This window comes from Streptomyces sp. yr375 (genome assembly GCF_900110755.1).
Classification (GTDB): domain Bacteria; phylum Actinomycetota; class Actinomycetes; order Streptomycetales; family Streptomycetaceae; genus Streptomyces.
The window spans coordinates 1-57,671 of sequence record NZ_FOFF01000038.1 but is presented as its reverse complement, the minus strand read 5'-3'; the positions used below and the strand labels follow the sequence as shown (position 1 = coordinate 57,671).

At 72.1% G+C, this 57,671-nt stretch carries 45 protein-coding genes and 1 tRNA gene (1 of these 46 running past the window's edge); 33 read left to right on the top strand and 13 right to left on the bottom strand.

Annotated elements, in window-relative coordinates; genetic code table 11:
• A protein-coding gene (locus BMZ82_RS29000) for a ferritin-like fold-containing protein (protein ID WP_093780361.1) crosses the window boundary here: on the top strand, positions 1 to 389 show its 3' portion. It extends 355 nt beyond the left edge of the window; only the last 389 of its 744 coding nucleotides appear in the window; the start codon falls outside the window, past its left edge; its stop codon occupies positions 387 to 389.
• Positions 390 to 411: 22 nt separating this feature from the next.
• On the opposite strand, the gene BMZ82_RS28995 is transcribed toward BMZ82_RS29000, so the two are convergent.
• The 4 genes from BMZ82_RS28995 to BMZ82_RS28980 all read right to left on the bottom strand — a co-directional run bounded on the left by BMZ82_RS28995 (position 412) and on the right by BMZ82_RS28980 (position 2,396).
• Positions 412 to 681, bottom strand: coding sequence for a hypothetical protein (locus BMZ82_RS28995; protein WP_093780392.1), 270 nt, complete (start codon positions 679 to 681; stop codon positions 412 to 414).
• A gap of 229 nt (positions 682 to 910) precedes the next feature.
• Positions 911 to 1,138, bottom strand: coding sequence for a DUF3107 domain-containing protein (locus tag BMZ82_RS28990; RefSeq protein ID WP_093780360.1), 228 nt, complete (start codon positions 1,136 to 1,138; stop codon positions 911 to 913).
• A 169-nt stretch (positions 1,139 to 1,307) separates the two neighbouring features.
• Positions 1,308 to 1,949 (bottom strand): TetR/AcrR family transcriptional regulator, encoded by a 642-nt coding sequence (locus BMZ82_RS28985; RefSeq protein WP_093780359.1) that lies wholly within the window; start codon positions 1,947 to 1,949, stop codon positions 1,308 to 1,310.
• 219 nt (positions 1,950 to 2,168) lie between these two features.
• Entirely contained in the window at positions 2,169 to 2,396 is a 228-nt protein-coding gene (locus BMZ82_RS28980) for a hypothetical protein (RefSeq protein ID WP_093780358.1), read from the bottom strand.
• 200 nt (positions 2,397 to 2,596) lie between these two features.
• On the opposite strand from BMZ82_RS28980, the gene BMZ82_RS28975 reads away from it, so the two are divergent.
• The 12 genes from BMZ82_RS28975 (at position 2,597) to moeZ (ending at position 18,203) form a co-directional block, all read left to right on the top strand.
• Positions 2,597 to 3,574, top strand: a complete 978-nt coding sequence (locus tag BMZ82_RS28975; RefSeq protein ID WP_093780357.1) for an alpha/beta fold hydrolase — start codon at positions 2,597 to 2,599, stop codon at positions 3,572 to 3,574.
• Between the two features lie 7 nt (positions 3,575 to 3,581).
• The gene (locus BMZ82_RS28970; protein ID WP_093780356.1) at positions 3,582 to 4,940 is read left to right on the top strand and encodes a DUF3152 domain-containing protein; all 1,359 of its coding nucleotides are present in this window, start codon (positions 3,582 to 3,584) and stop codon (positions 4,938 to 4,940) included.
• 92 nt (positions 4,941 to 5,032) lie between these two features.
• On the top strand, positions 5,033 to 5,128 hold the full coding sequence (locus tag BMZ82_RS42825) for an Ms4533A family Cys-rich leader peptide (RefSeq protein WP_371271318.1): 96 nt from the start codon (positions 5,033 to 5,035) through the stop codon (positions 5,126 to 5,128).
• Between the two features lie 150 nt (positions 5,129 to 5,278).
• The gene (locus BMZ82_RS28965) at positions 5,279 to 6,997 is read left to right on the top strand and encodes an ABC transporter substrate-binding protein (RefSeq protein WP_093780355.1); all 1,719 of its coding nucleotides are present in this window, start codon (positions 5,279 to 5,281) and stop codon (positions 6,995 to 6,997) included.
• 4 nt (positions 6,998 to 7,001) lie between these two features.
• Positions 7,002 to 8,021, top strand: a complete 1,020-nt coding sequence (locus BMZ82_RS28960; protein ID WP_093780354.1) for an ABC transporter permease — start codon at positions 7,002 to 7,004, stop codon at positions 8,019 to 8,021.
• Complete coding sequence (locus BMZ82_RS28955) at positions 8,018 to 9,016, top strand: ABC transporter permease (protein WP_093780353.1); 999 nt, start codon at positions 8,018 to 8,020, stop codon at positions 9,014 to 9,016. Before BMZ82_RS28960 ends, BMZ82_RS28955 begins: the two co-directional genes overlap by 4 nt.
• Entirely contained in the window at positions 9,013 to 10,623 is a 1,611-nt protein-coding gene (locus BMZ82_RS28950) for a dipeptide ABC transporter ATP-binding protein (RefSeq protein WP_093780352.1), read from the top strand. Before BMZ82_RS28955 ends, BMZ82_RS28950 begins: the two co-directional genes overlap by 4 nt.
• A 226-nt stretch (positions 10,624 to 10,849) precedes the next feature.
• Positions 10,850 to 12,661: a DUF3492 domain-containing protein gene (locus tag BMZ82_RS28945; protein WP_093780391.1), complete on the top strand. Its 1,812-nt coding sequence runs from the start codon at positions 10,850 to 10,852 to the stop codon at positions 12,659 to 12,661.
• Positions 12,662 to 13,050: 389 nt separating this feature from the next.
• On the top strand, positions 13,051 to 14,196 hold the full coding sequence (locus tag BMZ82_RS28935; protein ID WP_256252165.1) for a hypothetical protein: 1,146 nt from the start codon (positions 13,051 to 13,053) through the stop codon (positions 14,194 to 14,196).
• Positions 14,197 to 15,252: 1,056 nt separating this feature from the next.
• Positions 15,253 to 16,215, top strand: a complete 963-nt coding sequence (locus BMZ82_RS28930; protein ID WP_093780350.1) for an NAD-dependent epimerase/dehydratase family protein — start codon at positions 15,253 to 15,255, stop codon at positions 16,213 to 16,215.
• Entirely contained in the window at positions 16,203 to 16,961 is a 759-nt protein-coding gene (locus BMZ82_RS28925) for a spherulation-specific family 4 protein (protein WP_093780349.1), read from the top strand. Before BMZ82_RS28930 ends, BMZ82_RS28925 begins: the two co-directional genes overlap by 13 nt.
• Positions 16,962 to 17,024: 63 nt before the next feature.
• The gene (moeZ, locus tag BMZ82_RS28920) at positions 17,025 to 18,203 is read left to right on the top strand and encodes an adenylyltransferase/sulfurtransferase MoeZ (protein ID WP_093780348.1); all 1,179 of its coding nucleotides are present in this window, start codon (positions 17,025 to 17,027) and stop codon (positions 18,201 to 18,203) included.
• Positions 18,204 to 18,310: 107 nt separating this feature from the next.
• Here the strand turns inward: moeZ and BMZ82_RS28915 are convergent, their stop codons facing one another.
• The 3 genes from BMZ82_RS28915 to BMZ82_RS28905 all read right to left on the bottom strand — a co-directional run bounded on the left by BMZ82_RS28915 (position 18,311) and on the right by BMZ82_RS28905 (position 24,517).
• Positions 18,311 to 19,897 carry an alpha/beta hydrolase gene (locus BMZ82_RS28915; protein ID WP_093780347.1) on the bottom strand — a complete coding sequence of 529 codons (1,587 nt, stop codon included), beginning with the start codon at positions 19,895 to 19,897 and terminating at the stop codon, positions 18,311 to 18,313.
• Positions 19,898 to 20,082: 185 nt separating this feature from the next.
• On the bottom strand, positions 20,083 to 21,627 hold the full coding sequence (locus tag BMZ82_RS28910) for an alpha/beta hydrolase (protein ID WP_093780346.1): 1,545 nt from the start codon (positions 21,625 to 21,627) through the stop codon (positions 20,083 to 20,085).
• Positions 21,628 to 21,709: 82 nt separating this feature from the next.
• Complete coding sequence (locus tag BMZ82_RS28905; protein ID WP_177244705.1) at positions 21,710 to 24,517, bottom strand: lysylphosphatidylglycerol synthase domain-containing protein; 2,808 nt, start codon at positions 24,515 to 24,517, stop codon at positions 21,710 to 21,712.
• 186 nt (positions 24,518 to 24,703) lie between these two features.
• Between BMZ82_RS28905 and BMZ82_RS28900 the strand changes: the two genes are divergently transcribed.
• The 5 genes from BMZ82_RS28900 (at position 24,704) to nudC (ending at position 34,996) form a co-directional block, all read left to right on the top strand.
• Complete coding sequence (locus BMZ82_RS28900; RefSeq protein WP_093780344.1) at positions 24,704 to 25,090, top strand: MGMT family protein; 387 nt, start codon at positions 24,704 to 24,706, stop codon at positions 25,088 to 25,090.
• 162 nt (positions 25,091 to 25,252) lie between these two features.
• Complete coding sequence (locus BMZ82_RS28895; protein WP_093780343.1) at positions 25,253 to 28,735, top strand: ATP-dependent helicase; 3,483 nt, start codon at positions 25,253 to 25,255, stop codon at positions 28,733 to 28,735.
• A gap of 111 nt (positions 28,736 to 28,846) precedes the next feature.
• Positions 28,847 to 32,473, top strand: a complete 3,627-nt coding sequence (locus BMZ82_RS28890; RefSeq protein ID WP_093780342.1) for an ATP-dependent DNA helicase — start codon at positions 28,847 to 28,849, stop codon at positions 32,471 to 32,473.
• A 10-nt stretch (positions 32,474 to 32,483) separates the two neighbouring features.
• Complete coding sequence (locus tag BMZ82_RS28885) at positions 32,484 to 33,896, top strand: dipeptidase (protein ID WP_093780341.1); 1,413 nt, start codon at positions 32,484 to 32,486, stop codon at positions 33,894 to 33,896.
• A gap of 155 nt (positions 33,897 to 34,051) precedes the next feature.
• Positions 34,052 to 34,996 (top strand): NAD(+) diphosphatase, encoded by a 945-nt coding sequence (gene nudC / locus BMZ82_RS28880; RefSeq protein WP_093780340.1) that lies wholly within the window; start codon positions 34,052 to 34,054, stop codon positions 34,994 to 34,996.
• A 58-nt stretch (positions 34,997 to 35,054) separates the two neighbouring features.
• On the opposite strand, the gene BMZ82_RS28875 is transcribed toward nudC, so the two are convergent.
• Entirely contained in the window at positions 35,055 to 35,297 is a 243-nt protein-coding gene (locus BMZ82_RS28875; protein ID WP_093780339.1) for a mycoredoxin, read from the bottom strand.
• A 195-nt stretch (positions 35,298 to 35,492) separates the two neighbouring features.
• Here BMZ82_RS28875 and BMZ82_RS28870 point away from each other — a divergent pair, with 195 nt between their 5' ends.
• The 4 genes from BMZ82_RS28870 (at position 35,493) to BMZ82_RS28855 (ending at position 39,109) form a co-directional block, all read left to right on the top strand.
• Positions 35,493 to 37,697 (top strand): ATP-dependent DNA helicase UvrD2, encoded by a 2,205-nt coding sequence (locus BMZ82_RS28870; protein ID WP_177244704.1) that lies wholly within the window; start codon positions 35,493 to 35,495, stop codon positions 37,695 to 37,697.
• Positions 37,698 to 37,908: 211 nt separating this feature from the next.
• A complete protein-coding gene (locus BMZ82_RS28865; RefSeq protein ID WP_177244703.1) occupies positions 37,909 to 38,241 on the top strand; it encodes a hypothetical protein in 333 nt (110 codons plus the stop codon).
• Between the two features lie 176 nt (positions 38,242 to 38,417).
• Positions 38,418 to 38,786, top strand: a complete 369-nt coding sequence (locus tag BMZ82_RS28860; RefSeq protein ID WP_005480495.1) for a WhiB family transcriptional regulator — start codon at positions 38,418 to 38,420, stop codon at positions 38,784 to 38,786.
• On the top strand, positions 38,783 to 39,109 hold the full coding sequence (locus tag BMZ82_RS28855) for a hypothetical protein (RefSeq protein ID WP_093780337.1): 327 nt from the start codon (positions 38,783 to 38,785) through the stop codon (positions 39,107 to 39,109). The genes BMZ82_RS28860 and BMZ82_RS28855 overlap by 4 nt, the downstream gene beginning before the upstream one ends.
• 186 nt (positions 39,110 to 39,295) lie before the next feature.
• Here BMZ82_RS28855 and BMZ82_RS28850 read toward each other — a convergent pair whose 3' ends face one another.
• Together BMZ82_RS28850 and BMZ82_RS28845 are read right to left on the bottom strand one after the other, a co-directional pair.
• Positions 39,296 to 40,693, bottom strand: coding sequence for an ABC1 kinase family protein (locus BMZ82_RS28850; protein WP_093780336.1), 1,398 nt, complete (start codon positions 40,691 to 40,693; stop codon positions 39,296 to 39,298).
• Positions 40,686 to 41,900 carry a TOMM precursor leader peptide-binding protein gene (locus tag BMZ82_RS28845; protein ID WP_093780335.1) on the bottom strand — a complete coding sequence of 405 codons (1,215 nt, stop codon included), beginning with the start codon at positions 41,898 to 41,900 and terminating at the stop codon, positions 40,686 to 40,688. The genes BMZ82_RS28850 and BMZ82_RS28845 overlap by 8 nt, the downstream gene beginning before the upstream one ends.
• A 262-nt stretch (positions 41,901 to 42,162) precedes the next feature.
• Between BMZ82_RS28845 and BMZ82_RS28840 the strand changes: the two genes are divergently transcribed.
• The 4 genes from BMZ82_RS28840 (at position 42,163) to BMZ82_RS28825 (ending at position 46,025) form a co-directional block, all read left to right on the top strand.
• A complete protein-coding gene (locus BMZ82_RS28840; RefSeq protein ID WP_093780334.1) occupies positions 42,163 to 42,759 on the top strand; it encodes a M48 metallopeptidase family protein in 597 nt (198 codons plus the stop codon).
• Positions 42,760 to 42,904: 145 nt separating this feature from the next.
• Entirely contained in the window at positions 42,905 to 44,560 is a 1,656-nt protein-coding gene (locus tag BMZ82_RS28835) for a TerD family protein (RefSeq protein ID WP_093780333.1), read from the top strand.
• An 11-nt stretch (positions 44,561 to 44,571) separates the two neighbouring features.
• The gene (locus BMZ82_RS28830; RefSeq protein WP_093780332.1) at positions 44,572 to 45,252 is read left to right on the top strand and encodes an AIM24 family protein; all 681 of its coding nucleotides are present in this window, start codon (positions 44,572 to 44,574) and stop codon (positions 45,250 to 45,252) included.
• Positions 45,253 to 45,269: 17 nt separating this feature from the next.
• Positions 45,270 to 46,025: an AIM24 family protein gene (locus BMZ82_RS28825; protein WP_093780331.1), complete on the top strand. Its 756-nt coding sequence runs from the start codon at positions 45,270 to 45,272 to the stop codon at positions 46,023 to 46,025.
• A 60-nt stretch (positions 46,026 to 46,085) separates the two neighbouring features.
• Here BMZ82_RS28825 and BMZ82_RS28820 read toward each other — a convergent pair whose 3' ends face one another.
• Together BMZ82_RS28820 and BMZ82_RS28815 are read right to left on the bottom strand one after the other, a co-directional pair.
• The gene (locus BMZ82_RS28820) at positions 46,086 to 46,601 is read right to left on the bottom strand and encodes an NUDIX hydrolase (RefSeq protein ID WP_093780330.1); all 516 of its coding nucleotides are present in this window, start codon (positions 46,599 to 46,601) and stop codon (positions 46,086 to 46,088) included.
• A complete protein-coding gene (locus BMZ82_RS28815) occupies positions 46,598 to 48,076 on the bottom strand; it encodes a zinc-dependent metalloprotease (protein ID WP_093780329.1) in 1,479 nt (492 codons plus the stop codon). Before BMZ82_RS28815 ends, BMZ82_RS28820 begins: the two co-directional genes overlap by 4 nt.
• Before the next feature lie 191 nt (positions 48,077 to 48,267).
• Here BMZ82_RS28815 and BMZ82_RS28810 point away from each other — a divergent pair, with 191 nt between their 5' ends.
• The 4 genes from BMZ82_RS28810 (at position 48,268) to BMZ82_RS28800 (ending at position 51,467) form a co-directional block, all read left to right on the top strand.
• Positions 48,268 to 49,377, top strand: a complete 1,110-nt coding sequence (locus BMZ82_RS28810) for an SDR family oxidoreductase (protein ID WP_093780328.1) — start codon at positions 48,268 to 48,270, stop codon at positions 49,375 to 49,377.
• Between the two features lie 188 nt (positions 49,378 to 49,565).
• Positions 49,566 to 50,027 carry a molybdenum cofactor biosynthesis protein MoaE gene (locus BMZ82_RS28805; protein ID WP_093780327.1) on the top strand — a complete coding sequence of 154 codons (462 nt, stop codon included), beginning with the start codon at positions 49,566 to 49,568 and terminating at the stop codon, positions 50,025 to 50,027.
• A gap of 126 nt (positions 50,028 to 50,153) precedes the next feature.
• Positions 50,154 to 50,318, top strand: coding sequence for a hypothetical protein (locus BMZ82_RS40940; RefSeq protein WP_177244702.1), 165 nt, complete (start codon positions 50,154 to 50,156; stop codon positions 50,316 to 50,318).
• Positions 50,319 to 50,372: 54 nt separating this feature from the next.
• Entirely contained in the window at positions 50,373 to 51,467 is a 1,095-nt protein-coding gene (locus BMZ82_RS28800; protein ID WP_093780326.1) for a YlbL family protein, read from the top strand.
• A 24-nt stretch (positions 51,468 to 51,491) separates the two neighbouring features.
• On the opposite strand, the gene BMZ82_RS28795 is transcribed toward BMZ82_RS28800, so the two are convergent.
• Positions 51,492 to 52,034 (bottom strand): PPA1309 family protein, encoded by a 543-nt coding sequence (locus BMZ82_RS28795; RefSeq protein WP_256252164.1) that lies wholly within the window; start codon positions 52,032 to 52,034, stop codon positions 51,492 to 51,494.
• 164 nt (positions 52,035 to 52,198) lie between these two features.
• On the opposite strand from BMZ82_RS28795, the gene BMZ82_RS28790 reads away from it, so the two are divergent.
• The 3 genes from BMZ82_RS28790 to BMZ82_RS28780 all read left to right on the top strand — a co-directional run bounded on the left by BMZ82_RS28790 (position 52,199) and on the right by BMZ82_RS28780 (position 57,456).
• Positions 52,199 to 55,201, top strand: coding sequence for a UPF0182 family membrane protein (locus tag BMZ82_RS28790; protein WP_093780324.1), 3,003 nt, complete (start codon positions 52,199 to 52,201; stop codon positions 55,199 to 55,201).
• Between the two features lie 40 nt (positions 55,202 to 55,241).
• Positions 55,242 to 55,315: transfer RNA gene (locus BMZ82_RS28785), tRNA-Met, on the top strand.
• A 206-nt stretch (positions 55,316 to 55,521) separates the two neighbouring features.
• The gene (locus BMZ82_RS28780) at positions 55,522 to 57,456 is read left to right on the top strand and encodes a tetratricopeptide repeat protein (RefSeq protein WP_093780323.1); all 1,935 of its coding nucleotides are present in this window, start codon (positions 55,522 to 55,524) and stop codon (positions 57,454 to 57,456) included.
• Positions 57,457 to 57,671: the final 215 nt, after the last annotated feature.

Genomic DNA, 57,671 nt, shown 5'->3' with positions numbered 1-57,671 from the left:
GGCTGGAGGGCCTCGTCAAGGCGTACGTCGGCGACTCGATCGCCAGTGACTTCTACCGCGAGGTCGCGGTGCGGCTGGACAACGACAGCCGCGCCCTGGTGCTGGCCGTGCTCGACGACACCGGGCACGCGGGCTTCGCGGTGGACCGGGTGCGGGCCGCGATCGACGCGGAGCCGCGGGTCGGCGGACGGCTCGCGCTGTGGGCGCGGCGGCTGATGGGCGAGGCGCTGTCGCAGTCCCAGCGGGTGGTCGCGGACCGCGACGCGCTGTCGACGATGCTCGTGGGCGGCGTCGCGGACGGCTTCGACCTCGCCGAGGTGGGCCGGATGTTCTCCCGCATCACCGAGGCGCACACCAAGCGGATGGCCGCGCTGGGACTGGCGGCGTAACCGCCGGACTGGACCGCCCGGCCTACGCCGGGGCCGATCGTCGGCGGAGGCGGCCGGCCGGGCGCAGCAGCAGGGAGAGCGAGGCGGCGGAGACGATCGCCGCGCCGAGGATGCTCGGCAGGACGGTGCCGGGGCCCAGTGCGCTGTGGGTGACGAAGTCACCGAACAGGGCTCCGGCGACGCCCGTCGCGAGGACGAGTGTGCGGACCGGCAGGCGGTGGGCGAGGCGGTGCACCGCCGCCCACGCGAGCACGAGACCGAACACAGCGGAGCCGAGCACTTCCAAGATCATGTAGGTCCCTCCCGGACGGCGGAGCCGCGCACCAAGGTCGTAGCCGGTCATTACCCGTGACCTGCGAAATGCAATCCTCCCCTGTGGTCGGATTGTGCTCCATCTGTGGAGGCGCGCGGTAGGGCGAACCGGGGTGGTGCGGCGGGGGCGCGCGGCGGTCCAGTGGTGGTTGCGCGAGAGGGGCCCGGTGACCGTCAGGTCGCCAGGCCCCTCCCCTTGTCCGCGTCGCCTAGAGAGCGCCGAAGCCCACCTTGCGCGGGGCGGCCTCGCCCAGCTCTACGTAGGCCAGACGGTCGGCCGGAACCAGGACCTTGCGGCCGTGCTGGTCCACGAGGCTGAGGAGCTGCGACTTGCCGGCCAGTGCATCGGCCACCACGCGCTCGACCTCCTCGGGAGTCTGACCGCTCTCCAGAACGATCTCGCGGGGCGCGTGCTGCACGCCGATCTTGACCTCCACGGCTATGTCCCTCCGACGGTCATGGGGTGCGCGGGCGTCCGCGCCGTACGCTGCACACATTAGCCCGGTGAGGCGACGTACACGGTGCGGCCGTCCACGCCAGGAGCGAACAACGGGCGGGAACAAACAGCCGGGCACCCCCTACGGGGTGCGACGGGTGCGGTGCGGGTCAGTGCTGATCGATGCCGTGCAGCGGGAAACCGGCGATGCCGCGCCAGGCCAGCGAGGCCAGCAACTGCACCGCCTGGTCGCGCGGCACGCTGCGGTCGCTGTGCAGCCAGGACCGGGCCACGACCTGCGCGAGGCCGCCCAGACCCGAGGCGAGCAGCATGGACTCCGCGCTCGACAGACCGGTGTCCTCGGCGATGACCTCGCAGATCGCCTCGGCGCACTCGTTGGTGACCTTGTCGACGCGCTCGCGCACCGCGGGCTCGTTCGTCAGGTCCGACTCGAAGACCAGCCGGAACGCGCCGCCGTCGTCCTCGACGTACGCGAAGTACGCGTCCATCGTGGCCCGCACCCGCTGCTTGTTGTCGGTCGTCGACGCGAGCGCGCCGCGCACGGCCTGGATCAGGGACTCGCAGTGCTGGTCCAGCAGGGCGAGGTAGAGGTCGAGCTTGCCGGGGAAGTGCTGGTAGAGCACCGGCTTGCTGACGCCGGCCCGCTCGGCGATGTCGTCCATCGCGGCCGAGTGGTAGCCCTGTGCGACGAAGACCTCCTGGGCGGCGCCCAGCAACTGGTTCCGTCGGGCACGGCGCGGCAGGCGGGTACCTCGCGGGCGCGCCGCCTCTGTCTGCTCGATGGCTGTCACGCCGCCTCCCAAAGTCGTCCTCTTGCGGTGAGCGCCGCGCCGCCATCGTACTTTTCAGTAACCGTGGTGTGCGCGGTGCGAGCGCAGAATTTCACGGACCGGACGACGGCAAAAGCGGTAAAGACGGTTTTTGACCGGTATGTTCCGGGCATACTCGGGCCCGCTGTGGCGCGACGCCGGTCGGCGATACCGGTCGGCAGTGCCGGTCGACGGCGCTGGTCAGCGATAGTCGTCCTCGTCGAGTGAGACGACGCGAGCCTGTTCGATCAGATCGGCCTCGTTGGCCCGGGCGGGGTCCACGTCCACGTCCTCGAGGGGGGCGTCGCGCTCCGCCGCGACGTCCGTGTTCTGCTCGGCGGCGTCGTTCTCCGGGGCCTCGACGTCGATCTCCCCGAAGTCGTCGTCCTCCTCCTCGAATGTCTCCGGGTCGGTGGGGTCAACGGCCATGGTGGGCTCCCTTCCTCCGAACGTCCCTGCGAGCTGCAGGGGTCACCAGCGGGTGCCCTCGGTACGAGCCTAGGGGGCGCCGGTATCGGGCGCTATGTGATGGGTGTGCCGGTTCTGGCGCGGGCGCGACTCGCGTACGACCCGCGCGTGTGACGGCGAACACACCAGGGCGTGCGTGATCGTCTCGTAACATTGCCCGCATGTCTTCGACCGAGCTGCCCTCCGTGCCGCCCACCAGTGTGCTGCCGAAGGCCACTGCCGTGCGGGTCGCCGAGGGTGAGCGGCTCCGCTCGGTGCGGCTGCCGGGCGTCACCCTGGCGATCCGTTCCAGGCCGCCCGCGCGCGAGGGCCTCGAGCCCGCGCTGTACGTGCACGGCCTGGGCGGCTCCTCGCAGAACTGGTCGGCGCTGATGGCGCTGCTCGACGGGGTCGTGGCGAGCGAGGCCGTCGATCTGCCGGGCTTCGGCGACTCCCCGCCACCGGACGACGGCAACTACTCGATCACGGCACACGCGCGTGCCGTGATCCGCTACCTGGACTCCACCGGCCGCGGGCCCGTCCACCTCTTCGGCAACTCCCTCGGCGGCGCGGTGTCGACGCGGGTCGCCGCCGTCCGGCCCGACCTCGTGCGGACGCTGACGCTGATCTCGCCCGCGCTGCCCGAACTGCGCGTCCAGCGGACCGCGCTGCCCACCGGGCTGGTCGGCCTGCCCGGCGTCGCCGCGCTCTTCAGCCGGTTCACCCGTGAGTGGACGACCGAACAACGCGTCCGAGGCGTCACGGCGCTCTGCTACGGCGATCCCGGCCGGGTCTCCCCGGAGGCCTTCCAGCACGCGGTGGAGGAGCTGGAGCGGCGGATGCGACTGCCGTACTTCTGGGACGCGTTGACGCGCTCCACGCGCGGGCTGCTCAGCGCGTACACGCTGGGCGGCCAGCACGGGCTGTGGCGCCAGGCCGAGCGCGTCCTCGCCCCGACGCTCCTCGTCTACGGCGGCCGCGACCAGCTCGTCGGGTTCCGCATGGCCGCGCGGGCCGCCCGCACCTTCCGCGACTGCCGCCTGGTCACGCTGCCGGACGCCGGGCACGTGGCGATGATGGAGTACCCCGAGACGGTGGCGACGGCGGTGCGCGAGCTCATCGCCGAGACCGCGCCCGCGACCGAGACCGCGGGGGGCTGAGGCCGACGTGGGACGCCACAGCCGGCGTGGACCCGCGCCCAAGGACACCGGCGCCGCGAAAGGCACCGCCAAGGGCGCGTCGCGGGAGACCCCCTCAGGGCCTCCCCAGCGGGACACCCGGGGCGCCCGCACCCAGGCTCCGCCGCCGGGCTACGACGGCACCCCCGACACCCCCGCGCACGGAGTGCCCCGCTTCCCCGACGGGACCCCCGCGCACGGGTTCCCGCAGGTGCGGGGCGGTCACCCCGAACAGCGTGAAACCGGGGGCGGCTGGGGTGACTTGAGAGGACGCCAGACGGGTACCGGGCAGCCCGTGATACCACGTCAGCGACAGACGCCCCCGGGCGGCGGACGCCCCGGTCCCCGTCAGGGCCCGCGCCAGGACTACGTCGACGCCTTCGACGAGGGCGACGACGTCTTCGGCGGCGACGTCTTCACGCGCGCGGGGACCACGGGGACGCCGTACGCACCCCCACGCGCGCGTGCGCAGGATCCTTACGCCACCTCCGGCACCTCCGGCGCTGACGCCTCCGGCACCGACAGGTCCGGCAAGGGCGCCAAGGGGCGGACGTTCGTGGGCATCGCGGCCGCCGCCGTCACCACCGTGCTGGCCGTCGTGGTCGCCGTACAGGTCACCGGCGGGCGGGACGGCGACACCGTCCAGTCGCAGTCCGCGACCGACCAGGCGGCCCGGGGCACCGTCGACGACACCGCGCGCGGGGACGACCGGCCGAGCGCCTCCGCGTCCCCCGAAGCGGCGGCCCCGCTGACGTACGCGCAGATGATGGACACCCGGTACGCGCTCGGCGCCACGCTCAAGGGGTCGGGGAAGTTCGACGCGATCGCCGGCGTCGCCAAAGCGCCCGGCAAGGGGCAGAAGTACACCTACCGGGTGGACGTGGAGCAGGGCCTCGGGCTCGACGGCGACCTCTTCGCGCAGGCCGTGCAGAAGACGCTCAACGACGCACGCAGTTGGGCCCACAACGGCGCCCGCACCTTCGAGCGCATCCACTCGGGCCGACCGGACTTCGTCATCACCCTCGCCAGCCCCGGCACCACCGCCTTCTGGTGCGCCAAGTCGGGCCTGGACACCACCGAGGACAACGTCTCCTGCGACTCGGCCGCCACCGAGCGCGTGATGATCAACGCCTACCGGTGGGCGCAGGGCTCGAAGACCTACGGCGACGAGATGTACGCCTACCGGCAGATGCTGATCAACCACGAGGTCGGCCACCGGCTCGGCTACAGCCATGTCACGTGCGACAAGGACGGCGAGCTCGCGCCGGTCATGCAGCAGCAGACGAAATTCCTCGACCACGACGGGATCCACTGCCTGCCCAACGCCTGGCCGTACCCCAAGAGTTGACCTCGGAGCCGACCCTCGGGGTGACCAAGGGGCGGGCAGGTGTCTCATGGGTCACGTTGACATGGTCAGAAAGTTCCACCATATTGCTGCGCATGTGGTCCAGTCCTTTTGCCGACAGCAGCGCCGCCATCGAGCTGGCGCTCATCGGCGTGACCGCGCTCTGCGTGGCGGACATCCTCTGTAGCTGACGCTCGCCTCTGGCGTTCGCGTCGCGATTCCCTCTCCTCCTCCGTGACCCGGTCACGGTTTTTTCGACGACCTCACGCCGCGGGCAGACGTCTGCTCATCCCCGTCTCACTCCTCGTCATTCCGTCTCATCATTCGAGAGGTCGTCCTCGATGCGTCATCCGTCCCGCACAGCGCGCCGCGTGGCCGCGGTATCCGTCAGCCTGGTGGTGACAGCGGGTGCCGCCGCCTGCGGGCCCGAAGACAACGATGCCAAGACCGCCGGCGCCGACTCCGCACCCCATCAGGGCGGCACGCTGACGATCCTGAACCGCGCCCCACAGGAGGACTTCGACCCGGCCCGCCTGTACACCTCGGGCGGCGGCAAGGTCCCGTCCCTGGTCTTCAGAACGCTCACCACGCGCAACCGAGAGAACGGCGCCCCGGGCGCCAAGGTCGTCCCCGACCTGGCCACCGACACCGGACGCCCGAACAAGGACGCCACGGTGTGGACGTACACCCTCAAGGCGGGCCTGAAGTACGAGGACGGCACCGCGATCACCTCGGCCGACATCAAGTACGGCATCGAGCGCTCCTTCGCCCCCGAGCTCTCCGGCGGCGCGCCCTACCTGCGGGACTGGCTGGTCGGCGCGGCCGACTACCAGGGTCCTTACAAGGACTCCAAGGGGCTCGCGGCCATCGAGACGCCGGACAGCCGGACCATCGTCTTCCGGCTGAACAAGCCCGAGGGCGAGTTCCCCTACCTGGCCACGCAGACGCAGTTCGCGCCCGTCCCGAAGGCCAAGGACACCGGCACCAAGTACGAGGAGCACCCGGTCTCGTCCGGCCCGTACAAGGTCGTCAAGAACGAGAACGACGGTGAGCGGCTCACCCTGAAGCGCAACACCTACTGGTCCGCGAAGACGGACGCCGAACGCAAGGCCTACCCCGACACGATCGACATACGGTCCGGGCTCGACTCCTCGGTGATCAACCAGCGGCTGTCCGCGTCCCAAGGGGCGGACGCCACCGCCATCACCACGGACACCAATCTCGGCCCGGCCGAACTCGCCAAGGTCAGCGGCGACAAGAAGCTCGCCGCGCGCGTGGGCACCGGCCGCTTCGGCTACACGAACTACATCGCGTTCAACCCGAAGGTGAAGCCGTTCGACGACGTCAGGGTGCGGCAGGCGATCTCGTACGCCATCGACCGGTCGTCGGTCGTCAACGCGGCGGGCGGATCCTCGCTCGCCGAGGCCGCCACCACCTTCCTGCCGAGCCAGAAGTCCTTCGGCTACGAGCCCTACGACCTCTTCCCGGCCGGCACCACAGGCGACGCGGCGAAGGCCAAGGAACTGCTGACGGCGGCCGGTCACCCGAACGGACTGACCGTCACCCTCACACACTCCAACAGCCAGGACTTCGAGACCAGCCCCGAGATCGCGACCGCGATACAGGACGCGCTCAAGAAGGCCGGCATCACCGTCAAGCTCCAGGGCCTGGAGGACAACGACTACTCCGACACCATCCACGACGTGAAGAAGGAGCCCGGCTTCTTCCTCGCCCACTGGGGCGCCGACTGGCCCTCGGGCGGCCCGTTCCTCGCCCCGATCTTCGACGGTCGACAGATCGTCAATGATGGAGCGAACTTCAACACGGGCTTCCTCAATGATGAGTCGGTCAATGCGGAGATTGACGCGATCAACAGGTTGACGGATCTTGACGCCGCCGCCAAGCGGTGGGGCGCACTGGACAAGAAGATCGGCGCGCAGGCGCTGACCGTCCCGCTGTTCCACCCCGTCTACAAGCGGCTGTACGGCGCGGACGTCCGCAACATCGTCATCAGCGACTGGGACGGCGTCCTGGACCCGTCCCAGGTCGCGGTCAAGTAGTCCGGTGAGCGAGACACTCCTCGCCGCCCAGGCCCCCGGCACGGACCCCGCGTCCGAGCCCGGGGCCTCGGGCGCGCGTCAGTTCTGGCGGCGGCTGCGGGCGCAGCGCGCCGCCCTCGGCGCGGCGGTCGTCGTCGCGCTGCTCGTCCTGGTCGCGCTCGCCGCGCCCCTGCTCACCGCCCTCGAGGGCCAGGACCCGACCACCTACCACCCGTCCCTCATCGACTCCGCGCGCGGAGGCGTGCCCGTCGGGTCGCTCGGCGGCATCAGCGGCGACCACTGGCTCGGCGTCGAACCGCAGACCGGCCGCGACCTGTTCGCCCGGCTCGCCTACGGCGCCCGGGTGTCGCTGGGCGTCGCGCTGGCCGCGACCGTCGTCCAGGTCGTCATCGGCGTCACCATGGGCATCGCCTCGGCGCTCGGTACTCGATGGGTTGATCAACTGTTGAGCCGGATCACCGACATCTTCGTCGCCCTGCCATTGATGATCATGTCGTTGGCGCTGCTCGCGGTCGTCCCGGCGAGCTTCCCCCGGCCCGTCCTGGTCACCCTGGTCATCGGCCTGCTCTCCTGGGGCAACATCGCCAAGGTGGTGCGCGCCCAGACGCTCACCCTCAAGGGGCTCGACCATGTGGCGGCGGCGCGGCTCAGCGGCTGGGGCACCTGGCGCATCGCCCGCCGCGAACTGCTGCCCGGGCTCGCCGCGCCCGTCATCACGTACGCGGCCCTGCTCGTGCCGCAGAACATCACCGTCGAGGCCGCCCTGTCCTTCCTCGGCGTCGGCGTGAAGCCGCCCACGCCGTCCTGGGGACAGATGCTCACCGCCGCCGACGTCTGGTACCAGGCCGCCCCGCAGTACCTGCTGCTGCCCGCCGGCCTGCTCTTCACGACCGTCCTCGCACTGACCGTCCTCGGCGACGGCGTGCGCACCGCGCTCGACCCGCGCGCGGCGTCCCGGCTGCGGGTCGGGACGGGACGCAGGCGCGAGAACAAGGCGCAGGCGTCTCAGGGGGGTGCCGCATGAGCGGCTTCGGCGGCTTCGTGCTGCGCCGCGCGATCGGCACCGCGCTCACCCTGTTCGCCATCTCGGTGATCGTCTACGTCGTCTTCTACGTCACCCCCGGCAACGTCGCCCAGATCACCTGCGGCCCCCGCTGCTCGCCGGAACAGGTGCACCAGGTCGCCGAGCAACTGCGCCTCGACGACCCCCTGTACCTGCGGTACTGGCACTTCCTGGAGGGCCTCGTCGTCGGCCAGGACTACTCCACGGGCACCTCTGTGGAGCACTGCCAGGCACCCTGCCTGGGGCTGTCGTACCAGAGCGACCAGCAGGTCACCGCGCTGATCCTGACCAAGCTGCCGGTGAGCCTGTCGCTCGTCTTCGGCGCGATGGTGGTGTGGCTGGTCCTCGGCGTCGGCACGGGCGTGCTCTCGGCGTGGCGGCGCGGCCGGCTCACCGAGCGCGTGCTGACCGGCGTCACGCTCGCGGGCGTCGCCACACCCGTCTTCGTGATCGGCCTCGTGCTGATGATCGTCGTCTGCGGGCAGTTGCGGCTGCTGCCCTTCCCGCAGTACGTGAACCTCACCGACGACCCCGAACAGTGGGCGTGGAACCTGCTCCTGCCGTGGCTCTCGCTCGCCCTGATCGAAGCCGCCTCGTTCGCCAGGCTGACCCGGTCGTCGATGCTGGAGACCCTCGCCGAGGACCACATCCGCACCTTCCGCGCGTACGGCGTCGGCGAGCGCTCGATCATCGGGCGGCACGCGCTGCGCGGCGCGTTCGCGCCGGTCATCGCGCTGAACGCGAACAACTTCGGCTCCGCCGTCGGCGGCGCGGTGCTCACCGAGACCCTCTTCGGACTCCCCGGCATCGGACAGGAACTGGTGCACGCGGTCAACGTCGTCGACCTGCCGGTCGTCGTCGGGATGGTCCTGGTCATCGGTTTCTTCGTGGTCCTCGCCAACGCCGTCGCGGACGTCCTGTACGCGCTGGCCGACCGACGGGTGGTGCTCGCATGAGCCTGGTGGACGTCACGGACCTCACGGTCGCCTTCGGCGCGCTGCGCGCCGTCGACGGCCTCTCCTTCCGCCTCGAGAAGGGCGCCGCCCTCGGCCTGGTCGGCGAGTCCGGCTCCGGCAAGTCCACGGTCGCCTCGGCCCTGCTGGGGCTGCACCGGGGCACCGGGGCCCGGGTGGGCGGCTCGATCGAGGTCGCCGGAGTGGACGTACAGGAGGCGTCCGACGAGGCGCTACGGCGGCTGCGGGGCGCGAAGGCGGCGATGGTCTTCCAGGACCCGCTGTCCTCCCTCGACCCGTACTACGCCATCGGCGACCAGATCGCCGAGGTCCACCGCGTGCACACGCGTGTGTCGCGACGCGCGGCACGCGCGCGTGCGGTGGAGGTGCTGGAGCGCGTAGGCATTCCGGACGCGGTACGGCGGTCCCGGTCGCGCCCGCACGAGTTCAGCGGCGGCATGCGCCAACGCGCCCTCATCGCCATGGCGCTGGCCTGCGAGCCCGACCTGCTGATCGCCGACGAGCCGACGACCGCGCTCGACGTGACCGTCCAGGCCCAGATCCTCGACCTGCTGCACACCCTGCGCGAGGAGACCGGCATGGGGCTGCTGCTGGTCACCCACGACGTGGGCGTGGCGGCGGAGAGCGTCGACGAGGTCCTCGTCATGCGGCACGGACGGCTCGTCGAGCACGGCCCGGCCGCCACCGTGCTGGCGTCGCCCGCGCAGGCGTACACCCGCGAACTGCTGGGCGCGGTGCCACGCGTGGACGCGAGGAGAGAGGGCGTCAGCGAAGAGGCGGCGTCCGGTGTCTGCGGAGAGGTGGTCCTCGAAGCGGCCGGGCTGCGGCGCGAGTTCGGGCGCGGGAAGCGGGCGTTCGCGGCCGTGGACGGCGTGTCGCTGACGGTCCGCCGGGGCGAGACCCTCGGCGTCGTCGGCGAGAGCGGCAGCGGCAAGACGACGCTGGGCCGGATGCTGGTCGGGCTGCTGCCGCCGACGGCGGGCGAGGTCCGCCACGCCGGACGGGTGTCGGCGGGCGTGCACCCGACCGTGCAGATGGTCTTCCAGGACCCCGTCTCCTCCCTCAACCCCCGCCGCAGCGTGGGCGAGTCCATCGCCGACCCGCTCCGCGCGCGGGGCGAACGGGACGAGACGCACATCAGGGGGCGCGTGACGGAACTGCTGGAGCGCGTGGGGCTCAAAGCGGCGCACTACGACCGCTACCCGCACGAGTTCAGCGGCGGTCAGCGCCAGCGCGTGGGAATCGCGCGGGCGCTCGCGGCCGACCCGCGCGTCATCGTCTGCGACGAACCGGTCTCCGCGCTCGACGTGACCACCCAGGCCCAGGTCGTCGCCCTGCTCGGCGAACTGCAGCGCGAACTCGGCCTCGCCCTCGTCTTCGTAGCCCACGACCTGGCCGTGGTGCGCCAGGTCAGCGACCGGGTCGCGGTGATGCGGCACGGCCGCGTCGTCGAGGAGGGCCTCGCCGACGATGTGTACGAAGCCCCCCGGCACCCGTACACCAAGCAACTCCTGGCCGCCGTACCAGCGCTCGACCCGGCGGTCGCGGCCGAGCGGCGCGCGGGGCGGCGGGAGCCGGCCGTGCCCTGAGGGCCCGGTGGAGCCTCCGAGTGACGCGTGTGGCGTAACGTTTCGCGGTCGGATGATCTCCTAGCGCGACCGAACGCGACCCGCACGGGAAAGTTACGACCGTTCACCCCTTTTGGTGGTGCGACGGACAACCGTCCATCGCACCACCGCCTCGTCCGCATACGTTCATCCCGCTGCGAGCCGCCGGGTCAACGGCGGCTCCCCAAACGGGAGATCGGGGGTGTGCGTGCGCATCGGACTGCTTACGGAGGGTGGCTATCCGTATGTGAGCGGTGACGCCGGGGTGTGGTGCGACCGGCTCGTGCGCGGGCTCGGGCAGCACGAGTTCGACGTCTACGCGCTCAGTCGCGCCGAACACCAGAAGGACGGGGGCTGGGTCGAGCTTCCGCCGCAGGTCAGCCGGGTGCGCACGGCGCCTCTGTGGACGGCCGAGGACGACGGGGTCGCGTACGGCCGGCGCGCGCGCCGCCGCTTCGCCGAGTGCTACGGGGAGCTGGTGACCGCCCTGTGCGAGGGCGAGTCCCCGCACCCGGCGGACGCCTCGGGGGCCGGTGCGGGAGCCGGTTCGGCCGTCCAGGCGGACCGTTTCGCCACCGCGCTGTACGGCCTCGCCGAACTCGCCCGGGACGAGGGCGGACTGGTGGGAGCGCTCCGCTCGGAGAGCGCCGTGCGCGCACTGGAACGCGCCTGCCGCGCGCCCGGCGCGCTGCGCACGGCGCGCGAGGCGCGCGTACCGGACCTGCTCGCCGTCGCCGCACACCTCGAACGCGCCCTGCGCCCCCTCTCGCTCGACTGGTACGACGACGAGGCGGGCGACGCAGGAGAGGGCCTCGTCGCGGTCGACCTGTGCCACGCCGCGTCCGGCGGCCCGGCCGCCCTGCCCGGGCTGCTCGCCCGGCACTTCTTCGACGTGCCCCTGCTGGTCACCGAGTACGGGGTACGGCTGCGGACGCACTATCTCAGCTCCGCCGAGGCCCCCGCCGTACGCGCCCTGCTCGCCGCCTTCCACGGGCGGCTCGCGGCCGAGGTCTACCGGCAGGCGGGGTGCGTCACGCCAGGCAACACGCATGCCCGCCGCTGGCAGGAACGGTGCGGCGCCGACCGGGCCAAACTGCGCACCGTCTACCCGGGCATGGAGGCGTCCCGCTTCGCCGAGGTGGGCGACGCCCCCGACACCGCCGACCCGCACACCCTGGTCTGGGTCGGCCGGGTGGAACCGGCCAAGGACCTGGTGTCCCTGCTGCACGCCTTCGCGGAGATCCGCAACGAGGAGCCCCGGACCCGCCTGCGGATCATCGGCGCGCCGGCCGGGACGGAGGGCCGCGCCTACCTCGGCGACTGCCGCATGCTGGCCGCGCAGCTCTTCCCCGACGAGGCGGACGGACCGCACGCCGTCGGCGACAACCCGGTCTCCTTCGAGGAGATCGGCGGCCCCGAGGCACCCGACCTGGCCGAGGCGTACGCCGCCGGTGCGGTCGTCGTCCTGTCCAGCGTCGTCGAGGGGTTCCCGGTCGGCCTGGTCGAGGCGATGTTCTGCGGCCGGGCGACCGTGTCGACCGACGTCGGCGCGGTGGTCGAGGTGATCGGCGGCACCGGGCTGGTCGTCCCGCCGCGCAATCCCCGGGCGCTCGCGGAGGCGTGCGTGGCGCTGCTGCGCGACCCCGAGCGCCGTGCGCGCCTGGGCGCGGCGGCCCGCGCCCGCGCCCTCGAACTGTTCACGGTCGAGCAGAACATCGAGGCCTTCCACGACATCTACCTGGAGCTAGTCTCCCGCGCGCCGGTCCCTCGCCGCCTCCTCGACGACGACGGCGAACCCCGCCCGTTCGCCGTCCCGGCCGAGGCCCGACTCCCGGGCCTGTGGACCGACCTGAGCACCCGCGTCACCGCCCGCCCCAGCCCGGGCTGGGCGGCGGGACCGCCGGTACGCGGGACTTCGCCGGTGCGTGGGACTTCACCGGGTCACGGCACCTCGCCGGGGCACGGCACTTCGGAGGTTCACGGCACTTCGCAGGTCGCCGCGACGGAGGGAGCACGATGAGCGGGCTCGACGAACTGAACCGGCCGGAGACGGCGGGGGCTGTGGGGACTGTTGTGGGTGCGGAGAGCGCGGGGGCTGTGGGGACTGTTGTGGGTGCGGAGAGCGCGGGGGCTGTGGGGACTGCTGGGGGTGTGGAGACTGCGGGAGGTGCGAGGGCTGCGGGGGCTGTTGGGGGTGTGGAGACCGCGGGAGGTGCGAGGGCTGTGGGAACCGCGGGGGCTGTAGGGACTGCCGAGGGTGCGGAGGCTGCGAGTGCTGTGGGGACCGCAGCGGCTGTGGGGGGCGCGAGGGCCGTGGGGACTGCTGAGGGTGCGGGGACTGCTGGGGGTGTTGGGGGTGCGGAGGTTGCGCGGGGCGCGGAGGCTGCGCGGGGTGCCGGAAGCGCCGGTGTGCGCACCGAGGCCGCCGCGGTCGCCGCCGGCCGTAGACCGGTGGCCCCTCGCCGTGGCGCCGCCGACCCGGTGAAAACCCTGATGCACCGTCACCGTGAGCTGTGCGAACGGGCCGTCGACCCGCTGGAGATCGCGGCGGGCCTGGAGGCCCACGGCGTCACCGACCGCACTGCCGCCCGCTTCCGGCACCGGGACGTCTTCTCCCTCGCGGAGGAGATGTACGCCCGCGTCCCCCGCGACGGCGACACACCCCCGCTCACCACGCCGACCACGATCCCCCGGCCCCGCCTGGACTGGGCGCTGCTCACCCTCCTGCCGGGCGCCCTGTGCGCCGCGACCCTGACCGGCGTACGCCTCACCCACGGCCGGACGTGCCTCCTCGTCGCCGCCGCGGGCATCCTCGCCGTGACCCTCGCCGTGCGTGCGGTACTGCGCCGGGGTCCGCTGAGTCCGCACAGCGGCGCTCACCCCGGCCCGCACCGGACGGGCGCGTGGACCTGCTGGCTCCTCGGCTACGCGGCCCTCGGCGACGGCCTCCTGCGCGCCGCCGTCGGCGGTGGCCCCGACGGCCTGCCCGACGGGACGGCCGACGGCCCCTGGCCCCTCGCCGGCGTCCCCCTGCTGACCCTCGCCCTGGCCTGCGCGCCCGCCGCCTGGAGCGCCCACCTCCTCGCCGTACGCGCCCGGCGCCGTCTGGACACCAGCCGTGGCCTGGAGGAGTTCGCCGCCTCCGTACAGCCACTGCTGCTAGGCACCGTCGCCCTGTTCGTGTGCGCGCTCGCCGCACTGGACGCCCTCTGCGCCATGGCCCTGGGCGAGCCCGGCTTCTACGGCCACACCCTCACTTTGGGCGCGCTCCTGTTCCTCGCCCGCCTCCTCACCGTGCACGGCTTCACCCACGCCCCGGCGGTCGTCCTCGGCGCCGTCGGCGTGGCCGAGGTACTCGCCCCGGCCACGGTCTTCGCGGGCCGCCTGCCCGGCTGCGGCTTCCTGGCCACCCCCGTCGAGAGCCTCGTGTCTGCCTGGGGCCCGGCCGGTGTGCCGTCCCTCTTCTGCGGAACCGCCGCCCTGACCCTCCTCATCCACGCAACCCGCACCCTGACCAGGGCCTCCTCCCACGCCCCAACGGACCAACCATGCTGACCCGAGACCGGGCCCAGCCCCGGCCCGCGCCCCGCACCCGCCCGCCTCTCCGAGCGACACCGGAGGCCGCGGCGCGGGGGCAGCGGGGCGTCTCGCCGGGGGCGGAAGGTGTCTCGCTGGGTGAGGGGGAGGTCCTGCCGGGTGAGGGGGAGGTCCTGCCCGGCCCGGGAGACGTCTCGCCGAGTCGGGGGGAGGTCTCGCCGGGCACGGAAGGTGTCTCGTTGGGTGAGGGGGAGGCCCCTTCGTGCCCGGGAGGTGTTTCGCCGGGTGCGGAAGGTGTCCTGCCGGGTCTGGTGGAGGTCTCGCCGGGTGCGGGACGTGTCTCGCCGGGCCAGGGGGAGGTCTCGCCCGGACCTGGGACGTGTCTTGCCGAGTCGGGGGGAGGTCTCGCCCGACCCGGGAGGCGTCTCGCCGGGCCTGGTAGGTGTCCCGCCGAGTCTGGAGGCGGCCCCGCCGCGCGCGGAAGGCGTCGCGCCGGGTCCGGAGGCAGTCTCGCCAGCTCTGGAAACTGTCCTGCCGAGTCCGGAAGGCATCCCGCCGACTCCGGAAGGCGTCCCGCCGAGTCGCAGGGCAGTCCCGCTGGTCCAGCAGGCGATCCACCGCGTCCGAGGGCCGTCCTACCGAGCCAGGGGACGGGCCTGGCAGCTCCGGGGCATCGCCTGTCGTCCCCCGCCCACTGCCGACCCGCCCCGGCCCACCGGCGCCCCACCTCCGCCCACCGGCGCCCGGCCCCCGCTCACAGGCACCCCACCTCCGCCCATCAGCGCCCCATCCCCGTCCGGCGCCGGTCCTCGGTGGGCCGGTCGTCGCGTGCAGCGCAACCCCCGCCGTGCCCCGACCGCACGACGCACGCGCTTCTCCATCCAGCCGCAACCCAGCGCAACACCTTTGAAGGAGAGACCAGATGACCACCTCCCGATCCGGAGCGACCGGTGCCACCGGGGCACCCGCGGTCGCCGGAGCCCCCGCGGTCACAGGAGCAGCCGGAGCACACCGGGCGACCGGAGCCCACGCGGCCCCGGCGACCGCCGCCACGCACACCCAGGGGGCCGCACGATGAGGGTTCTGCTGATCGGAGCCAACGGCTACCTCGGCCGTTTCGTCGCCGACCGTCTGCTCGCCGACCCGGCCGTCCAGCTCACCGTGCTCGGCCGCGGCGACGACGCCGACGTCCGCTTCGACCTCGCGTCCGGCAGCCCCGGCGCACTCACCCGCTTCCTCGACGCGGTCCACCCCCAGGTCGTCGTCAACTGCGCGGGCACCACCCGCGGCGGCGCCCGCGAACTCACCCGGCACAACACCGTCGCCGTCGCCACCGTCTGCGAGGCCCTGCGCCGCAGCGGCTGCGGCGCCCGACTGGTGCAGCTCGGCTGCGGCGCCGAGTACGGCCCGAGCCAGCCCGGCTCCTCCACGGCCGAGGATGCCGTGCCCCGCCCCGGCGGCCCGTACGGCGTCAGCAAACTCGCCGCCACCGAACTCGTCCTCGGCTCCGGCCTGGACGCCGTCGTGCTGCGGATCTTCTCGCCCGCCGGACCCGGCACGCCCGCCGGCTCCCCGCTGGGCCGCCTCGCCGAGGCGATGCGCCGCGCCATGCAGTCCGGCGACGGCGAGCTCAAGCTCGGCGGGCTCGGCGTGCAGCGCGACTTCATCGACGTCCGCGACGTGGCCCGCGCCGTGCACGCCGCCTCGCTGTCCGCCGCGCAGGGCGTCATCAACATCGGCTCGGGCCGCGCCGTCCGGCTGCGGGACGCCGCCGGGATCCTCGCCCGCGTGGCCGGATACGGCGGCGCCCTCCACGAACTCGACGGCCCGCCCGGCGGCCACCTCAGGCCCGGCATCGGCCACCCCCGCCCCGAGCCTGACCACGGAGGGCCCGTCGCGTACCCGTATCCGGACGGGTGCGGCAGTTGGCAGCAGGCCGATGTGCGCACCGCCCGCGACCGGCTCGGCTGGCGGCCCCGGATCAACCTCGAGGAGTCCCTCGCCGACATCTGGATGGAGGCGGCATGTCGCATCTGACCGGAACCCCGGCGGGCACCGCGAGCGCCGGCACCACCGACGTCCGCACCGGCCTCGGCGTCCCCGGTATCGCACACCCCCTCCTCGCGCCGGCCGAGTGGGACGAACTCACCCGCTCCGCCGGGCACCTGCACTGGGTCGTCCTCGACGTCGCCGACGGCCCCGGCGTCCGCCCCGACCCGCGCTGCCTGGAATCCGTGGGCCGGCTGCGCAACGCGGGCGTCCGGGTCCTCGGGAACCTCGACATCCGCTACGGAGCTCGCGCCTTCGCCGAGATCGTGTCCGACGCGCAGCGGTACCTCGACTGGTACCGGGTCGACGGCTTCCTCCTGGACCGCTGCCCGGCCGAGCCGACCGCGCTCCCCGGACTGCGCCGCACGATCGGCGCGCTCCGCACCCTGCGGGACGCGCCCCACATCGTCCTCGGCCACGGCACCCACCCGTACCCCGGATACGCCGAGCACGCCGACCAGTTGGTCACCTTCTCCGGCCCCTGGAGCGACTACCGCTGGTCGCAGGTGGCCGAATGGACGGCGGACCACCCGCCCGAGCGCTTCTGCCACTTCGTGCACGGCGTGCCGCGCGGCCACCTCGACGAGGCGCTGCGCATCGCCCGCTGGCAGGGCGCCGCGACGATCTGGTTCACCGACGGCGTCGACCGCGCCGGCCTGGCCGACCCCTGGGAGACCATGCCCGGCTACTGGGACGAGATCGTCTCGCGGATCGGAACGGGTGTCTCGGAATGAAGGGGGGCGTGGCAGTGTTACAGCCGGAACAACCGTAGTGATTGACCGACCAACGGAGTCCCCGTGTCGCTGCCACCCCTGGTCGAGCCAGCCTCTGAGCTCACCGTAGACGAGGTTCGCCGGTACTCCCGCCACCTGATCATCCCGGACGTGGGGATGGACGGGCAGAAGCGGCTGAAGAACGCCAAGGTGCTCTGTGTGGGCGCCGGCGGCCTGGGCTCGCCGGCGCTGATGTACCTGGCCGCGGCGGGCGTGGGCACGCTGGGCATCGTGGAGTTCGACGAGGTCGACGAGTCGAACCTGCAGCGCCAGATCATCCACAGCCAGGCGGACATCGGCCGCTCCAAGGCCGCCTCCGCTCGTGACTCCGTCCTCGGCATCAACCCGTACGTGAACGTGATCCTTCACGAGGAACGGCTCGAGGCCGAGAACGTGATGGACATCTTCAGCCAGTACGACCTGATCGTCGACGGCACGGACAACTTCGCGACCCGCTACCTGGTCAACGACGCGTGCGTGCTGCTCAACAAGCCGTACGTATGGGGCTCGATCTACCGCTTCGACGGCCAGGCCTCCGTGTTCTGGTCCGAGCACGGCCCCTGCTACCGCTGCCTCTACCCGGAGCCCCCGCCGCCGGGCATGGTCCCGTCCTGCGCCGAGGGCGGCGTGCTGGGCGTGCTGTGCGCGTCCATCGGCTCCATCCAGGTCACCGAGGCCATCAAGGTCCTCACCGGCACCGGCGAGTCCCTCGTCGGCCGCCTGATGATCTACGACGCCCTGGAGATGCAGTACCGCCAGGTCAAGATCCGCAAGGACCCTGACTGCGCGGTCTGCGGCGAGAACCCGACCGTCACCGAACTCATCGACTACGAGGCCTTCTGCGGCGTCGTCTCGGAAGAGGCCCAGGCGGCGGCCGCCGGCTCGACGATCACTCCCAAGCAGCTCAAGGAGTGGATCGACGACGGCGAGAACATCGAGATCATCGACGTCCGCGAGCCGAACGAGTACGAGATCGTCTCCATCCCGGGCGCCAAGCTGATCCCGAAGAACGAGTTCCTCCTGGGCACCGCGCTGCAGGGCCTGCCGCAGGACAAGAAGATCGTCTTGCACTGCAAGACGGGTGTCCGCAGTGCGGAAGTCCTCGCGGTGCTGAAGTCCGCCGGCTTCGCGGACGCCGTGCACGTCGGCGGTGGCGTGATCGGCTGGGTCAACCAGATCGAGCCGAGCAAGCCGATCTACTGATCCGGCCGCCCGCCGCGCCCACCGGGTCTCCGGCTGCGCCCATCGGGTCTCCCGCTCCGACCGGCGGGGGCTTCGCGTACCACGAGTGCGTGAAGCCCCCGCCGTCGTCATGAGCAGACCGTGCCGTCCTTCGGCACCGTCCCCTTCAACAGGTACGCGTTCACCGCCGAGTCGACGCAGGTGCTCCCGCTCCCGTACGCCCCGTGCCCCTCGCCCTTCCAGGTGAGCAGCACCCCGACGCCCTTGCCCAGCTCGTCGGCCATCTTCCGCGCGCCCTCGTACGGTGTCGCCGGGTCCCCGGTGTTGCCGACCAGCAGGATCGGCGCCGCGCCCGGCGCGCTCACCTCCGGGGTGTCGTACTGCCCGGCCACCGGCCAGTCGTGGCACCAGCCGGCCGTGTCCCAGCCCAGGAAGTCCCCGAACACGGGCGAGATCTTCTCGAACTCCGGCAGCAGCTTCCGCGTCTCCTCGGCGGTCGGCCGCTGCTTGTCGTCCAAGCACGATATGACCCGTTGTGAGTGGGCGGACGTGCCGTAGTGCCCCGAGGTGTCCCGCTCGTTGTAGCCGTCGGCCAGTGTCAGCAGCTCGGAGCCGTCCCCGGACTCGGCCGACTTCAGGGCGCTGGTGAGGCTCGGCCAGCTCGACTCGCTGTACAGCGGCAGGACGATGCCGGTGACCGCGAGCGTCTGTGTCAGCTTCCGCCCGTCCGACGTGGACAGCGGCTTGGCGTCGATCCGGTCCAGCAGGTCCGCGATCTTCCTGCTGCCCTCCCGCGGGTCCTGGCCCGTCGACTCGAGGTAGTCGTCGAGCGCCCGTTGGAAGCCGCGTGCCTGGTTCTGCGCGTGGCCCACCGAGTCGGCGCTCGGGTCGACCACCGCGTCGAGGATCAGCCGCCCCACGTGCTTCGGGAACAAGTGGGCGTACACGCCGCCCAGTTCGGTGCCGTAGGAGATGCCGAAGTAGTGCATCTTCCGGTCGCCGAGCACCTGGCGCATCAGGTCCATGTCGCGGGCGGTGTCGGTCGTCGACACGTGGGCCAGCAGCGCGCCCGCGGCCTTCTTGCAGCCCTTGCCGAAGTCGGTGGCGTCCCGGAAGTAGGCCTGTTCCTCGGCCGGGGTGTCCGGGGTGGCGTCGAGGGACTCGGCGGCCTGGATGTCCTTGTCGCCGCGGCAGCGGACGCCCTCGCTGGCCCCGACCCCGCGTGGGTCCCAGCTCACCAGGTCGTAGTGGTCGCGGAGCGAGGAGAACGTGGAGCCGAAGGAGGGGAGCGCGGAGACGCCCGAGCCGCCGGGACCGCCGAAGTTGAACAGCAGCGAACCGGTCCGATCGCTTCCGCTCGCGCGCGACTTGGTGCGCACCAGGGCGAGGCCGATGGTGTCGCCGTCCGGCTTCGACCAGTCCAGCGGCACCTTCAGCGTCGCGCACTGCCAGTCGCCGCCCGGCGGCGCGGAGTCCGCGGTGGCCTTGCAGCGCCCCCAGCCGAGCTTCTGCCCGGTCAGCGCGGCGGGCGGAGCGACGGCCGCCGCGCCCGTCGCCCCGGAGGAGCCGGCGGAGGGCCGTGCATCGGCCGAACCGCCCTTACCACCCTTGCCGTCCTTGCCGTCCGCGCCCCCGTCCGACACACCGCCGCTGCACCCCGCCACCAGCAGTGCGGCAGCGGCCCCCAACACCGTCCACCGTGTGAATCGCGCCATGTGTACTTCCCCCCTCGCAAGCCCTCCGCACTCGGCGGCGGATGGGCTGTCCGGCCATATTAGGCAGATCTCGGCCGACCCGTCCGAGCCTGTGGATAACCTTTTGACCTGCGGGTTTCTCGGAAATTCGTGGCGGATGCCAGGGAATTTCCGGAGGTATCGCCGGGTGTGGGGGGTGGCGGAGGTCAGGAGCAGACGGTCCCGGCGGCCGGCGGCTTGCCGGTCAGCAGATAGCCGTTCACCGCCGCCTGCACGCACTTGTTCTTGCTGCCGTACGCGCCATGCCCCTGCCCCTTGTACGTCAGCTCGACCCCGACGCCCTTGCCCAGCGCGTCCACCATCTTCCGCGCCCCCTCGTACGGGGTCGCCGGGTCACCGGTGTTGCCCACGACGAGGATCGGCGCCGATCCGGGCGCGCTCACGTCCGGATGGTCGGCGGCGCCCGGCACGGCCCAGTCAGTGCAACTGAGCATGCTCCAGGCCAGGAAGTCCCCGAACAGACTGGAGGCGGTCCTGAACTCCGGCAGTTTCTTCTGCACATAGGCCGTGGAGTAACGCGGCTTGTCGTCGGCGCAGTTGATGGCGATGTTGGCGGCCGTGATGTTGCTGTACTCGCCGTTCTCGGTGCGGCCGTTCATCAGGTCGGACAGCAGCATCAGAATCTTGCCGTCCCCGGAGTAGGCCTGCTCCAGGCCCTCGGTGAGGTACTCCCAGAAGTCCTTCGAGTACAGCGCCTGCGCGATGCCGTTGGTCGCGGCGCTCTGGGTCAGTTCGCGCGGGAAGCTGCCCGGCAGCGGCTTGGCGTCCAGGTCCTTCAGGAGCTTGGCGATCCGGTCCTTCACCTGCTGCGGAGTGTCCCCGAGTGGGCAGTCCGCCGTCTTGGACGTGCAGTCCTCGGCGAAGTTGTCGAGCGCGAGTTGGAAACCCCTGGCCTGCCCGAGCGAGCTCTGCTCGGACGTCTGCGTCGGGTCGACCACCGCGTCGAAGACCGCGCGCCCCACGTGCTTCGGGAACAAGTGGGCGTACACGCCGCCCAGTTCGGTGCCGTAGGAGATGCCGAAGTAGTACAGCCTGTCGTCGCCCAGGACTTGGCGCATCAGGTCCATGTCGCGGGCCGCGTCGGTGGTCCGCACATGTGGCAGCGTCTTCTCGGAGTTCTTCTCGCAGGCCGCGTTGAAGTCCTTGGTGTTGTCCAGCAGCGTGGTGCGCTCGGCGGCGTCGTCGGGCGTGTTGTCCTGCTGGAAGTACGCGTCGAGCTGCCGGTCGGTCTCGCACCGCACGCCGGCGCTGCGGCCGACCCCGCGCGGGTCGAAGCTCACCAGGTCGTAGCGGGTGCGCAGGGCCGCGTACTCGTCGCCGAACGCGGGCAGGGTGGAGACGCCCGAGCCGCCGGGGCCGCCGAAGTTGAAGACCAGCGAGCCGATCCGCCCGCTCGCGGCGCCGCTCGCCCGCGCCCGGATCAGTGCGATGCCGATCGTGTCGCCCTTGGGGTCGTCCCAGCCGAGGGGCGCCCGCATCGTCGCGCACTGCCACTGGTCGCCGTCCGGCAGCGGGGACGGGGCGCTGCCGCCGCCCTCGGACTGGGAGGGGGCCGGGCAGTCCTTCCAGCTCAGCTTCTGCGCCGACAGGCTCTCGTCGTGTGAGCCGTCGCCGCAGCCCGCCACTAGAGAGGACAGCAGCACGGCGACGGTGGTCACGGCGGCGGCGCGCAGACGGGCGGGAGTCGGCATGTCCCCATCCTGCGGTCGCGTGCGGGCACGCGCGCGGGGCGCGGTCCGTACGAGGTACGGGCACCCGCGCCCTCCTGCAGGGCTACAGGGCGCCCTTGCGGGTGAGCTGGTTGAAGGCCAGCCAGCCCGGCAGTACGGGGATCCACAGCGTCAGCAGGCGGAAGAGCAGCACCGCGGGAGCGGCGACCTCCTTGGGCAGGCCCACCGCGATCAGACCGACCGTCAGGGTCGCCTCGACGGCGCCGACTCCGCCCGGCGTCGGGGCGGCGGAGCCGAGCGCGTTGCCGGCGAGGAAGACGACGGCGACGCTGGCGATGCTCAGCGAGGTCGACTCGTCGCCGAACGCGCGGATCGACGCGTCCAGGCACATCACGAAGCACGCGGTGAGCAGAAGCATGCCGCCGATGCCGGTGACCAGCTTCTGCGGCCGCTGCAGCACGTCCAGCATGCGCGGCACGACACCCGCGAACAGCGACCTCACGCGCGTGACGACGAATTTCCGCAGGAACGGCACCGACGTCACCACGAGCACCAGCACCGCCACCGTGAGCAGACCCGCGATGACCGTGCGGGACGGCGACAGCGACGGCGTCTTCTCGGTGCCGGTGAGGTAGCCGAACGACAGCAGCATCAGGATGTGGCAGCCCAGCCCGAACAACTGCGAAGCGCCGACACTGGCCACGGCGAGACCGGGCCGCACCCCGGCGCGCTGCAGGAAGCGCGTGTTGAGGGCGACCCCGCCGACCGCGGCCGGGGCCACGATCTTCACGAAGGACCCGGCGACCTGCGCGGCCACGGTCCGCGGGAACGGCACCCGCTCCGGCACGAACCCCAGCAGGCTCATCGCCGCCGCGACATAGCTCAACGCCGAGAAGAACACGGCCGCCGCGACCCAGCCCCACTCGGCGTTGGCGACGAGCGGACCGAACTCGATGTGCGTGAGCTGCGTCAGCAGGAAGTACGCGCCGAAGGCACCCGCGATGAAACTCATCAGGGTGCGCGGCCGCACCCGCTCCAGCCGGGCCGGCTCCACCGGTGCCTGAGGCCGGATCAGCAGCACCTGGTGCCGGATCTGCGTCAGCAGATCCTCCTCGCGGGCCTCCTCCAGCGCCTCGTCGATGGCCCGCTTCTCGGCCCGCGCCTCCGCGCGGACGGCCTTCTTGCCGGGCTTCTCCGGGACGACGGTCTCGGTGTCGTCCCCGGCCGCCTCCAGACGCGCCTGCTTGGCTTGCCGGGAGGCCTCCAGGACCGCCTCGCGTTCCCGCTGCGCACGCTCGCGTGCCAGTCGGCGCAGCGTCGCGCGCGTGGAGCGGGTCAGCGCGATGGGCTGGAGCATCGGCAGACAGTCCGCGACGGCGTCCGGCCCGAGCACGCCCACCGCGGAGGCCACCGCCCGCTCGGCGCCCACCCGCAGGCCGAGCGTGGTCACCAGTTGGGCGACGTCCATGCGCAGCAGCAGGTCGCCGGCGGCGATCTCGCCGCCGCGCAGATCGGTGAGGATCACCGTGCCGGAACGATCCACCAGAATCGCGTCACCCGCGAGCCGACGATGCGCGATGCGCCGCGACTGCAGGGCCTGTACCTGGCGCCACGTGTTGCGCAGCAGGCCGTCGGTGATCTCCTCGTCCGTCAGCGAGTCGAGGGTGCGGCCGCCGGTGTGCTCGTAGACGAGTATCACCGCGTCGGGACCGAGCTCGGAGGTCGCGATCAGCTTGGGCGCGTTGGCGCCGGCGGCGATGGCCGCGTAGGCGAGCAGCGCCTCCTGCTCCAGGGCCTGGCGCAGCGACTGCAGGCTGCTGCGGGTGGCGAAGCCGCGCAGCGTCAGATTGCGCCACGCGCGGTAGAAGAACCCCTGGGCCTGCTGTTCCCGGTCGACGACCGTGATGTCCAGCGGTGGACCGTCCTCCAGGGTGACGAAGTAGCGTCGGCCGCGGTCGCTCTCCGCCGCGTCAGGACCCTCCTCGCGGGCCGCGCTCACCGGGCGGAAACCGACGTGCCGCAGGCCCGCCATCAGCGTCCGCCCCGTAGGACGCACGTTCGGCGAGCCGACCGCGTACAGCGTCCCGTAGGCCACCGTCCAGCCGATCAGGACCGTGAGGATGATCGAGAACGGTGTCGTGTAGCCGGTGACGAGCATCGAGAAGGCGTCCAGGAGCAGCACGATCCACAGGACCGAGCGCCAGCGCGGCCGACGGGACATGCCGACGGCCGTCATGTACGCGATGACGGGCGCGAGATAGCCGTGCACCGGGTCGGTCAGGGCGTGGATGTCCCCGGGGGAGGGCTGGGTGAGCGCCTCCTGGATCGAGCCCGGCGCGGCCTTCGCGACCCACAGGTCGGTGGCGAGGGTCACCCCGTGCGCGAGGACGGCGGCGAGCACACCGTCGGCGATGCGCAGCCCGTCCCGCTTGATCAGCCGCTCGATGGCGAACGCGACCGGCACCAGCAGGATCGCGATGCTCGACGCCAGCCCGGCGATCTTGATGAGGAGATCGGGCGCCTGCCCGGTGCCCTTGTTGATGTCCTGTTCGAGCCCCGAGGTCGTTCCGTGCGCGAACGCGGCGATGGCCAGCAGCAAGACGACGGCGAGCACGCCGACCAACAGCCGCATCAGGTCGGAAGGGCGGTGCACGCGCGCGGGGAGCAGCGGTTCGTCGCCCTCGACCTCGTCGATGTGCACCTCGTCCCGTGTCTCTGCTTCCCGAGGACCTGCTCCGCGTGCCTCTACAGGGGCATCTGCTTCGCGTGCCTCTACGGGTGCTTCGGCTACGCGCGCTTCTGCTGCGCGTGCTTCTTCTATGCGTGGGTCCGGTTCTTCGACGCCGTCAGGGCGCGACGCGGCGGCAGAGGTGTCCTCCGCGCTCTCAGGCCGCACGCCCTGCTGTTTCATCGCCTCTTCTTGGTCTCGTATCACCGGTCACCGCCCGCACGATGGTGGCATGCCCCACCGACACACGGGGGCATCAGGGTGCAAATGCGGGGGCGCACAGTCTGCCTGAAGCGCCGCTCGGGGGCGAGGGTCACACAGGGTCGCGGGCCCGTCGCATTGTCGGTGGCGTGCGGCACTATGGGGCGGATGAGCGAGCAGAGCCTTCCGGACGACGCCCGCGCGGAGTACACGGACACACTTCCGGAGTACGCCGAGCGGGTCCTCGAGGTCGCGGAGCGGATCCCGCCCGGGCGGGTCATGACGTACGGGGACGTCGCCGAGTGGCTCCAGGAGGGCGGCCCCCGGCAGGTCGGGCGCGTGATGGCCCTCTACGGGGGAGCCGTCCCGTGGTGGCGTGTCGTGCGCGCGGACGGCGTGCTGCTCCCCGGACACGAACTGCGGGCGCTCGACCACTACCGCGCCGAGGGCACACCGCTGAAGCAGGCGAGCAGGGCCGCCGAGGGCCATGTGCCGCGCCTCGACATGAAGCGGGCGCGCTGGGACGGCGGCGAACACGCGGAAGGTCACATATGACAGCTTCCGCCATCGGACGTGCCTGAGGGGAGCCTCCGCTGACCCGTACGGGGGAAACCGGCGGAAGCGGGCACGCCGGCGGCATGACGTACGTTCGAGGGGCACGGGGCGGAAACAGCGGTCCCCGGCCGACCAGCACACCCACCAGGACCGGCGAACCACGTGAGCTCCTCTTCCTCCACCAGGCACCTGTCGCACCCCCAGGGGCGACAGGGGAACCGTGGCGCTCACCGACTGGTGCGTACCCCGCCGGCCCGCGTGGATCCCCCTCGGCTGGACGCCGCACAGCGCTCCGTGGTTGAGCACGGTGCCGGTCCGCTGCTCGTCCTCGCAGGCCCGGGCACCGGAAAAACCACCACGCTCGTCGAGTCCGTGGCGGCCCGGGTCGCCCGGGGCGGTGACCCCGCGCGCGTCCTGGTCCTCACGTTCAGCCGCAAGGCGGCCGTCGAGCTGCGGGACCGGATGGCGCATCGCATGGGCGCGGCCCGCGCACCCCAGGCGACCACCTTCCACTCGTACTGCTACGCCCTGATCCGCGCCCACCAGGACGCGGACCTGTTCGTGGACCCCCTACGGCTGCTGTCCGGCCCCGAGCAGGACGTGGCCGTCCGCGAGCTGCTCGCCGGCCAGCTCGACCTGCAACGGCTCGGCCTCGCGCACGTGCGCTGGCCGGACGAACTGCGCGCCTGTCTCACCACCCGCGGCTTCGCCGACGAGGTCCGCGCGGTGCTCGCCCGCAGCCGCGAACTGGGTCTCGACCCCACGTCCCTGGACGCCTTCGCCCACCGCATCGGCCGTCCCGACTGGCGCGCCGCGGCGGCCTTCCTCGCCGAGTACCTCGACGTGCTCGACCTGCACGGCGTGATCGACTACGCGGAACTCGTCCACCGCGCGGTCCTGCTCGCCCACCGCCCCGAGGTCGCCGAGCGGCTCGCCGCGCAGTACGACGCCGTGTTCGTCGACGAGTACCAGGACACCGACCCGGCCCAGGTGCGGCTGCTGCACGCGCTGGCCAGCGGCGGCCGCACCCTGGTCGCCTTCGGCGACCCCGACCAGTCGATCTACACCTTCCGGGGCGCCGACGTGAACGGCATCCTGGACTTCCCGCAGGCTTTCCCCCGCCCCGACGGCCGCCCGGCCCCCGTAGAGGTCCTGCGCACCGCCCGCCGCTCCGGCGCGACCCTTCTGGCCGCCACCCGGCTGCTGACCCAGCGGATGCCCCTGACCCGCCTGCCGGCCGAGAAGGTCCGCGCCCACCGCGAACTGGCCGCCGCACGCGACGGAGGCGGCGTCGAGGTCTACACGTACCCGACGGCCGGCACCGAACTGGACAACGTCGCCGACATCCTGCGCCGCGCACACCTGGAGGACGGCGTGCCCTGGGGTGACATGGCCGTCCTGGTGCGCGCCGGCTCCCGGACGATCCCGACCGTCCGCCGTGCCCTCACCGCCGCGGGCGTCCCCCTGGACATCGACGGCGACGACCTCCCCCTGCGCCACGAACCGGCCGTGGCACCCCTGCTGACGGCCCTACGGGCGGTGGCGACGGCAGAGACGTCCACCCCCTCGGCGGAGAGCGCGGCACCACGCGCGGCGGCCCCCGCACCACCGGCGGCGGGCGAGACCACCCAGGGCGAGGCAGCAAAGGACGAGGCGACCGAGGGGGAGGCCATCCAGGGCGAGACGACAGAGGGGGAGGCCATCCAGGGCGGGGCAGCCGAGGACGCGGCGACCGAGGACGGGATGGTCCAGGGCGCGGGCGCGGACGCCTGCTGGCTCGACACCGAGACCGCCCTGACCCTCCTCGCCTCGCCCCTCGCCGGCATGGACGCCGCCGATCTGCGCCGCCTCGGACGCGCCCTGCGCGAGGAGGAGCGCGCCGCGGGCAACCCGCTGCCGCCGCCCTCCGACGAACTGCTCGCGCGCGCCCTCGCCGAGCCGGAGCGGCTGGTCACCCACGACCCGACGTACGCGCGTGGCGCCCAGCGCCTCGGCGCGCTGCTGGCGGCGGCCCGTGAACGCCTCGCGCGCGGCGGGAGCGCCGAGGAGGCGCTGTGGGACCTCTGGGACGGCACACCCTGGCCCACGCGCCTGGAGCGGGCGGCCCGGCGCGGCGGCGCGGCCGGCCGCAACGCCGACCGGGACCTGGACGCCGTATGCGCGCTGTTCGCCACCGCCGCGCGCGCGGAGGAGCGCACCGGCGGCCGGGGCGCGCTGAACTTCCTGGCCGAGATCGAGGCCGAGGACATCGCCGCCGACACCCTCACCCGGCGTGCCGTGCGCCCCGACGCCGTACGCCTGATGACCGCCCACCGCGCCAAGGGCCTGGAATGGAGCCTGGTCGTCGTGGCCGGCGTCCAGGAGGGCCTGTGGCCGGACCTGCGGCGTCGGGGCTCCCTCCTGGAGGCCGACCGCATCGGCCGCGACGGACTCGCCGAGCCGCTCACCCCGGGCGCGCTGCTCGCCGAGGAACGCCGCCTGTTCTACGTCGCCGCCACACGCGCGCGTGAGCGCCTCGTCGTCACCGCCGTCAAGGCGCCCGCCGACGACGGCGACCAGCCCTCCCGCTTCCTGACCGAACTCGGCGTCCCACCCAAGGACGTCACGGGCCGCCCCCGCCGCCCCCTGTCGGTCGCCGCGCTGGTCGCCGAACTGCGCGCCACGACGGTCGACCCGCGCGCCTCCGCCCCCCTCCGGGAGGCCGCCGCCCGCCGCCTGGCCCGGCTGGCCGCGCTCGCCGACGAGGACGGCAGACCCCTGGTGCCGTCAGCCCACCCCTACCGCTGGTGGGGCATGTTCGAGCCGACCGAGAGCAAGGTCCCGCTGCGCGACCGCGACCAGCCCGTCGTGCTCTCCGGCAGCGCCCTCGACCAGCTCGCCAACACCTGCGCGCTCCAGTGGTTCCTGGGCCGCGAGGTGAAGGCCGACGCTCCCGCCACAGCCGCCCAGGGCTTCGGCAACGTGGTGCACGTCCTCGCCGACGAGGTCGCCTCCGGGCACACCCCGGCCGACCTCGACGTCCTCATGGAGCGCCTCGACTCCGTGTGGAACGCCCTCGCCTTCGACGCCCCGTGGAAGTCCACACAGGAGAAGGCACACGCGCGTGCCGCGCTCGAACGCTTCCTGAAGTGGCACGTGATGGACCGCACGGGCCGCACCCCCGTCGCCAGCGAGCACGACTTCGACGTCACTCTCGAAGCGGGCGACTACGAGGTGCGCATCCGCGGCCAGATGGACCGCGTGGAGGCCGACGCCGAAGGCCGCGCCTACGTCGTCGACTTCAAGACCGGTAAGCAGGCGCCGACCGCCCGCGAGATGGAGCGCCACCCCCAGCTCGCCGTCTACCAGCTCGCCGTCCGCGAGGGCGCCGTCGACGAGGCCTTCGACGGCGTACGGCCCACACCGGGCGGTGCCGAACTCGTCCAGCTCCGGCAGGGGGCCGCCAAGAAGGACGGCGGAGAGGCCCTTCCCAAGGTGCAGGCCCAGGAGCCGCTGGAGGGGGAGTGGGTCGGCGATCTGCTCGCCACGGCGGCCGGCAAGGTCCTCGACGAGCGGTTCACCCCGACCGCCGGTCAGCAGTGCACCCACTGCGCCTTCCGTGCCTCGTGCAGCGCACGCCCCGAGGGACGGCACATCGTCGAGTGACCTGCCGCACCGACGGCGTCGACCCGCGCTTCTCGCACCCCTGACGCCATGGGAGGCCCTGCGAGGGCCGGTGGGGCACCGACTGTCAGTGCCCGCCGCTAGCCTCTCAGCATGCCCGCACGTATCAGCGATCCCGAGCAGCTCAAGGAGCTCCTCGGGATCCCCTTCACCCCGGAGCAGACGGCCTGCATCACCGCGCCGCCCGCCCCGCAGGTGATCGTGGCCGGAGCCGGGTCGGGCAAGACGACGGTGATGGCCGCCCGCGTGGTGTGGCTGGTCGGCACCGGGCAGGTCGCCCCGGAACAGGTCCTCGGCCTGACCTTCACCAACAAGGCCGCCGGAGAGCTCGCGGAGCGCGTCCGCAAGGCACTGCTCAAGGCAGGCGTCACCGACCCCGACGTCATCGACCCGGACAACCCGCCGGGCGAGCCGGTGATCTCCACCTACCACGCCTTCGCGGGCCGCCTCCTGACCGACCACGGCCTGCGCATCGGCCTGGAGCCCACCTCCCGCCTGCTCGCCGACGCCACCCGCTACCAGCTCGCCGCGCGCGTGCTGCGCGAAGCGCCCGGCCCGTACCCGTCGCTCACCCGCTCCTTCGCCGACCTGATCAGCGACCTCCTCGCGCTCGACGCCGAACTCGCCGAACACCTCGTTGGGCCCGAGGAACTGCGCGCGTGGGACGCCGGGCTGCTGCGCACCCTGGAGGGCGCCAAACTCACCAACGCCGACCTGCGCAAGGTGCCCGAGACCGCCGCCGCCCGCCGCGAACTGGCCGACCTGGTGCTGCGCTACCGGACCGCCAAGCGCGAGCGCGACCTGCTCGACTTCGGTGACCAGATCGCCATGGCGGCACAGCTCGGCCAGGTCCCCGAAGTCGGCCCGATCCTGCGCGACGAGTTCCGCGTCGTCCTCCTCGACGAGTACCAGGACACCTCCGTCGCGCAGCGCATCCTCCTTGCCGGCCTGTTCGGCGGCGGCACCGGCCACCCCGTGACCGCCGTCGGCGACCCCTGCCAGGCCATCTACGGCTGGCGCGGCGCCTCGGTCGCCAACCTCGACGACTTCCCCGACCACTTCGCGCAGGCCGACGGAGGCCGGGCACGGCGTCAGTCGCTCAGCGAGAACCGCCGCAGCGGCGGCCGCCTCCTGGACCTCGCCAACGGCATGGCCGAGCCCCTGCGCGCGATGCACGCGGGCGTGGAGGCCCTGCGCCCGGCCTCCGGCGCCGAACGCGACGGAGTGGTCCGCTGCGCCCTCCTGGCCACCCACGCCGAGGAGATGGACTGGATCGCCGACTCCGTCGCCCACCTCGTGCGCACCGGCACGGCACCCGGTGAGATCGCCGTCCTGTGCCGCACGGCCACCGACTTCGCGCAGATCCAGGGCGCGCTGGTCGCCCGGGACGTCCCCGTCGAGGTCGTGGGCCTGTCCGGGCTGCTGCACCTGCCCGAGGTCGCCGACCTCGTCGCCGTCTGCGAGGTGCTCCAGGACCCCGGCGCCAACGCCTCCCTGGTCCGGCTGCTCACCGGCCCGCGCTGGCGCATCGGCCCGCGCGACCTCGCCCTCCTGGGCCGCCGGGCACGGCTGCTCGTCAGCCACGCGCGCGGGGACGGCGACGACGACCCGGACCGCCGCCTCGCCGAGGCCGTCGAGGGCGTCGACCCGTCCGAGGTGATATCGCTCGCGGACGCCCTCGACGCGTTCCTGGAGTCCCCGCTGTACGGCGGCGACGGGACGCGGGGCGACGGCGGCGACGGACTGCCCTTCTCGCCGGACGCGCGCGTGCGGTTCGCGCGGCTCGCCACCGAACTGCGCGACCTGCGCCGCTCCCTGGCCGACCCCCTGATGGACGTCCTGCACCGCGTCCTGGCCGTCACCGGCCTCGAGGTCGAACTGTCGGCGTCCCCGCACGCCCTGGCCGCCCGCCGCCGCGAGACCCTGTCCAACTTCCTCGACGTCGCCGCCTCCTTCGCCGCGGGCGAGAGCGAGGCGAGCCTGCTGGCCTTCCTCGGCTTCCTGCGCACCGCCGCCCAGTACGAGAAGGGCCTCGACAACGCCCTCCCCGGCGGCGAGAACACCGTCAAGGTGCTCACCGCCCACAAGTCCAAGGGCCTGGAGTGGGACGTCGTCGCCGTACCCGGCCTGGTCACCGGCACCTTCCCCAGCGCACAGGGCCGCGAGAAGTGGACCGCGCAGGCCAAGGTGCTGCCGCACGAACTGCGCGGCGACACCGACACGCTCCCCGACCTCGACTCCTGGGACGCACGCGGCATGAAGGCCTTCCACGAGGCCATGAAGGACCACCAGCACACCGAGGAACTCCGCCTCGGCTACGTCACCTTCACCCGCCCCCGCTCCCTGCTCCTCGGCTCCGGCCACTGGTGGGGCCCCACCCAGAAGAAGCGCCGCGGCCCCTCCGACTTCCTCCAGGCCCTCCACGACCACTGCGCGGCCGGCCACGGCGAGATCGAGGCCTGGGCGGACGAACCGGAGGAGGACGCGGAGAACCCCACCCTGCACCGGGCGACCGCCGACCAGGTCTGGCCGCTCCCCCTGGACGACACCGCCCTGGCCCGCCGCCGCGCCGCCGCCGAGACCGTCCTCGCCCACCTGGAGGACCTCGCCTCACCCGAGGACGGCCACCCCGCCGCCACTCATGACCCGGACACCTACGAAGACCCGGACTGGCCCCCACCACCGCACGAGGACGAGCCCGCCTACGCCGAGGACCAGCTGCCGTACGGGGAGAGCGAGCCGCCCTACGACGAGGACCAGCCGCCTTACGACGCGGACAGTCCGCCCCACGGCGCGGACCAGCCTCCCTACGGCGAGGCCGACCCGTTCGACGAGGACCCCGGTGACTGGGACGAGTGGACCGGTGCCCGCCCCGCCGTACCGCACCAGGCGACGGCCCCGGAACCCCCCACCGCGCGCCCGCACCCCGGTCGCCCCCGCCCAACCCCCCTCACCCCCGAGGAGACCCGCACCGTCGCCTCCTGGGACCGCGACCTCGACGCGCTTGCCGGAGAGCTGCTGAGCGCCCGCCGGAGCGTCACGGACGTCCCCCTGCCGACGACCCTGACCGCCTCGCAGGTACTGCGCCTGGCCGCCGACCCGGACGGTCTCGCACAGGACCTCGCGCGCCCCATGCCACGCCCCCCACAACCGGCCGCGCGCCGTGGCACCCGGTTCCACGCATGGGTGGAGGCCCGCTTCGAGGAGTTGACGCTTCCCCTGCTGGAACCGGACGAACTGCCCGGCGCCGACGCCGAGATCGCCGACGAACAGGACCTGGAGGACCTCAAGGAGGCCTTCGAGCGCACCGAGTACGCCCACCGCACGCCCTACCGCGTCGAGACCCCCTTCCAGCTCGCCCTCGCCGGCCGCGTCGTACGGGGCCGTATCGACGCCGTCTACAAGGAGGGCGACGGAGACTCCGCGACGTACGACATCGTCGACTGGAAGACGCACCGGGCCCGCACCGCCGACCCCCTCCAGCTCGCCCTGTACCGGCTCGCCTGGGCCGAGCAGCAGGGTGTGCCCGTGGCATCCGTCACAGCGGCGTTCCTGTATGTGCGCACCGGCGACGTCGTCCGACCGGAGGGTCTGCCCGATCGTGCCGCGCTGGAGCGCCTGTTGACCGGGGAAGACGGCACCGACGGCGACCGCGGGGGACCGGCCGGGCAGGCAAGCCCCGCGCAAGGGCCCGGCGAGGATGTCGGTGCGGGCCGATAGGCTCGTGACCATGAGCCATCCCGTTGACAGTGCCGTCAGCGCCGTCCGCACGTACATCGAGCAGCACCGCGCGGCCTTCCTCGACGACCTCGCCGAGTGGCTGCGCATCCCGTCGGTGTCGGCGCAGCCCGACCACGCCCCCGACGTACGGCGCAGCGCGGACTGGCTCGCCGCCAAGCTGAAGGAGACCGGCTTCCCGACCGTCGAGGTCTGGCAGACACCGGGAGCGCCGGCCGTCTACGCCGAGTGGCCCGCCGGCGATCCGCAGGCCCCCACCGTCCTGGTCTACGGCCACCACGACGTGCAGCCCGCCGCCCTCGAGGACGGCTGGGACACCGACCCCTTCGAGCCCGTCGTCCACGAGAACCGCCTCTACGCGCGCGGGGCGGCCGACGACAAGGGCCAGGTCTTCTTCCACACCCTCGGCGTCCGCGCCCACCTCGCCGCCACCGGCCGCACCGCCCCGGCCGTCAACCTCAAGCTGCTGATCGAGGGCGAGGAGGAGTCCAGCTCGCCGAACTTCCGAGCCCTGGTCGAGGAGCAGGCCGGGCGGCTCGCCGCGGACGCCGTGATCGTCTCCGACACCGGCATGTGGTCCGCGGACACCCCCACGGTGTGCACCGGCATGCGCGGCCTCACCGAGTGCGAGATCCGGCTGTCCGGCCCCGACCACGACATCCACTCGGGCTCCTTCGGCGGCGCCGTGCCCAACCCGGCGACCGCGGCCGCCCGCCTCGTCGCCGCCCTGCACGACGACCACGCGCGCGTGGCCGTCCCCGGCTTCTACGACGGCATCGTCGAGCTCACCGACCGCGAGCGCGAGCTCTTCGCCGAACTGCCCTTCGACGAGGACGAGTGGCTGCGCACCGCGCGGTCGCACGCCACCCACGGCGAGGCCGGACACACCACCCTGGAGCGCGTCTGGGCCCGCCCCACCGCCGAGGTCAACGGCATCGGCGGCGGCTACCAGGGCCCCGGCAGCAAGACGATCATCCCGTCGTCGGCCTTTGTGAAGCTGTCGTTCCGGCTGGTCGCAGGCCAGGACCCGGAGCACATCGAGAAGGCCGTCCGCGCCTGGGCCGCCGAGCAGGTGCCCGCCGGGATCGGCTGTGAGATCGCGTTCAGCCCGGCCACGCGCCCGTGCCTGACCCCGCTGGACCACCCGGCCCTGCAGTCCGTGGTCCGCGCCATGGGCCGCGCCTTCGAGGGACCCGTCCGCTTCACCCGCGAGGGCGGCTCGGGACCCGCCGCCGACCTCCAGGAGGTCCTCGGCGCTCCGGTGCTCTTCCTGGGCATCTCCGTGCCCTCGGACGGCTGGCACGCGCCGAACGAGAAAGTCGAGCTGGACCTCCTCCTCAAGGGCGTCGAGACCACCGCGTACCTCTGGGGCGACCTCGCCGAGAACTGGCGTCATGCGCCCTGAGGCCCCCGCTCGGTCCGGAGGGGACCCGCGCGCGGGGCACACGGCACGGCCAGCCCCGCATCGCGACCCCGCACCGGACCCGGCCGTCCCCTGCCGTACGTCCCGCTGAACCGCCCGCAGAAACAACCGTTCCACCGGGGGAGTTGGAAGTACCCGTGACCACCAGGACCGACCAGAACGCCGATCGACCCATTTCGCTCACCGCGCCGAGCGGCATCGACCGGGCCGCCCACCACCGGCTCGACGAGGCCTGGCTCGCCGCGGCGTGGAGCCACCCCACGACGCGTTGCTTCGTCGTCTCCGGCGGCCAGGTCCTCATCGACGAGACGCCCGACGGCAGCACCGAAATCGTCATGACCCCGTCGTTCGAGGCGCCCCTCACCGAGGCACACCGCTACTTCCTGGGGACCGACGAGGACGGCGTCAGCTACTTCGCCCTCCAGAAGGACGCGCTGCCCGGCCGCATCGACCAGGCCGCGCGCCCGGCCGGTCTGCGCGAGGCCGGCCTGCTGCTGTCGCCGCGCGACACGGGCCTCATGGTGCACGCCGTCGCCCTGGAGAACTGGCAGCGCCTGCACCGCTTCTGCTCCCGCTGCGGCGAGCGCACGGTGATCGCCGCAGCCGGCCACATCCGCCGCTGCCCCGCCTGCGGCGCCGAGCACTACCCGCGCACCGACCCCGCGGTGATCATGGCCGTCACGGACGAGGAGGACCGCATCCTCCTCGGCCGCCAGGTCCACTGGCCCGAGGGCCGCTTCTCGACCCTCGCCGGTTTCGTCGAGCCCGGCGAGTCCATCGAGCAGTCCGTGCGCCGCGAAGTCTTCGAGGAGGCCGGCATCACCGTCGGCGAGGTCGAGTACATCGCCAGCCAGCCCTGGCCGTTCCCGTCCAGCCTCATGCTGGGCTTCATGGCCCACGCCACCTCCACCGACATCAACGTCGACGGCGACGAGATCCACGAAGCCCGCTGGTTCTCCCGCGACGACCTCGGCACCGCCTTCGAGTCCGGCGAGGTACTGCCCCCCTACGGCATCTCCATCGCGGCCCGCCTGATCGAACTCTGGTACGGCAAACCACTCCCGACCCGCACCTTCATCTGACCCACGGCGCGACAAAGGGCGGCCCCCAACACCCCGGAGGCCGCCCTCACCACTACGATCACACGCCGATCTTCTGCTTCACCTGCGCGAGCGACGGGTTCGTCAGCGTCGAACCGTCGGGGAACAGCACGGTAGGCACCGTCTGGTTTCCGCCATTCGCCTTTTCCACGAAATCCGCGGACTTCGGGTCATGCTCGATGTTGATCTCGGTGTACGCGATGCCCTCGCGGTCGAGCTGCTTCTTCAGCCGCTGGCAGTAGCCGCACCACGTGGTGCTGTACATCGTCACAGTGCCCAGCATGTCTCTCGTGCTCCTTCGGAGGGTCGGGCGAACAGGTGGTCGCAGGGGGTGAACGTACGTGAGAGGGTCGCCATTCCCGTCCGGCGGTGTGGGGTCGGGCGGCCGAGGGTGACGCTCGCCGCATTAGTACGACTGCGAGGCCCCGCCTGTGGACAACCGGCCCGTCCGTCTCCACCGACCTGGCAGCATGGCCGTGTGACAGCAGCAACGCACTCCTCCCTCTTCCCGCAGGTACCGGACTCGGCCGACGCGGTGCTCGAAGGGCTCGACCCCGAGCAGCGCGAGGTGGCGACCGCCCTGCGCGGTCCGGTGTGCGTGCTGGCAGGAGCCGGCACGGGCAAGACGCGGGCCATCACCCACCGCATCGCCTACGGCGTGCGGGCCGGCATCCTGCACCCCTCCAGCGTGCTCGCCGTCACCTTCACCAACCGCGCCGCCGGAGAGATGCGGGGCCGGCTCCGCCAACTCGGCGCCCAGGGCGTCCAGGCCCGCACCTTCCACTCCGCGGCCCTGCGCCAACTCCAGTACTTCTGGCCGAAAGCGATCGGTGGCGCCCTGCCCCGGCTCGTCGACCGGAAGATCCAGCTCGTCGCCGACGCGGCCGTCGCCTGCCGCATCCGCCTCGACCGCGGCGAGCTGCGGGACGCCACCGCGGAGATCGAGTGGTCCAAGGTCACCCAGACCGTCCCCGCCGACTACGCCCTGGCCGCCGCCAAGGCCGGCCGCGACATCCCCCGGGACCCCGCCGAGCTCGCCCAGCTCTACGGCGCCTACGAGGACCTCAAACGCGACCGCGGAGTCATCGACTTCGAGGACGTCCTGCTGCTGACCGTCGCCGTCCTCCAGGACCGCCACGACATCGCCGAGCAGGTCCGCGCCCAGTACCAGCACTTCGTGGTCGACGAGTACCAGGACGTCAGCCCCCTCCAGCAGCGCCTGCTCGAGCTGTGGCTCGGCGACCGGGACGACCTGTGCGTGGTCGGCGACGCCAGCCAGACGATCTACTCCTTCACCGGAGCCACCCCCGACCACCTCCTCGACTTCCGCACCCGCCACCCCGGAGCCACGGTCGTCAAGCTGGTCCGCGACTACCGCTCCACCCCTCAGGTCGTCCACCTCGCCAACGGCCTGCTCTCCCAGGCCCGCGGCCGCGCCGCCGACCACCGCCTGGAGCTGGTCTCCCAGCGCGACCCGGGACCCGAGCCCGGCTACACCGACTACCCCGACGAGCCCGCCGAGGCCGAGGGCGCGGCCCGCCGCATCCGCGAGCTCCTCGCCGCCGGTGTCCCGGCCGCCGAGATCGCCGTCCTGTTCCGCACCAACGCACAGTCCGAGACCTACGAACAGGCCCTGGCCGACCTCGGCATCCCGTACCAACTGCGCGGCGCCGAGCGCTTCTTCGACCGCCCCGAGGTGCGCAAGGCCGGTGTCGCCCTGCGCGGCGCGGCCCGCTTCGGCGGCAACGACACCCTCCTCGAGGACGCCGTCGACCTGCCCTCCCAGGTGCGTGCCGTCCTCTCGGGCGAGGGCTGGACGCCCCAGCCGCCGGCCGGTTCCGGAGCCGTCAGAGAACGCTGGGAATCGCTCGCCGCGCTGGTCGGCCTCGCCCAGGACTTCGCCGCCGCCCAGCCGGGAGCCACACTCGCCGACCTGGTCGCCGAGCTCGACGAGCGGGCGGGCGCCCAGCACGCCCCGACCGTCCAGGGCGTCACCCTGGCCTCCCTGCACTCGGCCAAGGGCCTGGAGTGGGACGTCGTCTTCCTGGTCGGCGTCGCCGAGGGCATGATGCCGATCAGCTACGCCAAGACCGACGAACAGGTCGAGGAGGAGCGCCGCCTGCTCTACGTCGGCGTCACCCGCGCCCGTGAGCGCCTGCACGTCTCCTGGGCGCTGGCCCGCTCACCCGGCGGCCGCCCGAGCCGCCGCCCCAGCCGCTTCCTCGACGGCCTGCGTCCCGGTTCGGGCACCGCCGCCGGTCGTGGCGGCGCGGTGGGAACCGGCGGCATCGAGCGCGGCTTCACCGGCACTGCCGTGGGCGCGCCCACCGTGCCGCGCCGGATCCAGCGCACCCCCGCCCGCTGCCGGGTCTGCGGGCGCACCCTGACCGACGCCGGCGAGATGAAGCTGATGCGCTGCGAGGACTGCCCCTCCGACATGGACGAGGGGCTCTACGAGCGGCTGCGGGACTGGCGGGCCCTCCAGGCGACGCGAGGCGGCCAGCCGGCGTTCTGCGTCTTCACCGACAAGACGCTGATGGCGATCGCCGAGACCGTCCCCGAGGAGGAGGGCGAGCTCGCGCGGATCCCGGGGGTCGGAGTGCGCAAGCTCAACCGTTACGGAGCCGACGTCCTGGCCATCTGCGCAGGCCAAGAGGTCGCAGGGGACGACGAGAGCGACTGAGGAGGGGCGGACGGGGGGTGGGCGGGGGACGGGCGGGGAACTGATCCGAACTCGTCGGAAAAATAGTTTGCGCATGCCCCGGCAATCCCCATAGGTTCTTAGACACGGGGACGGCGGCCTTCTCGAAGGCCCTGATTCCGTGCTGTACTTGCATATCCGTCGGACTGGGTTCACCCCCGGTCCCCCGAGACGCCGAGAGGAGGCGATTCCAGTGATCATCACCAACACCAGCTTCACCACCGGCTTCACCGCCAAACTGAACGATCGCTCTGTCGTCTCCACATGCGTGCTCGGCGCCTCGGTCCTGGGCACCGGTCTGTCCGGCATTCGTGCCGACCGGCCGGCGTTCTCTTCCGTTGCCCCCGCGGGTCTTCCCAGCCGCGAGCGCAATGAGCGACCGACCAAGGCACTGGAAGCAGTAGAGACGCAGGCGCAGATCGCCTATGCCTCTGCGGGAGCCGGTGCCGAATCCGGGAAGCAGACGACGCAGCATCACCTGATGTGGGCCTTCCGTGGGCCAGAACCCTGGAGCGATCCAGCCTGATCGATGATCAGGCAGGCGCCTTCAGGGCCGCGGAACCCCACCCGGGATCCGCGGCCCTTCTGTTTGTCCTCGAACGGGGACGACGGAGCGAAGGGGCCTCGGGACAACAAAAGAACCCGGTACCCAGCCGACACCCGGTCCTACAGGACCGGACCGACAGACGAGGAAGACGAACCGTGCAACTCGAAGCGCACGCCCCGTCCGTACCGCCTTCCGAAACGATCCCCCCGCCCGGCCTCACGGAGGACTCCACCTTGACCCCGCTCACGGCGCTCACCGCGCTCGACGACGCCATCGAGAACCTCGGCGTGCCCGTCCCCTGCCGTTCCTACGACCCGGAGGTCTTCTTCGCCGAGTCGCCGGCGGACGTCGAGTACGCCAAGTCCCTCTGCCGCACCTGCCCGCTGATGGAGGCCTGTCTCGCCGGCGCCAAGGAGCGGCGCGAGCCGTGGGGCGTCTGGGGCGGCGAGCTGTTCGTCCAGGGTGTCGTCGTCGCCCGGAAGCGGCCGCGTGGTCGCCCGCGCAAGAACCCGGTCACGGCATGAACACCACCGCAGGAACGATCGACCGCCCCCTCACGCAAGACCCCAAGAAGCAGGCCCCGATGAAGCCGTTCACCAGCGAGCCCGCAGGCTCCGCGACCGAAGACCTCACCACCACCGGCGCGTACGACTCGCGTCAGAACAGGACACGCGAGATGCAACTCATCCCAGAAGCCCTGGCTCGTGCGCATATGCACGACCGACTGCACGAGGCCGAGCGGGAGAGCCGGGCCGTGCGCCTGGCGACCGCTCGCCGGATGCAGCGCCGGGCCGAGCGCGCCTCGATGCGCGCCCGCCGGGCGCTCGCCATCGCCGTGATGCAGTAATCACCCACACCTGAAGCGGTGGCCTCCCGACAGGGGAGGCGAAGCTCTCCTCGGGGGCCGGTCCGTCCGAACGGACCGGCCCCCGCCGTGCGTTGGACGGGCAATCCACCGCTGCGGCGCGATCGCCTCGAAGGTGAGGGGCGTCACAGAAGCGCCGTCACAGAAGAGGCATGGCGGGGGCGCATCTCACGCCTCCGCCACCGATCCCTCCGCGTCCAAGGCATCCAGGGCCTCCAGGGCTTCCAGGACGTCTTCCGGAAGGAACCCGGGCAGCCACTCCTCCAGTTCCTCGCGCAGCCGAACCGTCGCGCCGAGCTGGCACAGCACGCCGATCGTGCTCAGCGTCACCCGGTGTATCAGCAGATAGGCCGGGGGAAGGTTGAGCTGCTTGCCCAGTTGATGGGCGGGGGAGCGGGGGTCGGCGATCCGGGCCGCCTGGCTGCGCATCCAGCCACGGGTGAACGTGAACTCCTCCACCGCGGCCGGCTCGATGATCGGCAGGAGGTAGTCGAGGACCGCGTCGGGATCCAGCGCTATGGAGTCCTTGACGAAACCCTCCGTACAAAGGAGGTCATAGACCGACTCCGCGTCACCGTCCAGGGTCATGCGCAGGGATCGGCCGATCGGATCCGGCAGGCCGCCCGCGAGCCGGTCCACCGTGCCGAAGTCCAGGACGCCCAGGCGCCAGTCGTCCTCGCCGTCCGGTCCGCCGGGCAGGAGGCGGAAGTTGCCGGGGTGCGGGTCGGCGTGCAGCAGGCCGGTGCGGGCGGGGCCGGAGAAGAGGAAACGGGAGAGCAGTTGCCCTGCGCGGTCGCGCTGTTCGGGAGTGCCGTCCGAGATCACCTCGGACATGGGCACGCCGTCCATCCACTCGGTGATCAGTACCTGGTCGCACTGGTGGACCACCGCCGGGACCACCACGTCGGGATCGTCGGCGAACTCCTCCGCGTGGGCCTGCTGGGCCTGCGCCTCCAGGCTGTAGTCGAGCTCCTCGGAGACCCGGTCCCGCAGCTCGGAGATCAGTGGTTTGACGTCCATGCCCGGGATGAGCGGGCCCAACAGGCGGGCGAAGCGGCTTAGTTGGTTCAGGTCGGACAGCAGGGCCTCGCCGGCCCCGGGGTACTGGACCTTGACCGCGACCTCCCGGCCGTCGTGCCACACCGCTCGGTGCACCTGGCCGATCGAGGCCGCCGCGGCCGGCTTGTCGTCGAACTCGAGGAAGAGCTCGGGCCAGTCCTCGCCGAGGCGGTCCGCGAGCACGGAGTGCATCGTGAGGGTCGGCATCGGCGGCGCGGCGTCCTGCAGTTTGGTGAGGGCCGCGCGGTAGGGGCCGGCGACCTCCTCGGGGAGGGCCGACTCGAAGACGGACAGGGCCTGCCCGAACTTCATCGCACCCCCCTTCAGCTCGCCCAGCACCTTGAAGAGCTGCTCGGCGGTGCGCTGCTGCAACTCGCGGCCGACGATCTCCGCGGACTCGCCCACGATCCGCTTGCCCAGTCCCCAGGTCGCCCGCCCGGCGAAGCCGAGCGGTAGCGCGGCGAGCTTGGCGGTTCGGGTAACCGCCTTCCGGGGAAGATCAGACATGCGCCCTCCAGGTGCCAGCCAGCCGCGCCGTGTCCGTCGTACGGCGTAACTCCGTCGAATGCCGTTGCTCTGCCATTGTCGCGTGCGATGCCTCGTCCTCGGGTGTGTGTTCCCGCTTACCTTTCTCCGCGGCCCCGCACGGGCATGCGGAATGGGGTGGTACCGGACACGCGCGCCACTGGAGGGCGGGGACGGAGACCTCCCAGCGGGCGCCCGCGCTCGACGGGGTCCGGCCGTCGAGGAAGGTGAGCGCGTGGGCGGCCGCCAGGCCGGCGACCGTCGTGGCCAGCGTCAGATCGCAGGCGCGTACCGCGCGCTTCCTCCCGGAGTGCCACTGGGCGACCAGTCGCGGCCAGGCCGGGTCCCGGTCGGTGCGCGCCTCCTGCAGACAACCGGCGCAGCCCGTCTCCCCCGGCAGCACGAGGGGCCCGACGATGCCCGTACCCTCCACGACCCCGGTATAGAGGTGCGGTGTGCCCGAGGCGATGAGGGGCTCCGCCGCCGAAGGGGCGGGCGCGTGCACGGACACGTCGTCCCGTGGGGCGAGGATCACCAGGGCGTAGCCGGGGGTGTCCGGCTCGGCCGGTGACCTGGTGTTCCTGCGGGGCGGGCGGTCCGGGGCGGCCCGGCGCACCGCGCGGCGGGCCGCCTCGGACCGACGCTCGCCGACCGCCTCGGCGGGCAGGCCGCCCGGCGCGACGTCCTCCGGCTCCACCAGGCCGCCGTCCTGCACGGTCACCTCGCCGATCCCCGCCCCCGACAGCAGCGCCGCCAGCACCACGCCGACCCGGCCCGCGCCGCGCACCTGGACCCGCAGCCGGCGACGGGCGGTCAGGCGCTCGATCGCGTCGCCCGGTTCCGACGTGCCCAGAGACAGCGCGGCGAGGTCGGGGCGCAGCCGGTCCAGGACCTCCTTCTTCTCCCGCAGGGCCGTGGCCTCCGGCCCGCCGCCGCGCGCGTCGTCGAGCAGCCCGGCCCGCGCCAGCCGCGCCACCAGCCGGTCGACGTGGCCGTCGGGCAGGTCCATGCGGCGGCCCTCCTCGCGCAGCAGCGGAAGCCCGCGGGTGCCGTCCAGCAGGTCGAGGAAACTGCCCGTCGCCAGGTCCACCGGGCCGAGCGTCAGCGCGTGCGCCGGAGTCATTCCGAACTGCACGGTGTTGAGGTCACGCCAGCCGCGCCGCAGCGCGGGCTTCATCATCGGATGCATCAAAGGCCCCCGTACGCCCGTATGCCTGGAAACTCCCCGTCACGTCGGCGGAGCGGAGGCGTGGGCCGTCCTTGCTCCATGCCCGTCGCTGCGCCGACGAGTGCCAGCATGCCCGGACCCGCTCGAGCGTGCGGAAAGTTGTCCACAGGCGCGGGCATTCGTCGTACAAATCCGTCGTACGAGGCAAACGTCACCGGAGAGATCGGAAGCGAACCGCCCCGGAGTCGGGACTTCCCCCAGGTGCAGCGGGTAACGTCGGGGCGTGCCCGCCGACCCCCTGCACCGCGCCGGAAAGCCACAGCGCAGCATGACGAGCCAGCCGCCGAGCGGCTCGGGGGCGAGCGCGATCGAGGTCCGCAGAAGCGCCCGTCGACGTCGGACGGTCTCCGCGTACCGCGAGGGCGATCGCACCATCGTGCTCATCCCTGCCCGGATGTCCGAGGCGGAGGAGCAACGCTGGGTGACCGTCATGCTCGACAGACTCGCCGCCCAGGAGAGCCGGCGGGTGCCCGGCGACGCCGAGTTGGCCGAGCGCGCCGAGCGGCTGTCGGCCCAGTGCTTCGGAGGCCGGGCCCGGCCCACCTCGGTCCGTTGGGTGACCAACCAGAACACCCGATGGGGCTCGTGCACCCCCGCCGAGGGCAGCATCCGGCTGTCGCACCGCCTCAAGGGCATGCCCGAGTACGTCATCGACTACGTCCTCGCCCACGAGCTCGCGCATCTGCTCGTGCCCGGCCACGGCCCCGACTTCTGGCGGCTGCTGGAGGCGTACCCGCGCACCGAGCGCGCCCGCGGCTACCTGGAGGGTGTCGTCGCGGCCGAACGGCTGCCCCACCCGCCCGACGCGCGCGGGGAGTGACCTGCGGCGCGCGCGGAGTGAAGCCGTCCGACAGCGCGTGACGCGGGTTGTGTACCGGGTCTGTACCGACATCGTGCGTTGTCCGACTTTGCCGTTAGCCTGACGCGACGCACTCACACATCGGGATGGGGGACGGTCGTTACGCATGCCCAGGGAATTCCAACGCGGCCACAAGGCCAGGATCAGTGACCTCACCGCGGGCACCGATCTGTACGTAGGCGTGCAGATCGCCGGTCCCGGCCTGACCTTCGACATCAGTTGCTTCGGCCTCGACGCCGACGAGCGGCTCTCGGACGACAGGTACTTCGTCTTCTTCAACCAGCCGAAGTCGCCGGAGGAGTCCATCCAGCTCCTGGGTGCCCAGGCGGGCGACACGGAGTCCTTCCGCATCACCCTCGACCGGATCCCGCCGCAGATCCACAAGCTGTCGTTCACGGCGACCCTCGACGGCGCCGGGCAGATGTCGCAGATCGGCCCCGGCTACCTGCGCATCGTCGCGGGCGGCGAGGAAGTGGCCCGCTACGCGTTCAGCGGATCGGAGTTCACCACCGAGCGGGCCGTGATGCTGGGCGACTTCTACCTGAAGGACGTGTGGCGGTTCGCGGCCGTCGGACAGGGCTTCGACGGCGGCCTGGAGGCGCTGCTGAAGAACTTCGGCGGCGAGGTCGCCGAGGAGGAGGCCCCCGCGGCCCCGCAGCAGCCGCAGGCCGGCGCCGCCGCTCCCGGCTTCGCCCCGCCCGCCTTCGGCGCGCCGTCCGCACCGGCCCCGGCCCCCGTTCCGGCCCCCGCACCGCAGCCGCAGCCCGCCGCACAGGGCTTCGCGCCCCCGCCCGGCGCGACCCCGCCGCCCGCCCCGGCGCCCGCGCCCTCAATGCACGCCGCGCCGACCATCGTCGCGCCCCTGACCGTGCCCGGCGGCGGCCAGGTCCCGCCCCCCGCCCCGGCACCGGCCCCCTACGGACAGCCGCACCAGCAGCAGCCGTACGGCCAGGGCCACGCGCCGGCCGCGTCCATGCCGCCCGGCTACGGCCAGCAGCCCCACGCCCCGCAGCCGCCGCCCGGTTACGGTCAGCAGCCGCCGTTCGGGCAGGTCCCGGGCCAGCAGGCCTACGGCGTCCCGCAGGGCGCGCCCCAGGGCGGCGCCGGGGTGGCCGCCGCGCTCCAGCAGTTCAAGGAGACGCCCACCGGGCAGCGCTGGACGCAGCAGAACAAGAAGCTGATCCGCGTGGACCTCGGCATGGGCGGCCAGCCCGTGCTCGCCCGGCAGGGCAGCATGGTGCTCTACCAGGGCAAGGTCGACTTCAGCTACAAGGGCGCCGGGTTCGCCGGCCGGATCGTCGGCAACGCGACCGGGCAGGAGATGCAGCTCATGCGCTGCACCGGCCAGGGACAGGTGTTCCTCGCTGACAACTCCACCCACCTGCACCCCGTCGAGCTCCAGGGCGACGCGATCTGCGTCTCCGCCGAGAACGTCCTCGCCTTCGACGAGAGCCTCCAGTACGAGGTCCGCCGCATCGAAGGCCACGGCATCCCCGGGGGCGCGCTGTTCACCATGCAGTTCCAGGGCACCGGCACGATCGTCGTGAAGACGCACGGCACGCCCGTCGTCCTGCCCGTCACGCCCACCACGTTCGCCGACTGCAACGCCGTCGTCGCCTGGTCGGCCGCCTCCCAGGTGGTCGTCTCCAGCCAGGTGCGGATGCGCCGCAACGCCTACCCCGGCGACACCGGCGAGAGCGTCAACCTCCAGTTCCGGGGCGCCCCCGGCAACTTCATCGTCGTCCAGCCGTACGAGGTCTGAGGGAGCCCGTCATGAACCAGCCGCTCGCGGGCTATGCCCCCGCACCCGTCACCGCGCGCATGGAGAACCACGGCAACCACATGCTGAAGGTCGCCATGCAGACCGGGAACGACCTCTTCGCGCGCGTGGGCTCGATGGTCGCCTACGAGGGCTTCGTCCAGTACGAGCCCAACCCGCCGGCCGTGCGCCAGATCGCGCGCGACTGGATGACCGGCGAGGGCGCGCCCCTCATGAAGTGCACCGGTGACGGCCTGCTCTACCTCGCCGACTACGGCGCCAACGTCGTCGTGATCAACCTCAACGGCGACGGCATCTCCGTCAACGCCACCAACCTGCTCGCCTTCGACGCGCACCTCACCTGGGGCGTCGAGCGCGTCAAGGGGCTCGCGAAGTTCGCCGGCCAGGGCCTGTGGAACACCAAGATCTCCGGGCAGGGCTGGGTCGCGCTGACCTCCCGGGGCAAGCCGATCGTCGTCGACTGCGGCGGCGGTGAGGACGAGACCTACGTCGACCCCGACGCGCTCGTCGCCTGGTCGCCGAACCTCAAGGTCAAGGGCAAGCGCAGCTTCAAGGCGCAGTCGCTCATCGGCCGGGGCAGCGGCGAGGCCTTCCAGATGGCCTTCTCCGGCCAGGGCATCGTCGTCGTCCAGCCAAGCGAGGACAGCACGGACCGCCTTCGGGTCCGGGGCTGAGGGGGAGCCAGAACGCCATGCAGAGCTCACTTTTCGCGCACAACGACTCGCAGACCCAGGAACGCTGGAGCCTGCAGAACAAGCAGATGCTCCGCGTCACCCTGGAGGGCCACGACGACATCCTCGCCCGCAAGGGCACGATGGTCGCCTACCAGGGCCTGATGGAGTTCGACGCCGAGTACCAGAACAACCAGCAGGGACGCGCGCGTGCGCACACCGGCGAGGGACTGGACCTCATGCGCTGCCACGGGCAGGGCACCGTCTACCTCGCCAACCTCGCCCAGCACGTCCACGTGATGGAGGTCGAGCAGGACGGGCTGACCGTGGACAGCAGCTACGTGCTGGCCATGGACTCCTCGCTGCACCACGAGGTCATCGCCGTCGACAGCCTCTACGGCATCTCCGGCTCCGGGAAGTACCAGCTCAACATCACCGGCCGCGGCAAGGTCGCCCTGATGACCTCGGGCGCGCCCCTGATGATGCAGGTCACGCCCGACAAGTACGTCAACTGCGACGCCGACGCGATCGTCGCCTGGTCCACCGGGCTGCGGGTGCAGATGCAGGCCCAGACGCACTCCTCCGGGGTGTGGCGGCGGCGCGGCAACACCGGCGAGGGCTGGGAGCTCAGCTTCATGGGCAGCGGCTACGCGCTCGTCCAGCCCAGTGAGCTGCTGCCGCCGCAGAACGCCCAGATCGGCTCCGGTCTGGCCGCCCAGTACGGCATGGGCCAGCAGGGGGTGCGCGGGCAGAACCAGGGCAACGTCTGGAGCTGACCGTCCGGAAAACAAACGTAAGGGGCGGCCGCCCAGAGGTCGCCCCTTACCTGTTCCGGCTCACAGCCGCGCGCGGGTCGCCTCCAGCAGCCGTACGACCGACTCGTCGGCGACCTTCGCCACCTCGGCGTACGGGAACCAGCGCAGGTCCAGGGACTCGTCGCTGATGGCCTCCACGGCCCCGGCCGGCGCGAGCGCCGCGTACTGCACGTCGTAGTGCCAGGCGCACGGCGTGTGATGCCGGTCCAGGCGGACCGGGCCGCCGGGGAGCAGCGACAGGCCCGGGACGCCCGACTCCTCGGTCCCCTCCCGCAGGGCGGCGGCCGCCAGCGTCGCGTCGACCGGCTCGCAGTGGCCGCCCATCTGCAGCCACATGCGCAGCTTCTTGTGGAGCGTGAGCAGCACGCGCCCGTGCTCCGGGTCGATCACCAGCGCGCTCGCCGTGACGTGCCCGGCCCCGCAGGCCTTCCACATGCCGTCCGGATGCGCCCCGAGATGGTCCAGGTAGGTCTGGCGCAGCTCTTCCTGGCCCTCGTACCCCTTCAGGACGAGGACCGTGTCGTCGTACAGGCTCACTCGGTGTCGTCGCCCTTGGAGTCGGTCCCGTCGGCCTTGTCGGTCGCGTCGCCGTCCTTCTTCAGGTTCGGCTTCTCCTCGAAGCCGCCGCTCGCCGCCTCGCCGAGCATCTTGTCCAGCTCGGAGAAGTCCATGTGCTCGCGGTGCACGAAGCCGTCCGGATCGTCCAGGTCGGAGGCCGTGGGCAGCATGTCCGGGTGGGCCCACAAGGCGTCCCGGCCGTCGACCCCGCGCGCGTCCGTCAGCGAGGCCCACAGGCGGGACGCGTCGCGCAGGCGGCGCGGGCGCAGCTCCAGACCGATCAGCGTCGCGAACGTCTGCTCCGCCGGACCGCCCGTCGCGCGGCGCCGGCGCAGCGTCTCGCGCAGGGCGTCCGCGGACGTCAGGCGGGGCTTCGCGGCCGCGTGCACCACCGCGTCCACCCAGCCCTCGACGAGCGCCAGAGCCGTCTCCAGACGGGCCAGGGCGGCCTTCTGCTCCGGGGTGTCCTCCGGCTGGAACATGCCCTGCTGCAGCGCGTCCTGCAACTGCTCCGGGTTCTGCGGGTCGAACTGACCGACCACGTCCTCCAGCTTGGCCGTGTCGACCTTGATCCCGCGCGCGTAGCCCTCGACCGCGCCGAACAGGTGCGAGCGCAGCCACGGCACGTGCGCGAACAGGCGCTGGTGGGCGGCCTCGCGCAGCGCGAGGTACAGCCGCACCTCGTCCTTCGCCACGCCCAGGTCCTTGCCGAACGCCTCGATGTTCACCGGCAGCAGCGCGGCACGCCCGGCCGGGCCGAGCGGCAGGCCGATGTCGGTCGAGCCGACGACCTCGCCCGCGAGCACGCCCACGGCCTGCCCGATCTGCGAGCCGAACATCGCGCCGCCCATGGAGCGCATCATGCCGATCAGCGGGCCGGCCATGGCCTGCATCTCCTCCGGCAGGACATCGCCCATCGCCGCGCCGACGCGCTCGGCGACCGGGTCGACGAGCTCCTTCCACGCGGGCAGGGTCGCCTCGACCCACTCCGCGCGGGACCACGCCACGGCCGAGCCGGCACCGGACGGCAGGGATGTCGCGTCGTCCAGCCACAGGTCGGCCAGGCGGACGGCGTCCTCGACCGCGGTGCGGTCGGAGGGGCCGACGCTCGCGTCCTTCGTGCCGTCGGAGGTGCCCTGGGAGACCGTTTGGCGGGCGATCTGCTTGGCCATGTCCCAGTTCACCGGGCCGCCCTCGTAGGAGAGCATCTGGCCGAGCTGCTGGAACGCGGCCCCCAGGTCGTTGGGGTTCAGCGAGCCGAACATCGCGGCGAGCGGATTGTCGGCGCCCGGACCGCCCGGGACGCCGAAGCCTCCGGCACCGGGCAGCCCGCCGAAACCGAACGGGTTGGCCGGTCCCTGACCACCGCCGCTCTGCGGGTCCTTCTTCTTGCCTTCGTCGCCGTCTTCCGGCTCCTCCGGCGGAAGGCCGAATCCGAATGGGGTGTCACTCACGGGGTTCCTCGGCTGGTAAGGCCACCGGTTATCGGCCGGCGGCGACTGCCCTGCAACACCACCCAGCGTAGACACCCCGGCTCGATCGGGCCTCGGTGCTTCGCCGACTCCTGGCCTGCGGCAGGATGGATGCCACTGGTACGTACGCGTCACTCGCGCCCGTATGCCAAGACAACCGCTGGAGACACCTGGTGAGTTCCCCAGATCCGCAGGTTCGCGCAGCGCGAAACCAATCAACCCCGGGCGGCGGGCGTGGGCCCGTGGTCGCCGTGACGGGCGCCGCCACCGGGGTCGGCGCGCTGCTCGCCGAGCGGCTCGCCGCGTCCGAGGAGGTCAAGCAGGTCGTCGCCATCGACGAGCGGCGGGGCGAGTGCGACGCGGCGCAGTGGCACATCCTCGACGTCCGCGACCCGGCGATCGCCGAGAAGCTGCGCGGCGCGGACGTCGTCGTCCACCTCGCGCTCGACCTCGACCTGGGGAGTGACGCCGCCGCCCGGACGGCCTACAACGTGCGCGGTACGCAGACCGTGCTCACGGCTGCCGCGGCGGCCGGGGTGCACCGCGTCGTGCTGTGCACCTCCGCGATGGTCTACGGAGCGCTGGAGGACAACGAGCTGCCGCTCGCGGAGGACGCCGAGCTGCGCGCGACGGCGGAGGCGACCGGCGTCGGCGACCTCCTGGAGATCGAACGGCTCGCCCGGCGCGCGCCCCGGGCGCATCCGGGGCTCAACGTCACCGTGGTGCGGCCCGCGGTGCTGGTCGGAGGCACGGACACGGCGCTCACGCGGTACTTCGAGTCGCCGCGGCTGCTGGTCGTCGCCGGGTCGCGGCCGGCCTGGCAGTTCTGCCACGTCGAGGACCTGGTGAACGCCCTGGAGTACGCCGTCCTGGAGAAGGTCGACGGGGAACTCGCCGTCGGCTGCGACGGCTGGCTGGAGCAGGAGGAGGTCGAGGAGCTCAGCGGGATCCGGCGGATGGAGCTGCCGTCGGCGGTCGCGCTGGGCGCTGCCGCGCGGTTGCACCGGATCGGGCTGACGCCGTCCCCGGCGGGCGACCTGGCGTACACGATGTACCCCTGGGTGGTGAGCGGGAGCCGGCTGCACGACGCGGGGTGGCGGCCGCAGTGGACCAACGAGGAGGTGCTCGCGGAGCTGCTGGCGGAGGTGTCCGGGCGGCACACGGTCGTCGGGCGGCGGCTGGGGCGGAAGGACGCGACGGCTGCGGGGGCTGCGGGGGCGACGGTCGCTCTGCTGGGTGCGGCCGCTGTGGTGCGGCGGGCTCGGAAGGCTCGGCGGCGGTGAGCTTGGGGGTGCGGGTCGTGGGGCGGGGTTTTCTCGCCCCCGCCCCACGACCCGTTCCCATCCCTGGGGGCTGCGCCCATCCCTGGGGGCTGCGTTCATCCCTGGGGGCTGCGCCCCCGGACCCGCTGTCGGCCCCTAATAGGGCCTCGTCCTTAAGCGCCGGACGGGCCGAAAGATACTCTGGGGGTATGGCAGTCATCCACGAACATCCCGGTGAGCAGGCCGCGCGGGAGCCCATCAAGCTGATCGGTGTTCGGGACACCCCGCTCTCCCTGGACGAGGTCTTCAAGGCCGTCGGGGACGACGCGGCCGGTGGGACGGCGTTGTTCGTGGGGACCGTGCGCAATCACGACGGGGGCGCCGACGTCGACGCGCTCGGGTACTCCTGCCATCCCAGTGCCGAGGCGGAGATGCGGCGGATCGCGGAGAAGGTCGTCGCCGAGTACCCGGTGCGGGCGCTGGCCGCGGTGCACCGGGTCGGCGATCTCAGGGTCGGTGACCTGGCCGTCGTCGTCGCCGTGTCGTGTCCGCACCGCGGGGAGGCCTTCGAGGCCTGCCGGAAGCTGATCGACGACCTCAAGCACGAAGTGCCCATCTGGAAGCACCAGAAGTTCTCCGACGGCACCGAGGAGTGGGTCGGGGCCTGCTGAGTCCGCCACGCCCCGCGACCACCCGTCCGGTTGCGTAACCGGGCCCCTGCCGTGAGCGTTGTCCCTGCGGATGGTTAATCTGCTGATCAGTCGGTTGTGGTGGTTCGTAGGGGTTGGGAGGTCGGCATGGCGGCGCTCGCCTGGCTGTTGATTCCGCTGGTCGCCGCGATCGGTGCCGGGGTGTGGGGCGGGTGGGCCAACCGGACCCGCAAGGCCCGCAGCGACGGCCCCGAACTGGACGGATACGCCCGCTTCCGGGCGGCCATGGAGAAGCCCCACTCGCGTACGTGACCCGGTCGGCAGCCCTGACGGTGCGCCGACAGAAGCGTCACGTACTGTCGAGTCATGCCACGCCGCACCGCGACGATGCTCGCCTCCACCCTGATGCTGATCGCGCTCCTGTGCGCGGGAGTACTCATCCCCGTGCCGTACGCGGAGATGTCCCCGGGGCCGACGGTGAACACGCTCGGCGACCACGACGGCGAGCCCGTGCTGCAGATCGCCGGGCGCAGGACCTACGCGACCAGCGGCCACCTGAACATGACGACCGTGCGCGTGACCAGCGCCGACTACCGGATGAACCTCGTCGAGGCCGTCTACGGGTGGCTCGCGCACGACAACAAGGTCGTGCCGCACGACACGCTGTACCCGGACGGCAAGACCGAGGAGCAGTCCACCCAGGAGAACGCCGAGGAGTTCAGCCAGTCCCAGGAGAGCGCCAAGGTCGCCGCCCTGAAGGAGCTGGACATCCCGGTGACGTCCTGGGTGATCGTCTCCACCGTCGTGAAGGGGTCCCCGGCGGAGGGCAGGCTGCACGCCGGTGACGTGATCAAGGCCGTGGACGGCACCGTGGTGAAGGAGCCGGGCGACGTCGCGAAGCTGGTGACCAAGCACAAGGCGGGCGAGAAGGTCGTCTTCCGCATCATCCCCGCGAAGGAGCAGGCGGCCGCCGACAAGGCGCACAAGACGGCGACGAAGACCCAGGACGTCACCATCACCACCGCCAGCTCCGACGACACCGGTACGAAGCGGGCCATCGTCGGGATCTCGGCCGGGACCGACCACACCTTCCCGTTCACCATCGACATCAAGCTCGCCGACGTCGGCGGGCCCAGCGCCGGTCTGATGTTCTCGCTCGGCATCTACGACAAGCTCACCCCCGGCAACCTCACCGGCGGCAAGTTCGTCGCCGGCACCGGGACCATCGACGACGCCGGCAAGGTCGGGCCGATCGGCGGCATCGAGCTGAAGACCGTCGGCGCGCGCAGCCAGGGTGCCCAGTACTTCCTGACGCCCGCCGACAACTGCGCGGCCGCCGCCAAGGACACCCCCTCGGGGCTCAGGCTCGTCAAGGTGAACACCATCGACGACGCCCTCACCGCCCTCAAGGACATCCGCGGCGGCGACACCGCCGACCTGCCCAAGTGCACGGCCAAGTAGCAGCGGCCGAGCAGTTCCGGAGAGCTACTCCGCGAACGTCGCCGACAGCGCCTCCGCCAGGCCCGGCACCAGGCCCGCGCCCGTGAGGACCTCCGTCGACGCGTCCTTCTCGCGCAGGCGCACGGCCGAGTCGCGGGTGCCGTCGCGCAGGACGCCGACCGTCATCCGCACCTCCTGACGGTCGGGATGGGCCGCGACCCACTTCGTGAGCTTCGCCCCGCTCAGGCCCTGCGGGACCTGGGCCTCGGCGGACGGCGGCAGCATCAGACGCTCCACGGTGAGGGCGCAGCCGACCACCGCGGCGGGCCAGGCGATCGTGGCCAGGAACTCGTCGAGCGGCTTGTCCGTTGGCACTTCGTCCTGCTCGATCGGGGTGAGACCGGTGGTCTCGGGCTCGTCCTGAAGGCCGAGCTGGTTGGCGAGCGACGGTTCCTGAGAGCGCAGCCGAGCGGTGTCTACGAGGGCGAAAAGGCGGGCGGGCTGGTCCCAGCCGAGGCCGGAGGCGTACTCGTCGATCTCGAGTACGGCCCGGGTGAGCGGGCTCGCCGCCATGGGAGTGTTGGACATGGTCACAATCCTCTCTCGTTCCTCGCCGGAATCGGGAACCGAGTAAACCGTGAGTAAGTTGCATAGGTGTGGGCCCGCGATCACGGGGGGCCACGAACGGTCCACGAACACGCGGGCCTGACGGATCAACAGCGACTTTCGAGGTGCGCACCTTGGCTTTCCAGATGCCGGACCGCGGCGGAGGCCCCACGGGGCCGCGGATCAGAGTGGGCCGCCCGTCCCGGCGCGTCCGCACCCTGCTCATGACGCTGGGCGTCCTTGCCGTTCTCGGCATGGCGTTCACCATGTTCGCCGGGTTCTGGACGGACTGGCTCTGGTACCGCTCCGTGAAGTACTCCTCGGTCTTCACCACCACGCTGTGGACCAAGATCGGGCTGTTCTTCGTCTTCGGCCTGCTGATGGCCCTCGCGGTCGGTTTCAACATCTGGCTGGCCCACCGGCTGCGACCGCCGCTGAGCGCGATGTCGGTCGAGCAGCAGAGCCTCGACCGCTACCGCATGGGCATCGCGCCGTACAAGACCTGGCTGCTGCTCGGCATCACCGCCCTGGTCGGCCTCATCGCCGGCGCCTCGGCGGCCGGCCAGTGGCGGACCTGGCTGATGTGGGTCAACGGCGTGTCCTTCGGACAGAAGGACCCGCAGTTCCACCTCGACGTGTCGTTCTTCGCCTTCGACCTGCCCTGGTACCGGTTCCTGCTCGGCTTCGGCTTCGCCGCCACGATCCTCTCCCTGATCGCCGCCGCGCTCACCCACTACCTGTACGGCGGGCTGCGCGTCACCAGCCCGGGCGCGCGCGCCACCGCCGCGGCCACCGGCCACCTGTCGGTGCTGCTGGGCGTCTTCGTCACGCTGAAAGCGGTCGCCTACTGGCTCGACCGTTACGGCCTGGCGGTGAAGTCCAGCGACTTCAAGGCCACGGACAACTGGACCGGCCTGCGGTACGTCGACGCCAACGCCTACCTGCCGGCCAAGACGATCCTGTTCTGCATCGCCGTCATCTGCGCGCTGCTGTTCTTCGCCACCCTGTGGCGGCGCACCTGGCAACTGCCCGTGATCGGCTTCGGCCTGATGGTGCTCTCGGCGATCCTCATCGGCGGGCTGTACCCGGCGATCGTCCAGAAGTTCCAGGTCCAGCCGAACGAGCAGGCCAAGGAAGCCCCGTACGTCGAGAAGAACCTCAAGGCGACGCGCGAGGCGTACGGCATCGACGGCGCGCAGGTCACCGAGTACTCGGGCACCAGCACCACCAAGGACAAGGCGACGCTGCGCGACGACGTCGACGCCACCGCGAGCATCCGCGTCCTGGACCCGAACATCGTCTCCCCGACCTTCCAGCAGCTCCAGCAGATGCGGAAGTACTACGCGTTCCCGACCAACCTGGACGTGGACCGCTACAACGTGAAGGGCACCGACGAGGACACCGTCATCGGTCTGCGCGAGCTGAACCTCGCGGGCGTGGACAAGCAGAACTGGATCAACAACCACTTCCGCTACACCCACGGCTACGGCGTGGTCGCCGCCAAGGGCACCACCTCCGACGCCGAGGGCCGCCCGGTCTTCACCGAGTCCAACCTGCCCTCCGTGGGCGACCTCGGGACGTACGAGCAGCGGGTCTACTACGGGGAGAAGACGACCACGTACTCGATCGTCGGCGGTCCCCAGAAGGAGATCGACTACTCCGACGACGCGGGGGAGAAGACCACCAGCTACACCGGCAAGAGCGGGGTCAACCTCGCCAACCCGGTCAACCGGGCCGCGTACGCGGTGGCGTTCGGCGAGCCGCAGATCCTCTACTCCGGCGCCATCGGCGACGGTTCGCGGATCCTGTACAACCGCACGCCCAAGGAGCGCGTCGAGGCGGTCGCCCCGTGGCTGACCATCGACGGCGACGCCTACCCGGCCGTGGTCGACCACAAGATCCAGTGGATCGTCGACGCGTACACGACGACGAACGGCTACCCGTACGCCTCCCGTACGACCCTCGGTGACACGACGGCCGACTCGCTGACGGCGACGAACGACAACCGCGCGGTGGTGGCCCAGCAGAACCAGGTCAACTACATCCGCAACTCGGTGAAGGCGACCGTCGACGCGTACACGGGCGACGTCAAGCTCTACCAGTGGGACACGAAGGACCCGGTCCTGAAGACCTGGATGAAGGCGTTCCCCGGCACGGTGAAGGCCAAGTCGTCCATCTCGGGCTCGCTGATGGCCCATCTCCGGTACCCGCAGGACCTGTTCAAGGTCCAGCGCGAGCTGCTCACCCGCTACCACGTGAAGGACGCCACGACGTTCCTCAGCGGCAGCGAGGTGTGGCAGGTGCCGGACGACCCGTCCAACAAGTCGGGTGACGCGGTGCCGCCGTACTACCTGAGCATGAAGATGCCCGACCAGAAGGCGCAGGCGTTCTCGCTGACGACGACGTTCACGCCCAACGGGCGGGACAACCTCAGTGCGTTCATGGCGGTCGACTCCGAGGCGGGCACACCCGACTACGGCAAGATCAGAGTGCTGAAACTGCCGACGAGCACGACCGTCGACGGACCCAAACAGGTCCAGAGCCAGTTCAACTCCGAACAGGACATCGCCGAGTCCATCAGGCTCCTGAAGGGCGGCGACTCCGACATCGAGTACGGCAACCTGCTGACGGTGCCGCTCGACGGCGGACTGCTCTATGTGGAGCCGGTCTATGTGCGCGGTGGCGGGCTCAAGTACCCGCTGCTGAAGAAGGTGTTGGTGACCTACGGCGGCAACACCGCCTTCGAGGACACCCTGGACGAGGCCCTCAACAAGGTCTTCGGCGCGGAGAGTACGACCCCGCCGCCGGCCGACGAGGGCACCACCACCCCACCGCCGACGTCGAGCAACCCGACCGTCCGGGAGGCGCTGGCCGACGCCCAGAAGGCGTTCGAGGCCGGCCAGGAGGCGCTGAAGAAGCCCGACTGGGACGCGTACGCCAAGGCGCAGAAGGATCTCGAAGCCGCGCTGACGCGGGCCGAGGAAGCGCAGGCCGAGGCCGACAAGGGCGCCAAGGCCAGCAGCAGTCCGAGCCCGAGCAGTTCGGCGAGTCCGAGCGGCGGGTCCGCGAGCAGTCCTGCCAGTGGCTCCACAAGTGGCTCTGGCGGTAAGGCCAGTGGCAGTCCGAGTCCCAGTCCAAGCAGCGGCTGATCATGTTCGCCCCGCGTCGTGGTACGGTAGTGGAACACGACGCGGGGTGGAGCAGCTCGGTAGCTCGCTGGGCTCATAACCCAGAGGTCGCAGGTTCAAATCCTGTCCCCGCTACTGAAAACGAAGGCCCGGATCCGGAAACGGATCCGGGCCTTCGTGATGTGCGAACGCATGTGCCGACGAGAGTGATGGCCGTGCCGCTGTGGGGAGTTGGGTCGTCTGTGTTTGACTTGTCTCTCTGTGGGCATGTCGACAAAACGCTGAAGTGACCTTACGGGCCGCGGTATACCAGGTGTACCCGGGTTGCGGGTGGTGCGACGATGGACGTTATGGGGGACAAGGCAACTCTGTTCGAGACAGGGCGATTTGTGCAGCCTTCCGGTGAGGAAGCGACCCCGGACGAGAGCCGGGACGAGACGGCGGACGCCGTCGAGACGGGGGAGGCCGTCGAGGAGATGCGCCTGCGGCTCGCGGCGGAAGCCGGCGACGCCGAGGCCATGAGCGTCCTCGGGGCCATGCTGCTGCGCCGCGGCGACCTCGACGGAGCCGAACCCCATCTGCGTGCCGCCACCGGCGAGGGCGACCGGGCCGCCGCCAACAACCTGGGTGTCCTCCTGCATCAGCGCGGCTACCCCGACGAGGCGGCCGGGTGGTGGCGGGTCGCCGCCGTCGCCGGTTCCGCCGCCGCCGCGCACGCGCTGGGCCGTCACTGCCGTGAGTGCGGGGACGAGCCGGCCGCCGAGTACTGGCTGCGCCAGGCCGCCGAGCAGGGGCACGCGCTGGGCGCGTATGCCCTCGCCGACCTGCTGGAGCACCGTGCGGACCCCGGGGCCGAGCAGTGGATGCGGGCCGCCGCCGAGCGGGGGCACCGGGAGGCGGCGTACCGGCTGGCCCGTGCGCTCGATCACAAGGAGTTCGACGAGCAGCAGGAGTACGGGGAGTACAAGGAGCGCAACGAGTACAAGTCGGGTGTGCGGCACAAGGCGCTCGGGGGGTCGCTCGCGGAGGGCGGCGCGAGCGGGCGTGGACATGACAACGGTGTCATTGTGCGGGCGGAGGCCGAGCAGTGGTACCGGCAGGCCGCCGCGCGCGGGCACCGGCGGGCCGCGCTGCACCTCGGGACGATCCTCGAGAAGCGGGGCGAGCTGAAGGAGGCCGGGCGCTGGTACCTGACGTCCGCCAAGGACGGCGAGGCGCGGGCCGCCTGCGCGCTCGGGTTCCTGCTGCGCGACGCCGGCGACACCGAGAACGCCGCCATCTGGTGGCTGCGGGCCGCACAGGACGGCGACGGCAACGCCGCGAACGCGCTGGGCGCGCTGCACGCTGAGCGGGGCCAGACCCAGACCGCCGAGCGGTGGTACCGGGCCGCGATGGACGCCGGTGACGACAACGGCGCGTACAACCTCGCCCTGCTCTGCGCCGAGCAGGGGCGCACCGCGCAGGCCGAGCAGTGGTACCGGCGCGCGGCCTACGCCGGGCACCGGGAGGCGGCCAACGCGCTCGCGATCCTGCTGCTCCAGGGCGGCGACACGGCCGGGGCTGAGCCGTGGTTCTCCAAGGCCGCGGAGGCGGGCAGCGTCGACGCCGCCTTCAACCTCGGGATCCTGTTCGCGGGGCGCGGCGAGGAGGGCGTCGCGCTGCGCTGGTACGAGCGGGCGGCGGCCGCCGGGCACACCGAGGCGGCGCTGCAGGTCGGCATCGCGCGGCTGCGGGACGGGGACGAGCAGGAGGCCGAGCGGCATCTGCGGTGCTCGGCCGGCGGGGGGAGCGCGGAGGCCGCGTACCGGCTGGCGGCCGTGCTCGACGCGCGGCGGCCGCCGCAGCCCGCGCATGAGCTCGGGGAGACCGTGCACGAGAAGACCGAGTGCGAGGAGTGGTACGAGCGGGCAGCGACGCAGGGGCATCGGCGGGCGCAGGTGCGGGTCGGGATGCTGGCCGCTGCGCGGGGGGACGTGGTCGAGGCGGCGCGGTGGTACCGGACGGCCGCGGAGGCCGGGTCGCGCAACGGCGCCTTCAATCTTGGGCTGCTGCTCGCGCGGGAGGGGAGTGAGCCGGAGGCCGCCGTGTGGTGGACGCGGGCGGCTGACGCCGGGCATGGGCGGGCGGCGTTGCGGCTGGCCCTTGTTTACGCGCGTCGGGGGGAGCTGGCGGAGGGGCAGCGGTGGGCGGATCGGGCGGTTTCGCTCGGGCCGCGGGAGGTTGCGGAGCGGGCGGCTCGGTTGCGGGACGCGTTGCGGGAAGAGCTGTCTGCGTGACGCTGCGCTTTGCTTTGGCGGTGAGTTGTGGTTTGTGGGGTGAGGGGGCTCGGGGGCGTTGCAGTCCCGTCTGTCTGGGGGCTGCCGCCCCCAGACCCCCGCTGTCGGCCCTTAGAAGCCGTTGTCTTTCCGGATGTGGTCGTTGAGTTTCCGCTGATCAGGCATGGTGTGGGTATTGCTGCGGGAGAGTTCGGGCGTCTGGTTCGGTCTCGGTG

Bases quoted from the DNA above. Each gene is read 5' to 3' on its own strand.
- BMZ82_RS28900 (WP_093780344.1), top strand. From the start codon at position 24,704: ATGAGCGAGCAGAGCCTTCCGGACGACGCCCGCGCGGAGTACACGGAC.
- BMZ82_RS28955 (WP_093780353.1), top strand. From the start codon at position 8,018: ATGAGCGGCTTCGGCGGCTTCGTGCTGCGCCGCGCGATCGGCACCGCG.
- BMZ82_RS28885 (WP_093780341.1), top strand. From the start codon at position 32,484: ATGAGCCATCCCGTTGACAGTGCCGTCAGCGCCGTCCGCACGTACATC.
- BMZ82_RS28890 (WP_093780342.1), top strand. From the start codon at position 28,847: ATGCCCGCACGTATCAGCGATCCCGAGCAGCTCAAGGAGCTCCTCGGG.
- BMZ82_RS28795 (WP_256252164.1), bottom strand. From the start codon at position 52,034: ATGTCCAACACTCCCATGGCGGCGAGCCCGCTCACCCGGGCCGTACTC.
- BMZ82_RS28830 (WP_093780332.1), top strand. From the start codon at position 44,572: ATGAACCAGCCGCTCGCGGGCTATGCCCCCGCACCCGTCACCGCGCGC.
- BMZ82_RS28855 (WP_093780337.1), top strand. From the start codon at position 38,783: ATGAACACCACCGCAGGAACGATCGACCGCCCCCTCACGCAAGACCCC.
- BMZ82_RS28930 (WP_093780350.1), top strand. From the start codon at position 15,253: ATGAGGGTTCTGCTGATCGGAGCCAACGGCTACCTCGGCCGTTTCGTC.
- BMZ82_RS28925 (WP_093780349.1), top strand. From the start codon at position 16,203: ATGTCGCATCTGACCGGAACCCCGGCGGGCACCGCGAGCGCCGGCACC.
- BMZ82_RS28915 (WP_093780347.1), bottom strand. From the start codon at position 19,897: ATGGCGCGATTCACACGGTGGACGGTGTTGGGGGCCGCTGCCGCACTG.
- BMZ82_RS28845 (WP_093780335.1), bottom strand. From the start codon at position 41,900: ATGCATCCGATGATGAAGCCCGCGCTGCGGCGCGGCTGGCGTGACCTC.
- BMZ82_RS28800 (WP_093780326.1), top strand. From the start codon at position 50,373: ATGCCACGCCGCACCGCGACGATGCTCGCCTCCACCCTGATGCTGATC.
- BMZ82_RS28835 (WP_093780333.1), top strand. From the start codon at position 42,905: ATGCCCAGGGAATTCCAACGCGGCCACAAGGCCAGGATCAGTGACCTC.
- BMZ82_RS28910 (WP_093780346.1), bottom strand. From the start codon at position 21,627: ATGCCGACTCCCGCCCGTCTGCGCGCCGCCGCCGTGACCACCGTCGCC.
- BMZ82_RS28805 (WP_093780327.1), top strand. From the start codon at position 49,566: ATGGCAGTCATCCACGAACATCCCGGTGAGCAGGCCGCGCGGGAGCCC.
- BMZ82_RS28875 (WP_093780339.1), bottom strand. From the start codon at position 35,297: ATGCTGGGCACTGTGACGATGTACAGCACCACGTGGTGCGGCTACTGC.
- BMZ82_RS28975 (WP_093780357.1), top strand. From the start codon at position 2,597: ATGTCTTCGACCGAGCTGCCCTCCGTGCCGCCCACCAGTGTGCTGCCG.
- BMZ82_RS28780 (WP_093780323.1), top strand. From the start codon at position 55,522: ATGGACGTTATGGGGGACAAGGCAACTCTGTTCGAGACAGGGCGATTT.
- BMZ82_RS28980 (WP_093780358.1), bottom strand. From the start codon at position 2,396: ATGGCCGTTGACCCCACCGACCCGGAGACATTCGAGGAGGAGGACGAC.
- BMZ82_RS28790 (WP_093780324.1), top strand. From the start codon at position 52,199: ATGCCGGACCGCGGCGGAGGCCCCACGGGGCCGCGGATCAGAGTGGGC.
- BMZ82_RS28950 (WP_093780352.1), top strand. From the start codon at position 9,013: ATGAGCCTGGTGGACGTCACGGACCTCACGGTCGCCTTCGGCGCGCTG.
- BMZ82_RS42825 (WP_371271318.1), top strand. From the start codon at position 5,033: ATGTGGTCCAGTCCTTTTGCCGACAGCAGCGCCGCCATCGAGCTGGCG.
- BMZ82_RS28995 (WP_093780392.1), bottom strand. From the start codon at position 681: ATGATCTTGGAAGTGCTCGGCTCCGCTGTGTTCGGTCTCGTGCTCGCG.
- BMZ82_RS40940 (WP_177244702.1), top strand. From the start codon at position 50,154: ATGGCGGCGCTCGCCTGGCTGTTGATTCCGCTGGTCGCCGCGATCGGT.
- BMZ82_RS28905 (WP_177244705.1), bottom strand. From the start codon at position 24,517: ATGAAACAGCAGGGCGTGCGGCCTGAGAGCGCGGAGGACACCTCTGCC.
- BMZ82_RS28850 (WP_093780336.1), bottom strand. From the start codon at position 40,693: ATGTCTGATCTTCCCCGGAAGGCGGTTACCCGAACCGCCAAGCTCGCC.
- BMZ82_RS28825 (WP_093780331.1), top strand. From the start codon at position 45,270: ATGCAGAGCTCACTTTTCGCGCACAACGACTCGCAGACCCAGGAACGC.
- BMZ82_RS28965 (WP_093780355.1), top strand. From the start codon at position 5,279: ATGCGTCATCCGTCCCGCACAGCGCGCCGCGTGGCCGCGGTATCCGTC.